Source organism: Xanthocytophaga flava, assembly GCF_030068545.1.
GTDB lineage: Bacteria > Bacteroidota > Bacteroidia > Cytophagales > 172606-1 > Xanthocytophaga > Xanthocytophaga flava.
This window is the reverse complement of sequence record NZ_JASJOR010000048.1, coordinates 1-44,307: the sequence shown is the minus strand read 5'-3', so window position 1 is coordinate 44,307 and position 44,307 is coordinate 1. Positions and strand designations below refer to the sequence as shown.

Genomic DNA, 44,307 nt, shown 5'->3' with positions numbered 1-44,307 from the left:
CCACAGTGGGTAGCTACGCAAGATGAACGACCTGCTAAACAGGACCTGTTCTCTTTGAGAGTGTAAAGATAAGAATAGCTTAAAATAATTATAACATTTTTGTTGACTTTACAGACAGTACCTTGTGACAAATAGAGCCTTGTTTCCGATTGGAAGAATATAAATTAGACTTCAAAATAAGAAATGAAGGTTACAAAGGATACACACACTGTATAGACAAGTTACTATGTCCTATTATGTGTATATCATAACAAATCCTGGTAAGACAACATTATATACAGGTGTCATAAACGATTTGGAAAGAAGACTAGCAGAGCATCGTGCCAACAGAGGAAATAATGCGTCCTTTGCTGGAAAGTATTACTGCTACAAATTACTTTATTATGAAATCGTTCAAAATATACATGATGCGATTAGTCGGGAAAGTGAAATTAAGTTAATGAATCACAGTACAAAGGTCGCTTTAATACAAAAGGAGAATCCTAAAATGGACTTTATTTGGTTTTAAGAGTTTCTGATAACTCCAATCGGAAACGCAGCTCTATTTGTCACAAGTTTCTTTCAGAAGGACAGGGAGAGTGTTTTTTCTTTATGTACAAATCACTCTTTAAGAAAAGATATGGGACAAGATAAGGGAAAGGGAAGATTCTTTCAGAAAGGCAGGAAAGAACACTCCTTGCAGAAAGGAAGTTCAGAGACATGATTTTTCCAGAAAGATAGACTAGAAAGAGAAGGACAGCCAAATATGAATTAGATCCTTATTCATGAAAAAATAAGGCACAAGATCAGTGATACACTTTCCAAATCTTACCCAATCTTTACCCGCTCGCCCAGAAAGTGAGGTTCTTTGTTCAGGTATAGGTCTATGAATACTTTCACACGTGCCAGCCATTCGCGGGTATGGGTTTTATAGCCATTTGCTCCCTTAATGTCTCGGGCATTGTAGGCAACAGCGTCCACACCTTTGTGTCTGGCCAGGAAAACGGCCCGTTGGTTATGAAAAGGTTGTGAGATAACTGTAAATGACTCCTGTCCGAATATTTCTTTAGCTCGTACAACCGAATCAAGCGTCCGGAAACCGGCATAATCCAGATAAATGCGGTTTTCAGGTACTCCCAACTTCACCAGCGCATCTTTCATATCCCGTGGCTCATTGTAGTTTTTTGAGCTATTATCCCCACTCACCAGCAGATAGTCGACCTTCTTGTTTTTAAACAAGCTATAGGCAGCCTGAATCCTGTAGCTAAAATAAGGATTAGCCTGTCCGCTTGCCAGCTTTTCGGAGGTTCCCAGTACCAACCCTACCCTATGGTGGGGTATAGCCTGTACATCTGTGTACAAATACGATTTCGTTTCACGCGTAATAGTCCAGTTGCACACAAGAGTCACTCCAGCTAAAAAGACCAGAATCAAAACAACAAAGGTCAGTTTTCTTTTCATGTCCGGGAAAGTTAAAAAACGCCTTCAAGATAAAAAAAGAGTTTACTGTATCCAACTGATTTGACCAGATCTGGTACACGGTAAAAATATATGCCATCCCCAAATTACTTTGGCACGGGTTTCGCATTGAGTGTGATCAGTACAACATACTGCTTCACAAGCTACTATAACTATGAAAAAAATTCTTTTCTCTTTTATTGCCTTTTTAGGCGTATTCGTATGTACCTATGCCCAGGTTGAAGTTCGGTATGGAATTCGTGGGGGTATGAACCTTTCAAGCTGGCAAGGTGAAACTATGCAAAGCATCAGTGATCTGTTAGGAGCAACCGATGGTGCGGTTACTACCCAATCCCGTGTGGGCTTCCATGCCGGTGGCTATGCAGCCATTAAACTCAGTGACTACTTCACACTTGAGCCTGGCCTTCAGTACTCTCTCAAAGGCACGGAACTAACAGGTAGACTCAATGGAAATTCTCAGGTAATCGACTTTCTGAATGTCAACACCACTTTCCGGGTACAATCGCACTATATTGAGATGCCGATCTTAGCCAAAGTATATCTGGCAGAAGGATTTCATTTGTTTGCAGGTCCGCAGGTAAGCTACCTCGTCGACAATAAAGTTCACGTGAGAGCCAGTGTGCTAGGTATATCGGCCTTTAACCGTACGCTGGATATTAACAACGGATTTCAGAAATGGGATTTCAGTGGTGTGGCAGGTATAGGGTATCGCTTCGTGAATGGGGTAAATATCATGGCTGCCTACGATTATGGATTCCAGCGCCTGGATGAAAACAAACGCTTTAATACCTATAACCGTACTATAAAATTTTCGGTTGGATATGAATTCTGATACACGATCTGAGTAGAAGTGTTAGATTAATTACATATTGACATCGGTCATACCGAATGTTGGATGTGAGTAAACCCAAGCCTATGCTTTTGAAAAGTATGGGCTTGGGTTAATTTTTTATAAATCTCTCTTTCTGCGTTGATTTATTGTCCCATCACAGTCTTCTTCATTTATTGTTTGTCCCTTCCTGTGTTTGTTTCTAATCCTTTTCTTTACTCTACTTGTGGCTCCTTCATTTTTTGCTTGCCCAAAAAATGAAGCAAAAAAGGTCACCTTTTCCCGATCCTCCTGCCCGCAAGGCCATGGGCCAACCTCGCGGGAAAAGGAAGGCCAACGCACCTATACCACCTTCCGCGATTGAAGTGGATATAACTCTCTTTGTGACGTTTGTTCTTACTTTTTCAATGACATTCTTTTATCAAAATTTGGGATAATTCTTGTGTTTTTTAATTCTATCAATCTACCCATAGGTAGCTCCTGCTGACTTTTTCTGTGAAAGCAGTAATAAGCCCAAAAACGTTAATACGCCGTTTAGGATCAGTAACTCAAAGCCGAACTTGTATCCGTTTAACCAGGTGTTGGCGTTGGTATTGATGATATAACACAGAATAGGCGACAGAATACATACTACAGGAACAAAGCGATCTTTTACAGAAAGTTTGGTCAGCAACCCAAAAGAAAACAAACCCAGCAAAGGCCCATATGTGTAGCCAGCCACTGTGAACACAGCCTTTACCACACTTTGGTCATTAATGGCTTTAAAAATCAGGATCACAATCAGCAGCGCAATAGACATACACAAATGCACAATCGTTTTCAGCCGTTTCCGCTTCTCTTCCGGACGGTTTTCAAAATCCAGAAAGTCGATACAGAATGATGTAGTTAACGAAGCCAGAGCAGAGTCGGCACTGGCATAGGATGAAGCGGTAATGCCTAGCAAAAAGAATACGCCTGCTACAATGCCAAACTTGTTTAATTTTAGCAATAAGGTAGGATACAGATCATCGGTATGGGCTGGGATAGGAATGTTTTGCTGATTGGAGTAGATATATAGTAAAGCCCCCAGTGTCAGAAACAGGATATTCACAAACAGGAAGACAGTACTGAACGTATACATATTCTTCTGTGCATCCTGCAAGTTCCGGCAGGTGAGGTTTTTCTGCATCAGATCCTGGTCCAGTCCAAACATAGCAACAGTGGTAAATAATCCGGCAAAAAACTGCTTATAGAAGAACTTGTTACTCTTGGGATCATCAAAAAAGAATGCTTTTGAATAATCACTAGCCCTTACCGTATCAATCAATCCACCCAGAGACAACCCCAATGCTTCACTGATCAGATACACACTCAGCAGCAAAGCGGCAATTAAGAACGTTGTTTGAAAGGCATCCGTCCACAGAATTGTTTTAATTCCACCTTTGGAAGTAATCAGCCAGATAAGAGCAATGGTAATGAGCACATTGACAGCAAAAGGCACATTCCATTCATCGAATAGCGCCAGTTGCAATACAGAGGCTGTAAGAAATAACCGAAAGGCGGCTCCGATGGTCCGGGAAACCAGAAACGCCGCAGCTCCCGATTTATACGACCAGAAACCCAGTCTCTTTTGCAGGTAGGTATAAATTGAAACCAGATTCATCCGGTAATAGACAGGCATAAGCACCAATGCCACAACCATATAGCCTGCTACGTTTCCCAGGATAAACTGAAGATAGGAAAACTGTGAGTTACCTACCTCCCCTGGAACGGATATAAACGTGACACCAGAGATAGCTGTTCCAATCATACTGTACGCCACCAGATACCAGGGCGAGCTTTTTCCCGCAGTAAAAAAAGTATGTGTGGTAGCCCCCCGGCTGGTGATGTAGGAGATTAAAATCAATACACCAAAGTAAATAAGAAGAATGGTTAAAACTAAGTAGGGATTCATGGGTTAAGCCAAAAATATAATCGACTGATTTTTAATACATTGACACTTTTCATTTACTACAAAGTGTATTCTTTTTTCTAGGAAAAACGCAGTTAAATTGGATATTTTTTCATAAATTTGCTAACTAATCTTTATAGACATTCTCCTTTGAAATTCAGTAAAGAAAGATAATAATTTTATTCTAAACAGATTTTTCTTTCATAAAGCAGTATGCAAACGTTATTTGATACAGAAGTAGAAGTACTGGAAGAGGACGTCGCAGTAGAACAGGAACAATGGGCACTTGTGGTATTCAATGATGATGTCAATACCTTTGAGCATGTGATTCAAGCCTTGATTGAGGTTTGTAAACACACTCCTGAGCAGGCAGAACAATGTACCTGGATCATTCATTTTAAAGGCAAATGCACTGTTAAGAATGGATCCTTCGACGAACTTGCTTCTATGCGAAACTCTATCTGTAATCGGGGTATCTCAGCAGAAGTACTCTAGTAAATTACAAACCACGATTTATACATTGTAGCTATGTGAATGTATGGATCTGAAAATCTGAAAAACAGTAGATGAACTACCCATCCAAATTGATAGAGAACGCTGTCAATGAAGTCTCTAAGTTACCAGGTATTGGAAAAAAAACTGCTTTACGTCTTGTTTTACATTTGTTGAAACGAGAAGAAGAAACCACGTTGGCTCTGGCAGAATCGCTAACCCAGCTACGTACCCAGATCAAATATTGCAGAAATTGCCACAATATCTCTGATGCAGAAGTATGTGCCATTTGCGCCAATGCCATGAGAGATCGGTCTATTATCTGTGTGGTGGAAGATACCCGTGATGTATTGGCGATTGAGAATACATCTCAGTACAAAGGACTGTATCACGTGCTGGGTGGCATTATCTCTCCGATTGAAGGGGTAGGTCCGAATGATCTTCATATTGACTCGCTGATCCGCAGAATCCCTGACTCAGATGTTAAAGAAGTGATTCTTGCCCTGAGTCCTACTATGGAAGGAGATACAACAGCCTTTTACCTAACGAAAAAGCTAAAACCTTTTGATCTGAAGATAAGTACTATCGCCAGAGGTATTCCAATCGGTGGTGAACTGGAGTATGCAGATGAGATTACGCTGGGTCGTAGTATTATGACTCGTGTAGCCTATGAAAGTTAAGAGGATCTTCCTGCTATAAAACAAAACGGGTTACTGATAAAGTAGTAGATCTAAAATCATAAACAAAACAGAGCCTACATCTTTCTTATAAGTGTAGGCTCTGTTTTGTTTTACTTGCTTATTAACTTCTTTTTCTTAAATTCCCTTGCATCACTCTACTTACCTCTATAGATCTTTCTTCCTTCATTTCTTTATAAACTCTTTCATGATTCTACTTGTGGCATCCTACTTTTTTGCTTGTCCAAAAAAGTAGGCCAAACAGGACACTTTTCTCCGATCCTTCTGCCCGCAAGGCCAAAGGCCAACCTCGCGGAGAAAAGATTCCCTACGCACCTACACTGCCTCTCACGATTGAAGTCGTCTTTGCTCTCTTTGTAGCGTAGTTGACATTACTTCTGATTTAAGCCGCATGTTGTATCTGCGATTTTTCTGTCTTCTTTAATAAGGGTTCTATCTTTTGTGTCAGACGATCTTTCACAAATCCTTTACTGATATAGTCAGGCAATTGATTCACAATCATCTCATAGGTTTCCAGACCTACTGCTTTAGCAATGTAACTTTCATGAATCAGATTCAGATAGCTGACAATCTCAAGCAAACATTGATGAAACAGACTAAAATCAATCTCAGCCTCTACGAAGCGTTCTATCTCCCGATGACGGGTTGATATTCTTAATCTTTCCAGCAAATCAAAATAGGTAGTATATCCCAATCGCCAGTTTATCTTCTGCCAGTGCTGAGCTGTAAACTTATCCAGAACCTCCCCTTTCTTATTACGCAAAGCCGTCTGCGGATTGCTCTGCATCTGCTGACGAATGGCTCTGGCATATAGCTTTCGTGTAGTACGCAAAAACTGTCCAATCTGTGCCTGAGCCTCCATAGATTCGGTAGCTAGCTGCAAACCAGGCTTACGGGCTGCCAACGGCAATCTGTGCACAATAAAGTTATCATAGGTTCCTGAGGCATAATAGGCTATCGGAAACGGATAATATCCTTTTACCACCAGCATTCCGGTTTCGCGTTTTATACGTTCATTGTTGTTCTGTACAATCCCAAAGGTTGCCAGGAAAGCACGTAGTCCAAACAATACACTATAATAAGCCTGAGGAAACGTCCAGTGTAACGCATTACGCAGGTACTGTTCATTCCCAAGCTCTGCCGTTGAACGCAAAGCATATTCTGTACTCCAGCAGTTTAGCAACAGCTTTTTAACTTCTTCTATAGTGGCTGTTGGTAAGGCTGGCTTGTAGTTTATAAATTGAGGCATTATATCCAAATCATAGGCATTTTCAGCATGTTGAATATGATAATGCATGCCAAAGAAGTGATTTAGAAACACTTGTGCAGGAATTGACTTTTTCCAAGTATCCTGCTCCTGTTCTTCCTGCTTGTCTATATCCTGAAAAAGAGATAAAGACTCAAGCATTTTCGTTTCGTTTTTCATAGTTCTCAATTAATAGCAGTGTTATATTATCTAGTTATAAATTTACAAAATATTTGGCATTTCACCAACAAATAAATCATAAAATATAACTCAAAATAATAGGTATTATATCGAATAGATATACATTTTATCTTCCCAAAACCACACAATACTACAATCAAACGAAAACCCGAAAATCAGCACGAATCACTATATCGCTATTACAAATATTATCAACCAAAACTATACAAACCCCTTATATTTCACCAACTACGATTGTTTGCTACCAAATTACCAAATCTCCCCAACACCTAGCTCTCACTTTCCTGTAGCTCCAGCCTGGATAGTAATTCTTCATAGGCAATTTCAAGGGTTTTGACATGGGTTATGTCTCTGGAAAACACGTATATACCTCTTACTCTTTGCTCGGCAGTGAAGATAGGCCCAACAATATACTGGCGATAACAATCTTCACCCTGAACCACGCTTTTGGCTACAAAATCAAACTTCTCTCCTGCTAAAGCACGATCATACCGTTGCTTCCATTCGTCTCTCACACTCCCCAGATAGTCTAACGCATTGGCTCCTTCTTTGAAATCGCTGAATTGAGAGTTCGCATATCTCTGGCGAATAACATCATTCATTAGGGTAATACGGTAATTGATATCCATAGCTGTCATTGAATCATCTGTGCAATTGATTACGGCCTGCAGATTAGATTCTTTGTGTGACAATTCGTTCTGCATTCTTTGCATTTCTTCCTGAGTGGCAGCCATCTCCTCCATATTCTGACGCATCTCTTCTTCCTGGGCCTTTAGAAACTCTGTTTGCAGACGGGTTTCTTCCAGTAAGCGTTTTGTTTGTTCACTTACTTTGGCAGAAACAATAGCAGAAGATATACTCTCAGCTAGCTTTTCGACAAACTCAATCTGATAGGGTTCAAAAGCCTGAAAGGATGCGATTTCGATTGCCCCTTCTACCTGATCATTGTTTTTTAAAGGAACCAGCAAAATGCATGTTGGATTAGCTTTACCCAAACCTGAAGTGATACTGATATAATCGGATGGAATATCTGTCAGAAAGATGGTATCTTTTTCCAGATACAATTGTCCTACCAGCCCCTCTCCGATATCTATTCGCTTTTTCAGGTATTTTTTTCGTTCATAGGCATAGCTGCTGATTAGTTCAAAATGAATATCCTTGGTATCCTGCTCATTGACGATAAATAAACCTCCCTGATTGGCATTAAGATATTTGATAAGTGATGAAAGAACAGTATCAGCCAACTCCTGTCTGTTTAATGTATGGTTACGGAGAATCTCTGAGAAATGAGCCAAGCCTTGTGTAGCCCAGTGTCTGCGACGGCTTTCTTCTTCTACCATTTTCATCTGGTTTTGCATACGAAGCAAAGCATCTACCAGACGATACTTGTTTTTATCTCCAGTGTAAGTATTTGTATCAAAGTTACCAGCCTCAATGTTAGTAATAATCTGCTCTGAGACATGTAGTTCTTCCCGTAAGAAGTCGATGGACTTTAACAACCCCATCAAATCCGTATGAATGCTTTTAAAGTGGAAAGTAGATATATGATTGCCTTTTACAATCTGATCAGTGACATAAGCAAGTCCTTTTATGGGTTTTAATAACTGGCTATAAATCAACCAATAAAGACCTACTCCAAGTAAAGCAGCTATGATAAGTACAATTCCTCTTACAAAATACGATTCCTGAAATAGTAGAAAGGCAACGAATGTTAGTGTCCCTGACAATACAATGAATGTAAGCTTCAAAGATAAGTCAAATTGCATAGTTTTCTTGGTCTGTTTCATATATACAGATAGTAAAATGGTTGAAACTTTTTCAAAATTACTAACTATATATGTTCACCAATCACCATTTTGCCACACAAAATTACACCGCTATAATTCTTTATTTTTTAGACTTTTATTTTGCGTCAATGAGAAAATATTTTTGAAACAGCAATTATATTAGCCAAAAAACTATTTTTCGGACATCTCTATAAAATATCAGGCATCCCAAGTGCTTTATCCCAATATCGATATCTTGTCTCTTATTAGGGGTAGAAAACAGGCAGAAATCTATATTGGTCCAAGAAATAATATAAATTTATATGTATCTATTTTACTAAATATAAAATATAGAACATAACATAAATAAAGTACAACTAAAAAGCAGAAAGCCAGCCCTATCGGCTGGCTAAAAAAATGAGAATAATTCAGGTCTCAGGCTATCCCTGAAAGATCATTGTAAACAGATATGTATTGTGTAAGTATTTCTTGCCTTTTGATAAAAAATACAGGTAAAAAATCAAAGTAAGTATATTTATTAGCTTGTGGACCTTTCCCCATATTCATATTAACCTACTTGCTTAAGCACTCTCACCAGTTCTAACTGATCTTGTAAGGCTTTCAGGTCGGCAATTTCGTCGTCTTCCAGATCCGACAGATCCGCATCTTCCAGGTCGTGGCTCAGACCAGACTTAGAGGTTTCACTGTAGTACACCAGATTCCACTCTCCTGACTCATCTTCCGTCAATGCACTCAACGATTCAACCCAGTCACCGGAGTTCATATAGACAATATCTCCATACTGCTTAATGGCAGGTTGATGAATATGACCACAGATGATACCATCGCACTGTTTTACCTTTGCTAGCTCAGCCAGTTGCGTTTCAAAATCTGAGATATAGCTTACTGCTGATTTTACTTTCTGCTTTACTACCTGCGATAAAGAATAGTAAGGCAAACCACGATTTGTACGATAGTTATTATATAGCTTATTCACCCACAGCAAAAATGTATATCCAATATCCCCCAGTTGCGCAATCCACTTAAGTTGTGTAGTTACTGAATCAAAGATATCACCGTGGGTGATATAGAATCGCCGTCCATGTGATTTCAGTATGTAATCACGCTGGATAGAAAATCCACCTACCTTTACAGGCAGTATCTGATCCAAAAAATCATCATGATTACCTCTCAGGTAAATAACTTGTGTATTGTAATCTTCCATCATTTTCAGAATGGTCTTGAAGAAACGTGTATGCTTACGCTTCCAGGCGCCATATTTCTTTAGCTGCCAGCCATCTATAATGTCGCCATTAAGAATAAGCTTATCACAGGTATGCTGCTTCAGGAAGTTAGTTACCTGTTTGGCTTTAGAGCCAGATGTACCCAGATGGATATCCGAGATGACAATAGTTCTGAAATGTGTTTTCAATGCCTGATTTTTGCTGCAAAGTAAAACTTTTAGTATAACTTAAAAGTTACCAGATACTTATGAAATATTTAACTTTTTACCTGTATGATAGGGATTCGTTAAATCAATGTTAAGCCTCGTTGTACAATCAAATAAGCTTGTCTTTTCTGGCACTTAGTAATTGGCTGAAACTGCTGACAGGGGAAGATTTCTCAAAATTTAGATCTTGAATAAAAAAAAGATAGTATTTTGGATCGCCGATTTAAAATTGTCGTTTAAATAGTCGTTTCTATTTAATTCCAAAATCTTTGGACCATCGTTCACTTTTATATCAAAAAGCTTCACTGATTACAAACTATGCAGATTCAAATTGAAAAAGGAAAGTATTATAAGTGGGTAGTAAGACTATGGATATTTTTCCTTGCCGGATTTCTACTATTTCTTCTCTATCTCTGGGCTGTCAGTAGTAACCTATTTGGATTGTTTGGCGAATTGCCCAGCTTTAAGTCTATTGAAAACCCCAAAAGCAGCCTTGCCTCTGTTGTATATGCTATAGATGGAACTACCTTGGGTTCCTATTACCGTGAGGAAAACAGGAACTCAGTTGACTACAACCAGCTTTCTCCTAATATTATCCATGCGTTGGTTGCCACTGAAGATGTTCGTTTTGAGCAACATTCAGGCATCGACTTTATTGGTGTTTCAGCCATTGTCCCCTATCTGGCCATTGGCAAACGCAGAGGTTCCAGTACCTTAACCCAACAGGTAGCCCGAAATCTTTTCCCATTGAGACGTGAAGAAATGCAGGGTGCTATTAACAACATTGTTATTGATAAAACCAAAGAATGGCTTACTGCCATACAACTGGAACGTAGCTATACCAAAGAGGAAATTCTAACCATGTACCTCAATACGGTTGACTTTGGTAGCCGGGCCTTTGGAATAGAATCCGCTTCCAGAACCTTCTTCCAGACAACCTCATCGAAACTTACCATTCCTCAGGCTGCCATGCTGGTAGGGATGGTTAATAACCCATCTTTCTTTAGTCCGGTTCGCCATCCGGAACGAGCATTACGTAAACGTAACTTTGTGCTCTCCAAAATAGCCGAACATGGCTTTATTACAGAAGCTCAGCTAGCCAAGTTCGCAGCAGAGCCATTGAATCTGAAATTCCGTCCGGAAAACTCAACCCGTGGACTTGCTACCTATTTCCGGGCTGAACTGGAAAAAGAACTGCGTCAGATTGCCCGCAAGCACGACAAAGATTTATATACAGATGGCTTACGCATCTATACTACGATTGATTCCCGTCTGCAACGGTATGCTGAAGAAGCAGTAACAGAGCAAATGAAAAAGCAACAGGCAAAGTTTTTTGCCTACTGGAAAAAACGTAATCCATGGACTACACCCGGAGGGGCAGAGATCAAAAACTATGTAGAGAATATAGCCTCCCGTATGCCACGCTTCCAGCAGTTACTGGACTATTACAATGGCAATGAAGATTCTGTATGGGCAGAATTACGTACGCCTGTTCGGATGAGTGTATTCTCATGGGAAGGAGACAAAGATACAGTCATGAGTTCCCTTGATTCCATTGCCTACCATAAGAAATTCCTGCAAACTGGCTTATTGGCTATCGAACCTAGCACAGGACAAGTCAGAGCGTGGGTAGGCGGAATAGACTTTCGCCACTTTCAGTATGACCATGTAAGACAGGGAAAACGCCAGCCTGGCTCTACCTTCAAGCCTATTCTGTATGCAGCAGCTATTGACAATGCAGGATACAAACCCTGTGATCGCGAATGGGACCGTACCATCACCATTGATGGTTGGACAGCCGAAAACTATAGCCGTACGTTCAGTGATTCACTGGTAACCCTACGAAATGCGTTAGCCCGTTCACTGAATACCATACCCGCACGCCTTACCCAGAAAGTCGGAGCTTCTATGATTGTTGAATATGCCAAACGTTTAGGTATAAAAAGTCCACTGAAACCCTATCCTGCACTTTGTCTGGGCACAGAATCAGTGAGTATGTATGAGCTGCTGAGTGCATATGCAACCTTCCCAGCTGCCGGAGTATGGCACAAACCGCAATATCTGGTACGTATAGAAGATCGCAATGGCAATGTATTGGAAGAGTTCCACCCTCAGGAACAGGAAGTGATTGGCGAAGAGACAGCGTATCTGATGACATATATGTTGCGGGGCGGTGTAGAAGAGCAGGGTGGTTCGGCTCAGGCCATTCGTCAATACAAATTTTCTCATGGCAATGAAGTAGGAGCCAAAACCGGTACTACCCAAAACTATGCAGATGGATGGACAGTAGGCATTACGCAAGATCTGGCAGCAGTTGTATGGTTTGGAGGAGATGATATGAATATTCACTTCAGAGATGGTAGCGGAGCGGGTTCCAAGACAGCCTTACCTATCTTTGCAACCTTTATGGAAAAAGCGTTTTCAGATCCATCTGTAGGACTTCAGAAAAAACCATTTACCAAGCCCAGAGTATTGAATACGGAACTGGATTGTCAGAAATATACGGAAGCCCTGCATCAAGTCGACTCAACCCAGTATCCTGTCAATACTGCCACACCGGATTCGTTGCTTGATCCATCTCTCCGGTAAAATTCACACTGTATACGTTTATCTCTGATTTATAATCTGTATCATCTAACTCAATTTACTATTTATGTCAGTACTTCGCCAGCATGCCGAGCAGCAATTTGCTGAAGAACTCGCCGAATTAAAAAAACAAGATAAAGGCACACTTCCTCCTAACTGGTATTTATCGCCTGCTTCTGTGGTAACATACCTGGTAGGTGGCAAATTAAAAAACGGCTTCGAGATTTCGCCTAAGTATATTGGTTCCCGCCGTCTGATGGAAATTGCGGTTGCTACACTTACTACAGATCGTGCTTTATTGCTATATGGCTTACCCGGAACAGCCAAATCATGGGTATCAGAGCACTTATCTGCTGCTATATCCGGAAACTCTACATTATTGATTCAGGGAACAGCAGGCACTGGTGAAGAAGCCATTCGTTATGGATGGAACTACGCTAAATTGCTCGCAGAAGGTCCATCTGAGAATGCATTGGTGGTAACACCTATGATGATGGCGATGAAAGAAGGAAAGATTGCCAGGATTGAAGAATTAACCCGTATCACAGCCGATGTACAGGACACATTAATTACTATTCTGTCAGAGAAAACAATGCCTGTTCCTGAGTTAAATACAGAGGTTCAGGCTATCAAAGGATTCAATGTCATTGCTACGGCAAACAATCGTGACAAAGGTGTCAATGAACTATCCGGAGCCTTAAAACGACGTTTCAATACAGTAATCCTGCCTGTGCCAGGTAATATGGATGAGGAAATCGACATTGTACAAAGACGTGTATCCAGCCTTTCCAAAACGCTTGAATTGCCGGCAGAGGCACCATCCCTGAAAGAAATCAAACGGGTAGTAACTGTTTTTCGTGAGCTTCGGGCTGGAGTTACACAAGATGGCAAAACAAAAATAAAAACCCCAACAGGCACTATGAGTACTGCTGAAGCGATTTCTGTTGTAAACAGCGGACTTGCCCTGGCAGCACATTTTGGAGATGGCACACTCAATGCAGAAGATCTGGCAGCGGGTCTGGTAGGTGCAGTAGTTAAAGATCCCGTACAGGATAAAGTAGTATGGAATGAGTATCTGGAAACTGTTTTGAAGACACGGGAAGACTATAAAGACCTCTATAGGGCATGTAAGGAAATCACTCTTTAATAAGACTTCTGATACTATTCTTAAAGCATTATATTTCTATTGGTTATCTTTAAATTTTACAATTATTTTTCACAAAGTGCCTCTATATGAGGCATTTTGCATTTAAATACAACATATAGTATACCTACTGAAGCAACTTGTAAACAAAAATGTTCGTATAGACGAAAAGGAACCCCGCTTTTTTTGGTTTAACTAATCAACTAAGTTTTGCGCGAGTTTTACACTTTTCTAGCAATTGGAATAGGTGTACTTTGTAGAGTGTATAAAGCTATTGTCGGCAGGTTTTCTTGTCGTGAATGATATGAAAAGATAGATAACTAGTAAAGAAGTTTAAGCTATCAGTCTCTGCTGGTAGTACTATAGGCAATCCAGAAACTAAAATTTTTTCCATGCATACCAGACGAAATACATGAAGCGGAGATGGGTCATCCATGTTATATTTTGGTGTTCGTCATGGCTGTTCCAGTGCTATGGTCAATCGGCTGCTATTGATAGTCTCAAACATTTGTTGCGAAATCCTGCATTAACAGATACACTGGCAATTATTTATAGAATTGAATTGGCTTATCAGATAAATTATGCCAAAACAGATACAGCCTATATGCTGGCTACGGATGCACTACGGTTAGCTCAGCAAAAGAAATATACAAAAGGAATTGCCCGTGCCTATCATGCACTGGGTTATATTCATTCCTGGCAAGGCAATGAGATCAAAGCGCTGGATTCGTATCTGAAAAGCATTCCTTTGTTTGAAACAGTCAATGACAAAAGAGGCTTATCAGTCAGTTATAGTGGCATTGCCAAAATTTACGAACAACAACAACAGATAAATCAGGCATTAAAATACTACCAAAAGGCATATGCACTGGCAGTTGAGTCCAACTTTAAATCAGAAATTGCTCAGCAACTGGGTAATATAGGCGTCATTTACAATCAATACTATCATCGCCCGGATACTGCGTTAACACTCCTGAAACGAGCTATTCAAGGGAGTGACGGTAGCAATAATCAGTGGACACATACTTTCCTGCTTGAGAATATGGGCTATACGTATTATGCCAAAAAGCAATATACACAGGCTATACAGATTTTCTCTCAGGCATTAGCCCATAGCCATCAATACAATCAACGGCTTAATCAGGCCTCTGTACACAAAGCACTGGCACTTACATTTCGTGATCAGGGAGATCTTCCACAAAGTATGCGGCATGCATTGACAGCAATGGACATTGCACGGGAAATAAAAGACAATAATCTGATCAGAGGCTGTGCCTTTCTGCTTTCTACTCTTTATGAAAGAACGAGAAATTTTGAGAAAGCACTGATGTATCAACGCATCGGGGAGAATGCAAAGGAACAGATCTATAACACAGAGAAAACCCGTATTCTGAATAATACCCAGACCAAGTATGACCTCGAAAATCAGCAAAGGGCCATTGCATTACTGAATAAGGAAAAGCTATTGCAGAATCAGGAACTGGAGCAGAAAACATTTGAACGAAATGCCTCTATTATTGGTAGCATTCTCATTACCATTATTGCAGGATTATTTTATTTAAATTTCAGACACCAGCAACGCAATAACACCCTATTAACAGAAAAGACAAACGAGATAGCCAATCAAAAAGAGCAGCTCCTGACATTAAATGCTACCAAGGATAAATTATTTTCGATTGTTTCACATGACATCCGTAGTCCACTTAACTCGATGGAAGCGACACTCCTTTTATTGGAAGAAGGCAGTCTTTCCAGCGAAGAACTAGCTATCATTCTTCCTGAGCTACGTAAAAAAGTGCACACAACCTCTGATCTCTTGGCCAATATTCTGCAATGGGCCAGAAGCCAGATGGAGGGAATTATAACGCAATCAGAACCTATTCTTGTATGGGAAGTTGCCTGTGAACAGATCAACTCATTTCAGAGTGCAGCCCAGGAAAAAAATATTACGATCACAAATCTTATTGCTCCTGGAGCCACTGTTTTTGCAGATCGTAATATGGTAGCGTTGATACTACGCAATCTGATTTCCAATGCGATAAAATTTACGCCTCAGGGCGGAAGAGTGACTCTTCAGGCAGAAATGCAACAATCGCATCTGGTTATTTCTGTTCAGGATACAGGTAAAGGCATGACCCATGAACAGAAAAGTCGTTTATTTGATATGAAAACGCATTTTTCTACTCATGGTACAGCCAATGAAGCTGGTACTGGATTAGGATTACTACTTTGCAAGGAGTTTGCAGAAAAAAACAACGGTAGTATATGGGTTGAAAGTGAACCCAACCGAGGTAGTCGTTTTTTTATTTCACTGCCTGCTGCATAATCACTTCAAAACCATTACATTAATCCTTGTAATTTCACATATTGCAATAAGATAATTGTTTTCCCATCTCTAATCTCTCCGGATTCCATCATAGCTAACGCTTTCTCAAAATCTATCTCCATCACTTCTATATTCTCCTGTTCTTCATGTAATCCTCCTCCCTCTCCTATTTTCTGATCTTTGTTGTATTCAGCCACAAAAAAATGCAGGATTTCAGTAACAGACCCAGGTGACATATAGGCTTCAAAAACTTTTTTTACCTCTTTTACCTTAAATCCAGTCTCTTCTTCTGTTTCCCGACGAATACAATCTTCTGCATTATCTTTGTCCAGCAGTCCTGCACAAGCTTCGATCAACATACCTGTAGGATTACCGTTGATATAGGTTGGCATACGAAACTGCTTTGTCAGAATCACTGTCCGTTGCTCTTTATTATACAGCAGTATGGTAGCTCCATTTCCTCTATCATATGCTTCGCGGGATTGTGTCTGCCAGCTTCCATCTTTCTGCTGAATTTCAAAATTTACCTTCTTTAAGGTATACCAGTTGTTGGATAAGATCTCGGTATTATTGATTCGAATGGCTGGTGTCATAGAAGTATATGATTGATTTTGATTTTTTATGATTATATTTGATCAAATATACTTACATTCCTATGAGTTTTCAAAATCGGAAACAAACTATTCTCAGGTTATTGGAAGAAAAAGAAGAAGTAGAAGTAAAAGAATTCGCTCAGCTTTTGAATATTTCTGAGATAACCATCCGAAGAGATTTAATTCAGATGGCATCTGAAGGACTTCTGCATCGGACACATGGTGGAGCTATGCGTTTAAGTCTGGTTCAAAACCCTGTTACATTCAGTAATAAAACAACCACAAATGCAGAGCAGAAAGATAAGATCTGCCGTGTGGCTGCTCAATTCATTCAGGAAGGCGATATAATTTTTATGGATTGTGGCAGTACAGTCTTCAGGCTTTGTCCGTATATTCGACACAAGAAGATCAAGGTGATAACCAACTCTTTACCTGTTGTGTATGAGCTACAAGGTTCATCTGTTTCTATCAATCTTATTGGAGGAGAACTGGATGTGGAACGGCAAGCGATACACGGAAGTATAGCTGAAGAACATATTAAACGTTACCAGGCAAATCGCGCTTTTATAGGAGTAGATGGTATTTCGCCAGAGAACGGATTAAGTGCACTGAGTGAAAAAGAAGCCTCTATTACGCTGACAATGGCAGCTCACTCTGCTCAGGTTTATCTTCTCTGCGATGCAACAAAGCTTGGTCAGGATAAATATCTTCAGTTTGCGGGATTAGACATAATCCATACATTGATCACAGATGCAGATCTGAAAAAGGTAAAGCCCTATCAGGATCAAGGGCTACAGGTTATTTGTGTTGAATAAGGTTGATACACCATTTTTCATATTCTATACAACTGAAATAGCCCTTTACCTGAAATTGGTGGGTTAACCTGTTAGGATATAGTTGCTTTGTACATAACTTATTCTCAAAAGGTCTATGAAAACAGCAACACATTCTCTTGATTCCAAATTTGCAGGGCTGACACTCCTATTGGCTCCTGTGTTATTACTGATTTCTACTTTTTTCTGGGAGGGTAAAGAATACGGTGTAACAGGTGGTACGATCCTGGTTATCGCATTGGTATTCTGGATTCCTGCTCTGTGTGTTCTTTACTATTTGCTTAGGGACAAAATGCCTTATGTATCACGTATTGGTATAGTTGTTAGTATATACAGTTGTGTGGGAGGCATCAACTTTGGTTTTGTGGGAGTATATTCTGCTATCTTTTCTATCTCCCACCAAACCTATCTGGAAGGCTTTTCACACTATCCGGTAGCCTCTAATCTATTGCTTTTCTGGCCTGGTCCTTTGTTTGTCATCAACCTCTTTTTCCTGGCTATCAGCTTAATCAGAGCCCGGACGATTCCAATCTGGACGGGTATATTACTTTGTGTAGGTACACTGACTTTCCCTGTTAGCCGTATTTTACGCATTGAATTACTAGCCCATTTTTCAGATATACTCATGGCTATTCCTTTACTCTACCTTGGTTGGGCCTTTAGCAAAACGTCAATATTCAATCCTCCTAAATCCAATCTTTCACCTTCTGTATGAAAACTATTTACACCGTTTTTCTCTTTGGGTTAACTACTTTTATCGGTCTGCGATCTCAGGCGCAAACACCTACATCCCAGACATTCGCTACAAAAACTATTTTGGCGATCTTTGCCCATCCGGATGATGAGGTAGCAATTTCGCCTGTTCTGGCTCGCTATGCATGTCAGGGCACAAAGGTTTATTTGGCTATTGCCACAGATGGCCAGCAAGGGGTAACACCTCATGCAAAGATTCCGGCAGGTGATACGCTGGGGAAAGTTCGTCGTGCAGAAGCCACTTGTGCCTGTCAACAATTAGGGATTAAACCACCTGTATTCTTTGGATTACAGGATGGAGGATTGTACTCTCTGGAGACATTACAAGTTTTACACCAACACATTGTCAAATTATTCACAGAACTAAAACCAGATGTTGTGATTACCTGGGGACCTGATGGAGGGTATGGGCATGCAGACCATCGGATTGTAAGTGATGTGGTTACGGAAGTTTTTCAGAATGGTGCAAATAATGGGTCACAACTACTTTATACAGCCTTTCCCAAAGAAGCCATGCAGAATATGCCACCAATGAAAACATTTACAGGCAAATGGCTAAGTCAATCTTTTCATACCACTCTGACCAAATATCTAACGTATCAGATTGCATACGAGGCTATAGATCTGAAAACAGCTCGCACATCATATGCCTGTCATAAGTCGCAGTTTACACCAGATGACATGGATGAAATCTTTCTGCTGATTGGGCAAACCAAAGGGAAAGCCTATTTACGCCCCTGGAATGGAAGCAGCAAAATACAGGTAGACCTCTTCAAATAAAGCATATACTCCAGATGAAAAATAGTTTCAGGCAGTTTCGCTTTTTTCTATTTCAGGTAATTATTACCCTGACTATGGATATGGCATTTGCTGCTTTGATCTATTTTCTCATTAAGGGCTTTACCACACTCTGGCAGGAAGTACCCAAAGCCGGACAGGATCAGAGTTATGTGTGGATTATTCTTGGAAATAGTCTGGAAGCGATAGCCACTGTTATTGTAATCAGGCTTTTTCAGCATGTAGACTTTCAGATCCGGAAACAATGGCTCCGATACATTGTGCTTGGGATATTCATATTCATTATTACCCAACTAATTAATAGTCTGGTGTATCACTTCGAAACATTACAGACAGCACCTTTTGCAGGTAATTCATTGCGCTGGCTATTTGGAGCTGGTATTGTTTCGTCAGGGCTGCTTACCTATACCTTTGTTAAATACGATGAAGGTCGGAATCAAAGGATTACAGAACAGCAGCTTCAACTACTTAGACTCGAACAGCTAAAGACTCAGGCAGAACTGGATGCTTTGCAAGCCAAAATCAATCCACATTTTCTCTATAATGCACTCAACTCACTGGTTACTCTTATAGAGCATGAGCCTAAAAAGGCTATTAAAATGGTGATCTTGTTGTCCCGATTCTTTCGGTATAGTACCACCACTCCCAATACATTATTTCATACCTTATCCGACGAAATCGAACTTGTACGGACATATCTGGAAATTGAACAGGTTCGTTTTGGCAACCGATTGACTTATCATATTGACATTCAAACTAATTTCTTGTTTAAACAACCCATCCCACGTTTTCTGCTTCAACCTTTGGTAGAAAATGCAGTCAAACATGGAGTCTCTAAAATCTCGAATCCGGGTATCATTCTGTTGAAAGTGAAATCAGAAAATAACCAGCTTATACTGTCTGTTCACGATAATGGCCCTCTCTTTAGTAACAATGTTGGCTTTGGCTATGGATTACAATCTATCTACGACAAACTAAAACTCCTCTACAAAGAAAAAACAGATCTGGTTATCACCAATGATCCGGATAAACAGGTAGCTATTCATATCGATTTGGGAAGGATCAATACACAGATACTATCTGAATCTATCGACAACAAGTATTCCTATGATTTACAGAACCATTTTGGTAGATGATGAACCTCTGGCAATTCAACGTCTAAGAGGACTTTTACAAAAGTATGATACATTCTTTCAGGTAGTTGGAGAGGCTTCAAGTGGAAATGCAGCTTTGCAACTTATTGAGCAATACAAACCGGATATTGTGTTTCTTGACATTGAAATGCCAGAAATGAATGGATTTGAGCTTCTTCAAAAGCTTACCCATATTCCTATGGTCATATTTGCAACAGCGTATGATGCGTATGCCATTAAAGCTTTTGAAGAAAATTCGGTAGACTATCTGTTGAAACCGATTGAAGAAGAACGTCTGGCCAAAACAGTTGAAAAAATAAAGAATCTGAAAAGTACACCCCAGTATTCCATCTCTCAGCTCAATCAGTTACTAACCCAGTTTATTCCTAAAAAAGAGATCTTTTCGCTGACAGTAAAATGTGGGGATCGGTTTATGGTGATTCCGCTGGAGGATGTAAGCTATTTTCAGGCAGATGACCGCTATGTGTTTTTATATACATTAGGCTCTCAACACTATATCACAGATCTGACAATTAGCACGCTGGAAGACAAGTTGCCAGAGTATTTTATACGTATCAGTCGTTCAGTCATTATTAATTACAAACAGGTCCGGGAAATCCAACGATATTTTGCAGGCAAACTGGTAGTACTCATGCGGGATAAAACAGAAAGCCGGCTTCAAACCGGCTCTCATTATCTGAACAATCTCAAGAAACGCATGGAAACGATCTAACTTTCTGCACCTTCTTTAATTGCTCTTACCATAGCAACAACAGAATCCAGATCATAGTATTGGGAAGTGATCTCACTAAGAAAAGCAAACTCAGCCTCAGCCTTTTCTGTAAACATATCAGTTGCGGTACTCTCTAGGGATACACTTATACCTTTTGCTTTCACTCGTTGCAAATCAGATAACAAAGACTCAATCACAAATTCATCACACACCAAAACAGGCATTTGCGCGAAATAATCTATTACAGTGTCTAATAATACATCCGATGTTTCACTTTGTTTTATTCCAAGTACTTCCTCTGATTGAAAATAACACCAACTGCTTTGCACAATTGATTGGCACCACATCTCCATATATGCTAGGTTGTTGAAGAGCTTTAAATCATCAATATCCCAGTACAAAGGTGTATCATATCCAACTCCCTCTCCAAACACAATTAAAGGCAGATCATACTTATTAACTGATTCAATCCAGGATTTTATATCACTATCCTTCCAATGTAAGTTAGCTAATTGTACATGTACATTGACATAATCAGGTCGCAATTCTGACCAAACTTTTTTAAATGCATTTGTATCAAACGAATCGTCAAAGTAGGAGTACCAATGTTCATGAATACATAGCTTTGCGTTTGAGAGGGATTTTCTTATTCTTATCGCCTCTTCATAACTTATCGCACGGCTATCATATTTTTCAACCGGATCATCTTTTTTTAATCTATTGACTGTTATTCCAATAATATCCACTCCTACATCTTCCAGATATTTCGCTTCTGCTACAGAACTAACACGGTTAACTTTACAAATCATTTACTTATTCCTCAGAGTTAAGCCAGACAACTTTCTGCTCTGACTGATGAGATTGACCAATTACATCTTTGTACAATTCAGGACGGCGAGCTTTCCGGTAACGATATCCACCTGCCTGTTCCAACTTCTCACGGATACAGGTAGCCACTACTACATCATCACCCAGATTACGGCATTCGGCTATAACATCGCCAAAAGGGTCCAGAATCATCGAACAACCATTTTTCAACTGGTCATCATCCATCCCAATCGGATTGGAAAAAATGGCATAAATACCATTATCATATGCACGGGCAGGAAGCCACTTCATCAGCCAGGCTCGGCCTTTCATGCCATCAAACTCTATCCGCAGTGAGGTTGGATCCGCTTCCCGGTTCTCCCACAACTTTGGATCTACAAAGCCAGCCCCCGGACGAGTAGAAGGTGTACACATAGTTACATGAGGCATAAAAATAATATCTGCTCCTAACAAAGCGGTTGCTCTTACATTTTCAATCACATTGTTGTCATAACAAATCAGAATGCCACATTTCCAGCCATATAAATCAAATACTACATACTGGTCGCCAGGCAACAGATGAGGATTGATAAATGGATGCAACTTACGGTATTTAGCAACCAGTCCATTACTATCTACACAAACATAGGCTTTGAAAAGCTGATCTTTTTCGTCCTTTTCAAAGAGTCCGGCCAGTATGGCTACATTGTATTCTCTGGCGATTGCCGTTAGCTTCGCAATGCTTTCCCCTTCAGGAATTCTTTCTGCCAGATCCAGCATCTGCTCTCTGGACAGATGGCGGGCAAAGGTGTACCCTGTAATGGAACATTCATGAAACGCCATAACCTGAGCCCCTTGCTCAGCAGCTCTGGCCGTCAGCTTTCGGATAATACCTAAATTGTATTCTTTGTCTCCACTCTTGTTTTCAAATTGTGCGGTCGCAATTCGGAGATTCTGCATAGTTGTAAAAATGGTTAGCTGGAAAGATCAATGAATGCATGAAAATAAAAGACGCCAGCTAAAAAACCTCACATCAGAGAAATTCTATTTTATAAAAATAGGAGTTACTCCAAATGTTGAGGAATAAATAACAAATGAAAAACAATGGAGCTACAAAGAGTGTGAAGTATCCTTTACTCATTAAAGGTAGTGTAGGTGTGTAAGGCTTCTTTCTGTGGCAAGGAAAGCTGCTTATCTTGTTCCATATCTTTTGTAAAAAAAGGTTTTTAGGGAAGGTGAAACTGGTTCAAATGGAAGGAGCTGGTTCGAACATCCGTTCGGACCTAGATTGAAAGCAACGTCCGTTGCGTTGGGACAAAGAGATCCTACATGTTCAGGCTTGTGATAGTATCCAACAAGGTTTTACCCACCAAAGCAGCAGATGCTCAATGCTGTCACCTTAAGAAAACCACTCAAACTACCTCACCTGTCCTCCTGTAAGGATCTCGTGACAAACAGAGTGGCGTTTACTTTCTGAGAAAAAAGAATTATCACCAATCGGAAAGGCCGCCGGTCTTGTCACGAGTTTCTTGCAGAAGGACAAAAGGGGATTGAAAAGGTAAAAAATAGATCTTTCCCTAAAACCTTCATTTCTGGAAAAGTTATGGGACACGATAAGGGAAAGCCCCGGCTTTGCGCGGGGCAGGATCGGCAAAAAGTGCCTTTTTTTGGTTATCACGCCGTGGCGTGACAAAAAAGTGATACGGTGATAAGAAGAGTGATGTTCTGGACTTTAAACCAACTTGGAAAATGAAGAGGCCGCAAGAAGAATGATGATTGGGACTGTAAGTCAACTCAGCTAGAGAGATTCCTTAAAAATTAACCCAAACCATACTCTTTTCAAAAGCATAAGTTTGGGTTATAAGACTCACATTCAATAGTAGAAATGAAAGCAGCTTATTTGCTATTCATAATCTCTTCAATCTCCTCAGCCTCCACAGGAATAGTAGCCATCAGGTCAGTATTTCCGTTCTCAGTGATAAGGATATTGTTTTCCAGACGGATACCCAAACCTTCTTCCGGAATGTAGATACCCGGCTCACAAGTAAATACCATACCAGGTTCAAAGCGACGGTACTTGTTGCCCACATCATGCACATCGAGTCCAAGGAAGTGAGACGTTCCATGCATGAAATATTTCTTATACAACGGATTATCCGGATTCTGTTTTGCAACCTCATTTTTGTCCAGCAAGCCCAGTCCAATTAACTCGCTTTCCATGATCTTGCCTACCTCTTTGTGGTATTCATCCCATAAGTTTCCGGTCACAAGCATCTTGGTTGATTCACGCATTACCCGTAGCACGGCATCATACACCTGACGCTGTCTCGGTGTAAAGCGCCCATTCACAGGAATACTTCTGGTCATATCCGCTGCATAGTTGGCATATCCGGCACCCACATCCAACAAGATTACATCTCCATCCTTGCAGGGTTGATTATTTTCTACATAGTGCAATACACAAGCATTAGCTCCTGACGCGATGATAGGAGGATACGCAAAGTTGCCTGCATTGCGGATAAACTCATGTGCAAATTCAGCTTCAATTTCATATTCCAATACACCCGGCTTCGTAAACTTCAATACTCTGCGAAATCCTTTTTCAGTGATATCACAGGCATGTTGCATCAGTTCTATCTCTTTTTCTGATTTGATAGCTCTCAGGTTATGCATCAAAGGAGCCACCCGAACATAGTTGTGTAATGGAAAACGATCTTTGCAATACTTCACAAATCGTGCATCACGCGTTTCCACTTCTACTACAGCCCGTGTGTGTTCATTGGCATTCAGATAGATGTTGTCACACTCAGACAACAAAATCTGCAACATAGGCAAAAACCGATCTGTCCACTGAATATTTGTAATACCAGACGCTTCTGTAGCCTGAGGTTTTGTTAGTTTAGCCCCTTCCCAGATAGCAATCAGTTCACTGGTCTCACGCACAAAGAGTATTTCACGAAACTTCGGATCAGGAAAATCAGGTGCAATGATTAAAACAGTTTCTTCCTGATCAATACCAGATAAATAGAACAGATCGTTATTTTGACGGAAGCCCATAGTGCCATCGGCATTGGTAGGCATTACATCATTGGAATGGAAAATAGCAATACTCTTAGGTTTCAGGAGTTTTGCAAAATTTTCTCTATTTTTAATAAATAATTCTTTGGGGATAGGCGCGTACTTCATTTGTGATTATAGTTTGGCATTATTCTGGAGATCTTCCAGTCCTGTGGAAGGAAATCGCAAAAAAGCATATAATCAGAGTGAATCACAAGTATTTCTTTACCCAATGTAATTATTCTCTAAAAATTACTTTTAAGAAGACCTGTAAAGACATGAACAACTATCGGATGCGATTATCGGGCCTGGCCTGTGGGTTATTTCTCCTGATGTCATCATGGGCATCAGCTCAGCAAAAGTACTGGATCACATTTAAAGACAAACCCGTTTATTCTGCTAATACATGGATTTCGCCTCAGGCTGAGCAAAACAGAATGCAGCAGGGACTCGCAGTTTATCAGGATACAGATGCTCCTGTTAACCCGGCCTATATCCGGCAGCTAAAAGATCTGGGTATTGAAACACAGGTTACATCCAAATGGCTCAATGCAACATCAGCGTATCTTGATGAAAAGCAACTACAGGCAGTAAAAAAACTTCCTTTTGTACAGGAGATCAATGGTATAGATAGCCGTCTCCGAATTTGCAGTGTCACAGATGGACAGCTTACGCCTGAGATTTATAGTGTAGTATTAAATCAGATCGGAGCTAAAGCCTTTATAGAAGAAGGTTTAACAGGGAAAGGAATAAAAGTAGGCATTATTGATGTGGGTTTTTATGGCGTTGCAACAAGCGCCTCTTTGCAACTGATTCGGGACGAGAACCGCATCAAAGACACTAGAGACTTTGTAAATCCTAGTCATACAGAAGATTTCTTCAGCATGGAAACTCATTCAGACTACCATGGTGCGGAAGTACTACAACTGGTAGGAGGATACAATACCAATCAAAGAATGGAATTTGGTATGGCTACAGGAGCTACTTTTTATCTTGCCCGCACAGATCATGGAGTAAGAGAAACACGTACGGAAGAGGATAACTGGATTGCAGCCATCGAACGAATGGATAGTCTGGGAGTACGTCTGATTAACACATCATTGGGATATGCAATGGGATTCTCTAATGCAAAAGAAAACTACAAACCCTCTGAAATGGATGGAAAAACAAGTAAGATCAGCAAGGCAGCTCAAATTGCAGCAGACCAGAAAGGCATGTTGATTGTGGTTTCAGCAGGCAACGAAGGCGATGACCCAAACTGGCGGATTATTTCTACTCCAGCAGATGCACAAGGTGTATTATCTATAGGCGCTACAAAAGCCAAATCCCGTGACCGGATTAGTTATAGTAGTATTGGTCCTGACTTCCTACCCTATCTGAAACCCAATGTATCCTGCTTCTCTCCTAATGGTACTTCTTTCTCCGCACCTGTTATTACGGGTCTGGCAGCCTGCCTGATGGAGAAAAATCCAAAGCTGACCAATAAACAACTTATGCGGATCATCGAAAAATCAGCTCACTTGTATCCATATGGCAATACGTATATCGGATATGGCGTACCTGATGCCCGAAAGGCACTTCAGCTTGTAAAAGATTCTACAGCCAAAGTAAATACCATCCGGGAGATACACACGTCAAATAAATCATACGAAGTGCAGACTTCAGACCCAGATGCCGAACGAGCTGTTATATTCCATAAAAAGACAGCCCAAGTGGTATCGAAACAAGAAGTACTTGCCTTAGTAAACAGTCGCTTAACACTACATCGTCAATCAGATGAAAAACGCACAACCGTTGATCTTGGTAGTGAGGTGATAGAAATTTTCTGGGAGGATAAATAATAACACTAGTATTTATAACATATGAGTCATCCCAAATTTTGGATGTGAATCTTATTAGGACCTATACTTTTGAAAAGAATATAGGTCCTGATTTATTTTTAAGAGCTCTCTCTTCCTGAGTTTATTGATAGTCCACTTGATCATTGTTACACTGGCCTCTTCATTTTTTGCTTTATTCTTCCAAAGTTAGTTTAAAGTCCAGAACATTACTCTCCTTATCACCGTGTCACTTTTTTGTCACGCCACGGCGTGATAACCAAAAAAAGGCAAAAAATTCCAAAGCTTCGCCCCACAGGGCCAACGCTAGGCCCGCGGAATTTTTATCCCTACACACCTACACCACCTTTCGTGATTAATGTCACCAGTATTCTCTTTGTGGCTTAACCTTTTTCTATTGTTCTTTAGAGTATTCTACTCTCAAGAATAACGCCCTGATTGGAATTAACATCCAAGAAATGCGTTCGTGGAATTTGCTATAATTGGTTGCTTTGCGGTGAATTCCGATCACTTTTTCTTCTTGCAGTGAACTATGCGCAAGAAGAAAAAGTGATCGGAGTTCCGGTCAAAAAAGTTTTTGCCGTGAGTTATGCACAAACTATAAAGTGATTGGAGTTATGTTCAAAAGCAAAACTGCTGTGAATAAAACCTAAATTGTTCATTGTTCGGACAGGCTGACTTGTCCTTACAAAAAACAGCTTGTAGTGAGTTATGCGCAAGCAAGAGCTACTAATTCAAAAAGAAAAGACGCCGGACTTTAGGAATCCGGCGTCTTTTTTATAAACTGTCAAGTGATTGGATTTCTTCTTCCCCTCCTTCGTCTCCTCCATCTATCCGTAAAGAATCCAGTGATACGGTTGGCCGCTTCGGCAAGATGGTAACACAATGATAGTCTTTTGTGATGGGCACCTTAGGTTTTGGAAAATATCCCATTGTAATACCTAATGACTTATCAGAATAAACTTTTTCCATATATCTTCCATAGACAGGGAGTGCAGTTTTAGAACCTTCTCCCATGCTGAGGCTACGCCAGTGAATAACCGGGTCATCCCCTCCCATCCATACACCTGTTACCAGATCCTTGCTAAGTCCCATAAACCATCCATCTGCCTGATCCTGTGAAGTTCCGGTCTTACCTGCCAGTTCATTGCCTCTGAATAAGTCAAATGACCAAAGGTTCTGTACTGTTCCTCCTGGCTCTTCAATCCCCCCTTTCAGCATATGTATCATTAACCAAGCTGTTTCCTGACTAAGAACTCGTTTACGTTCAGGAGTAAACTGATGAATAATATTTCCTTTTGAGTCTTCAATGCGCATAATCAGCAAAGGCTCCGTATAAATGCCTTCATTCACAAACGTGCTATAAGCAGCAGTCATTTCCATGATAGTTACTTCTCCTGATCCCAAACCAATAGAAGGCACTGGCTTGACATAACTTTTAATCCCTACACGATGTGCATATTCGGCTACTGCATCCGGAGTTACTTTTTCAGTCAATTGAGCTGTAACTGAATTGATCGATCGGCCAAGTGCATGACGCAGGGTCATATCCCGACCTGTAAAGGTGCCTGTAGCATTGCTTGGTGTCCAGGATTTAGGTTCGCCATCTTCAATATAATTAAATGTCTTACGAATGTCCTGAATCTTATCACACGGAGCCCATCCTTTATCAATAGCAGTCAAATACACAAAAGGTTTAAACGTAGATCCCGGCTGACGTTTACTTTGTTTCACATGGTCATATTGAAAGTGCTCAAAGTCGATTCCACCTACCCAAGCTTTGATATACCCCGTAAAAGGATCCATTGTCATCATACCTGCATGCAGAAAATGCTTATAATAACGGATGGAATCCATTGGACTCATAGTCATCTCTTTTTCACCCTGCCAGGAGAACACCTTCATCTTTTTGGGAGTATTCATCACAATCCACACAGAGTCTGGCGTATTCTTATATTTCTTTACCAAATATTTGTATAAAGCAGTGCGTTTTGCATTATTCTCAATAAAGTTAGGTGCTTCCACTCCTGCATTACTAGTCCAGGGCTTACGTCCGCTCCAGTGGCTGTCAAACAGGTTCTGCATAATTTTGACCTGCCCTTTGACTGCATCTTCTCCGTATTTCTGCATTCGGGAATCAATCGTACAATAGACCTTTAATCCATCTGTATACAAATCCAGATCATTGTCTGTACACCAGTTTTCAAGATAAGAGTTTATATAGGAGCGGAAATAATTATTTGGTCCATCTGTATGTTGTTCTACTTTGTAATCCAGCTCAATAGGTTTTTGTGAGAGATCCTTTACCTGTTGAGCCGTAAGATAACCATAGCGTTGCATCTGAGAAAAAACTGTATTTCTCCGACGCAGGGAATTTTTCGGATTTAGTACCGGACTATATGTAGTAGGAGCCTTCAATAATCCTACTAATAGAGCAGCCTGCTCAGTAGTAAGATGTTCAGTAGTTGTATTGAAGAAAGTCTGAGCGGCAGTTTTGATACCATAGGCATTACTACCAAAATCAACTGTATTCAGATAAAGTGTAATAATTTCTTCCTTAGTATAAGTCCGCTCAATATTAATGGCGGTCATCCACTCTTTGGTTTTGGTCACCAGCATTTTTACTCCTGGGACTTTGCTTAGCAAACCTTGGGATTTCTGCCGCCGGGTTTTGTACAAGTTCTTAGCCAACTGTTGGGTGATGGTACTGGCTCCGCGAGGATTATCTGTAATAGCATCCCATACTGCTGCAAAGAGAGATTTCAGATCTATTCCGGCATGATCATAAAATCGAATATCCTCTGTTGCAACCAGTGCGTCCACCATTACCTTGGGAATTTCCTTGTAGGTTACAGGATTTCGGTTTTCACGATAGTACCTTCCAATCAGAACTCCATCTGAAGTATATAGTTCGGAGGGCTTGTCAATCTTGGGGTTCTGAATCTTGTCAATCGTTGGAATGTCTCCATAAAGATTCAAGAAATTGTACTCCACACTCCAGAGATACAATCGGAAGAATAGAAGCAGCGCAATAAATATCATCCACGATTTCTCAACCCGGTTCTTGGGCTTTCGCAGCCACTGCAAAGCTTCTGCGTATAATTCTTTAATTATCAACCAAATACTTTCGAAAACAGTCACAGCTATTGATTTTTTTTAACTCAAAGATATAGTATTTTTACATACAGCTGTCTTTTTTACCCACACAGTTTTTATCACTATGTACATACAAAGTCAGGCAAATAGGAATTTATAAAGAAAATACATATCCTAAAACGATAAAATGAGGTAAAAAGATATGTGAAATAAAACTTCATTTTTTTATCAGAAAAAGTTTACGTAGTTTTGTTCGGCAAATAACCTTACGTAAAATCTGTTGTTTGCCATGTCTTTAGATCCCTCTAAATTTTTGTTCGAAGCACTTACTTATGATGATGTGCTTCTTCTGCCTGCTTATTCTGAAGTTCTTCCACGCGATACTGATACAAAAAGCCGTCTCACGCGAAACATTCTTCTGAATATACCCATTGTGTCTGCTGCAATGGATACAGTTACCGAATCCGCTATGGCAATCGCGATGGCACAGGAAGGTGGACTGGGATTCATTCATAAAAATATGAGCATTGAAGCACAAGCGGATGCTGTACGTCGTGTAAAACGTTCTGAAAGTGGAATGATCCTAGATCCTATCACACTCGACGAAAATGCTACCCTTGGCGATGCTCACCGTATCATGCGGGATTTCAAAATTGGTGGTATTCCTGTAATTAATTCTTCCGGAAAGCTGGTAGGTATCTTAACCAACCGTGACCTGCGTTTTCAAAAAGATATGCAGAAGCCTGTCATTGAAGTAATGACGAAAGAAAACATCATTACCGCTCCGGTAGGTGTTGATCTGGCTAAAGCAGAAGATATCCTTCAGGAATATAAGATTGAGAAATTACCGATTGTAGATAACAATGGTACACTCAAAGGTTTGATTACCTACAAAGATATCCTGAAACGCAAAAGCCATCCCAATGCTTGTAAAGATGAGTATGGCCGTCTGCGTGTAGGAGCCGCTGTTGGTGTGACACATGATCTGCTTGACCGTATTGAAGCACTGGCTAAAGCAGGTGTGGATGTAGTAAGTATTGATACGGCTCATGGTCACTCCAAAGGTGTAATCGATGCATTGAAAAGCGTGAAAAACCGATTCTCACTGGATGTGATTGTTGGAAACGTGGCGACGGGAGCTGGAGCAAAAGCGTTGGTTGATGCAGGAGCCGATGCAGTAAAGGTAGGTGTTGGACCAGGTAGTATCTGTACAACCCGTATCATTGCAGGTATTGGTATGCCTCAGCTATCTGCTGTATACGAATCTGCCAAAGCCATTCTGGGTTCAGGTGTTCCTGTTATTGCTGACGGAGGTATTCGTTTCTCCGGTGATCTGGTAAAAGCAATAGCAGGTGGAGCAAGCAGCATCATGGTAGGCTCTATGCTGGCTGGTACCGAAGAAGCTCCGGGAGAAGTAGTGTTGTATGAAGGACGTAAATTCAAAACCTATCGTGGTATGGGTTCTCTGGAAGCGATGGAAGATGGATCGAAAGATCGTTACTTCCAGGATGCAGAGGATGATATTAAAAAGCTGGTTCCGGAAGGAATCGTAGGCCGTGTACCTTATAAAGGAACTGCTTCTGAAGTTATCTATCAGATGGTAGGTGGCTTAAAGGCTGGTATGGGCTACTGTGGGGCTAAGGATATTGAAGCTTTGCAACAAGCCAAATTTGTAAAAATTACGGCTGCAGGTGTACGCGAAAGCCATCCTCACGATATTCAGATTGTGCGTGAAGCACCTAATTACAATAGTCGTTAATCTATAGTATTTGAAATCAGAAAAGAACAGAGGCTACACTTTTTCAAAAAAGTGTAGCCTCTGTATTTATAGAATAATCATTTCAAACTTACCGCATTATAGAGGTTTCTCTTCAATCCAGCGATGATTTCACCCACAAGGCCCAAAGTCAACTCTCATCTTGTTTCATCTTTCCTATAGAAGAGATCTACAAATAAAGGTATCCTTCTATCCTCCTGAAAAGATCCCTTGACAAGAGCGGCGGCCATTCCTTCTAGATATATTTTTTCTCTCAGAAACCAAACACATCTCTATTTGTCACACATGTCCCGCCATGGCGGGAAGTTTCTTTCAGAAGGACAGGAAGGGAGAGCAAGCAGAAAAAAGAGTTTTTTCCAAAATTTGCCAGGACTCAACTACAAATCAGGCGATTTTTTCCTCATTGATCCATTGCTTCATTTTCAGCAATAAATCACTTTGAATAATAGCAGAGTTGTCTGTAGCAGTAGTGCCCGTAACAGAAATTGTCATCACGGCTGGAGTAAGTTTTGAGATAGTCACCCAGGAATCTGTGATTCTTTCATCTGCTTTCATGAAGGATTGTAACTTATCTTTAACCTTTTCAAAATCACTGTTTGCATTTATATCCAATGTAACTGTAAAGGTATGTGCACCAGAAGTAGTAAGATTGATAATGGTACTGTTTGAAACAGCCCCATTAGGTAAGATAACTGTCTTTCCATCTTCGGTAAGTAGAATAGTATTGAATATCTGAATCTCCTTTACACGTCCAGTCTGCCCCTGTGCAGTAATCAGATCTCCTACACGATACGGATGCAGAATCAATATCAACACTCCCCCTGCAAAGTTAGATAAACTACCCTGTAAGGCTAAACCGATGGCCAAACCTGCCGCACCCAGAACTGCAAGAAAAGAGGTGGTGTGGATGCCAATCATATCGGCTACACTGAACAAAAGAAGAATTTTCAATCCGATATTCAGTAAGCTTTTCAAAAAAGAACGCAGGGAAACATCTATTCCCCGCAGCTCCATAGCCTTTCCTAATAAGGCAGTTAACCGGTTAGCAATCCACAAGCCAATCAAGAGTACAAGAATGGCTAATACAAGTTGGGGAATATACCGTATAGCCAGGCTGACGGCATCATCTACATATTTTTGAAGATTCATAAGGAATCCCAATACATTACTCTGAGATCTGTTCATAGAATTGTTAGGTATTAACTTTATTACTATACATTTGACAAATGATTTTGTAGACTATTTCCCATAATCGCATTTTAGTTTCTGTTATTGCCAGACCTATGAAAATTTATACCAAAACCGGAGACAAAGGATATACCTCTTTGCTTGGTGGTACCCGTGTATTAAAGTCTCATGATCGTATTGAGGCCTATGGCATGGTGGATGAACTCAATAGTCATATAGGACTTGTTCGGGACCAGAAGGTCAATGCGATCCATCTTGATATACTTAAGACAATTCAGGACCGATTGTTTACCATTGGCTCTTCCTTAGCCGCAGATCCTGAAAAAAATAAAATGAGTATACCCGACTTATTCGATACAGATGTAACCTTGCTTGAAACAGAGATAGACAAAATGAATGCCCAACTACCCGAACTTCGGTCGTTTATACTTCCGGGAGGGGATCAGGGTGTGTCTTTCTGCCACATTGCCCGAACTGTTTGCCGCCGTACCGAACGCCAGGTAATTCGTTTAAGTGAACGGGAATATGTTGAAGATCTGATTATTATCTATCTGAATCGCCTTTCGGATTACTTATTTGTCTTGTCCAGGTACATGTCGCATGCATTGGACAAAGAGGAAATAAAATGGACACCCCGCAAATAGACCTTCGCTGAGGGTCTATTCCCTAAGTCGGTCTGGCATAGAGGATATTGAAGACTCCAGCCAGCAGTAAGGCTCTATTTCCACTTAAGCGTATTCAGCATATGCATGGCATCTTTCTTAATATAGTCAATCACGGGTGCCAGAGAATCATTTTTGGTAGCCGTTTTGAAATACAATGCGCCTCTGAAAAAATGGGTAGTGGTATCTGTTATGTAGAACTGGAACTGACTGGGTACTTCTCCCTGTAAGGTAAACAGATTGGCGGTTTTGCCATCTTTGGTTTTCATTATAAATTCATCAATAGCCTCTGCCTTTACATTGTGTTTATTGGCAAGCCGATAGGCATCATTAATCAACTCCTGAAATTTTTTAGGATCCTCATCAACCGATTTATAGGTAAGCTGAAGATTGGCTTTCAATGCTGGATAGTATACAAAAATCCAATAGGGTTCAGCTGTCGCAAATGTATCAGGCCGAATGATAGCATGTGAGGAATATTCAAACTGATACGGATACTTTCCTTCTAATGATTGATAGGCATGGTCTGGTAAATCTATCCGGTTGTATCCTTTAGGTTTGGGAACATAATCCGGTTCGCCATCACATGCGGATGCTAGTAGAACCAATCCACTAATAAATAATACCAGAATGCTGTTCCTGTAACGAAGTGCCATGAAAAAATGCTATCTAAAATGAGAATATAGTCTATAAATACTTAGGATTTATTGCCTCCAGGCTTTTGTTGCTGCCACAAAATTAAAATCAAAGTAATACCCATCATCACTCCTATCAAAATATTTGCACTCCATCGCACTCTATCTTTTGAATCGAGTGGATACAGTTCATTATTTTCTGTATTCATACGATCATATATTCCTCCCAGATCACTGGAAGAAATACTCAGATTTCGCAGACTCTCCCCTTTGATATCCAGTGTTAATTGGGATCGTAAAGTATCATAGTCTTTCTTTTCTATATTAAAATAAATCCACTGGAAGTAATCCTGCCAATTATACACACCAGGCTCCTTAGGTAAGGCATAGATCTGAAAAACTTTATCTCCTACTACCTTGCGTCCTGTCAGGTTCAGGCTCAGCTTACTCTCAGGAGGAAAAAAGTCAAATACAGCATTGGAAGCAGGTGAGGGAACATTTACTGCTGAAAAATTGCCTTCTCCTTTTATTTTAAACTGATAATAAAATCCTTTCCCTGTTCTGGGATATCGTTGACTGATTGCCTCTTCCATTTCAAACTTACCTACAGCAATCCCTTTTTGCAAAGGATGTGGAGGCAACTCTTTGACAGTGACTTCTTTGGGATAGGAATAAAACGTCTGCTGATTTTCTTTCTTATTGCCTGTCTTTTTTGCCAGCATAGTTAATCCTACCTGCCCAAACCGTACCGTATCCGTATTAAAAGGATAAAATGTTGCCTGGTAGATTTTGTACTGGGTGTATTTCCGCTTTTTTATTGTCACTGGAAACGATTGGAATTCCCGTATCCGAAAATCTTCCTCCCAGCAATTTTTTGGCTTTATCTTTTTCAGTATATCAATCAGTTGCTCGCCTGTTTTATAGGCAACCAGTTCTATTGGATTATTATCTGCAATATAGATAGCCAGTGAAACAGTAAACCCTTCCCCCACATATACTTGCTCTTTGTCAATACTTAAAGCCAGAAAGGCATTGTCTTTTACATTGGCGTATTCTGTCGCCACAGAAGAAATCTCTTTTGCCAGTGTACTATCCTGCAGTAACTCGTAGTTGGGATTTATAGGTGCTGTTACTGATATAGTGATTCCTTTTACCTCAACCTCTTTTTCGTTGACAGTCATGACAAAATCATTCAACACAAAACTACCCTGCTTCTCTGCCATGTAATTCTGGGTAATACGCTGAACAGTCAGACTTTTTCCTGCAACAGTTTCCTTGCTTGTTACCAGTACTATGTCCCGTTTACGAAATCCTTTAATTTCCGGGAAAGAAGAGTATACATTAGGCTGCTGTGTATTTTTAATGATCAATGTTATAGCAAAAGGCTCATCCCAAGCAATGGTTTTAGATCCCAGCTCTACTGTACTCTCCTGTGCAATCACCATCAAAGGAAACAAACCCGCTATAAGGCACAGAATAAATTTTAACAAACGCATAAATTAAGTATCATACACACTCTCTACAGTAAATTTCAATTATCGTCCTCGGAGGTAAACATCCTCTAAACATCACAGCCATCTCTCTGCACAATATGCTCTACGCATCTTAGTTCTGTTAAAACTTTATAGCCTTATTTCCAAAAGCAGCGCAAATATACAGATCTGTGACTGTATGACAGCTTTCTGCTTGACATTTCTATCAGACACCTTGTTTTAGGGAAATCTTTTGTAAAGAAGACCATGCAACAACTAAATATAGATCTACCTCAAAAAAGATACTAAATTCTTTGCAAACATCCAATACACCGCAAATAATACTATTTTTTAATCGTATAATACATAACTCTTTAGTAGATTTGGTAATATCATATAAGCAACTATAGTATATGAGAACCAATCGTTGGATAGGCTCTATCTGGTATGGTATCGGCTTGATAGGTATGCTACTTGTGGCATCCTGTACAGAATCTGTTCCCAAAGAGATTGAAACAGCCTACAATGCCTTGCCTGATAAGGTTGATTATAACCTTCATGTCAAACCATTGTTGTCGGATCGCTGCTTTGCCTGTCATGGACCAGACAAGAACAAACAAAAGGCAGGTTTGCGATTAGACACACCAGATGGTGCATTCAGTGAGCTACCTGAAAATAAGGGTAAACATGCCATTGTACCAGGTAATCTGTCAGAGAGCGAGGTAGTAAACAGGATCTTATCCAATGATCCCAAGTTTATGATGCCTACTCCAGAATCTCACCTGTCTCTAAATGAGGAAGAGAAAGCACTGATTGTTAAATGGATCAAACAAGGTGCCGAATACAAAACACATTGGTCATTAATTCCACCAGCTAAAACAGATCTGCCAGATATCAAGGTAAAAAACTGGCCTGTTAACGCAATTGATTTTTTTGTAGCAAAGAAGCTTGAAGAAAAAAAGCTTACCCCTGCTCCTGAGGCAGACAAAGAAACACTTTTACGACGCGTATCACTGGACTTGACCGGCCTCCCCCCTACTCCTTCTGAAATTGATGCTTTTTTAGCAGATACTTCCATACACGCTTATGAGAAAGTAGTGAATCGCTTACTTGCGTCTCCTCATTATGGCGAACGGATGGCATCTGACTGGCTGGATCTGGCCCGATATGCCGACACACACGGATATCAGGATGATGGCATGCGAAACTCTTTTCCGTATAGAGACTGGGTCATACGGGCATTTAATCGCAATCTTTCGTTTGACCGATTCGTCACCTGGCAACTGGCAGGAGATTTACTTCCTAACCCGGATCAGGACAAGCTTATCGCTACTTCTTTTAACAGAAATCATCCTCAGAGTCAGGAAGGGGGTATTATTGATGAGGAATACAGAACCGAATATGTAGCAGATAGAGCGAATACGTTTGGAAAAGCCTTTCTGGGATTAACGATAGAGTGTGCCCGGTGCCATGATCATAAGTATGATCCGATTTCGCAAAAAGATTATTATTCGCTGTTTGCCTTCTTTAATCAGAATAAGGAAAGTGGCATCATTCCTTACAATGGTGAAGCATCACCTTCTATCTTACTTCCGGATAAAGAAGTGAGTGCAAAGCTGGAAGCTATTCGTAAACAAATGGTTCCTCTGCTTGAAAAAGCAAATCCCAACCAACCTACATATAAAACAGCTTTTCAAGTCTGGCAATCTCAGTTACCAACTGCCCCCAAATTACCAGATATACACACAAAAGATTTACTGGCACATGTTTCTTTTGATACAGGGACAGACTCAACGTATACAAACGAAGTCAAAACTGATCTAAAGGCGTATAGTTCGGGAGACAAAGATAAACGACCCAGGCAAGTAAACGGAAAATTTGGGACAGCCAGACAGTTAATAGGAGACTGTGGTATTGATCTGGCTGGCAAAATAGATCTTCAGCCAGACCCTAAAAAACGCTATTATACGGGTTTGAATTTTGAACGAAACCAGCCTTTCTCTGTCAGCTTATGGATTAACATACTCAAAAAAGGGATCAAAGGTCCAATCTTTAACCGGAACAACGGAGAATTTGAAGGATTTCGAGGATACGATGTATCACTTAATGCCGACGGAACATTAACTACTATATTCAGTTATGTATGGCCTGCCAACTGCATTGAAATCCGTACACAGGAAAGAGTTGGCGTAGATCAGTGGACAAACATTTTACTAACCTATGATGGCAGTGCAAAAGCCGAAGGGATAAGCTTGTATATCAATGGCAAACAGGCAACTACACAAGTTATTACTGATCATCTTACCAAAAGTATTCTGCATGGTCCGCATAACATCAACTGGTCCTATATGCCTTTTGAGATTGGCAAAAATATGCGTGGGACTATAGCTGACATTCAGGTTGATGAACTACTTATTTACAAACGAAAGCTTACTCAGCCAGAGATAACCAAGCTGGCAACAGGGACAAATGCACTTTATCAAATTGTCGCTACTCCTATAGAAAAACGTACACCCAAACAACAGGAGGCATTATTTGACTATTATTTATGGAACATAGATGAATCCTTTGCTTCATACCAACAAAAGCTAAGTGAATTGCGGCTTCAGGAGACAATATTACTTACAGACATTCCTGAGGTGATGACAATGAGTGAGTTACCTGCCAATCAAAAGCGAAAAACATTTATTCTGGCCAGAGGTGCTTATGATGCTCCAATGAAGGAACCACTTAGTTCTCATACACCCGCTACCGTTCTCGCATTTGACAGTACCCAATATCCGGCTAATCGATTGGGGTTGGCACGTTGGTTACTCGATAAAAAGAACCCGTTGTTTTCACGTGTCATGGTAAACAGGTTCTGGGCTATGTATTTTGGTAAAGGGTTAGTTTCTACAATTGAAGACTTTGGCAATCAGGGTGCTTTACCAACACATCCCGAACTGCTGGACTGGCTGGCAGTCTATTTCCGGGAATCCGGCTGGAATGCCAAAGCGCTTCATAAAAAGATGGTACTATCTGCCACATACAGACAGTCTTCTTTGGCATCTAAAATCAGTCAGGAAATTGATCCTGATAACACATTATTAAGCAGAGCGCCAAGTTATCGGTTATCCGCAGAGGTAATTCGGGATAAAATACTAGCAGCCAGTGGCCTGTTGACCCGGAAAATTGGCGGTCCTAGTGTATATCCTTATCAGCCAGCAGGAATATGGGAAGCACTAGCCACACGTAATGCGACCAGTTATACACAAAGCCATGGCGAAGATTTGTACCGTAGAAGTCTGTATACTGTCTGGAAACGGAGCTCTCCTCCACCCTCTATGCTCATTTTTGATGTACCAGACCGGTATTTCTGTGTGGTTCGGCGTCAGAAAACCAGTACACCCTTACAGGCTCTGATTCTGATGAATGATCCGCAATATATGGAAGCATCCCGCTTACTGGGTGAACGGATGATGAAAGAAGGCGGAAACACACCAGAGCAACGTATCTCTTTTGCGTTTAAAGCATTGGTAGGCCGACACCCACGAGACAAAGAACTTAACTTGCTGAATAAACTATATGCTGAAGAACTGGCTGATTTTCAAAAACAGCCACAGCGTGCACTCAGTTTGCTAAGCACAGGTGAATATCCTGTAAATAAGGCACTCAATGTACCTGAACTGGCAGCATGCAGCATGGTAGCTACTACGCTAATCAACTTCGAAGAGACTGTTATGAAACGCTAGCATATTCGGATTTGTGAACACAACTATCTTTACCCCGAACTTGTAATTCTATGAATGATACAGAAAAGATTGCCTCCCAGATAAATCGGCGAGAATTTCTAAAAGGAAGTGTATTAGGCCTGGGAACCGTAGCTTTGGGATCTTTGCTCAATCCGTTAAACGCATTTGCCTCGGATGATCCCAAACCTATCCGCACACCTCACTTTGCTCCTAAGGCCAAGCGTGTTATTTACTTGTTTCAGAGTGGTGCCCCCTCTCAACTGGAATTGTTTGACTACAAACCTAAACTAAGAGAAATGTTTGGACAGGAATTACCTTCTTCTATACGAGGCAATCAACGCCTGACAGGTATGTCTTCCGGGCAGCGTTCCTTTCCATTGGCGTTTGGGAAGTTTGAGTTCAAGCAATGGGGCAAAAGTCGGGCATGGATCAGCGATTTGTTGCCGTATCATACACAGATAGCCGATGATCTGTGTTTTATAAAATCTATGTATACAGAGGCCATTAACCATGATCCGGCAGTAACGTTTGTACAAACAGGCTCTCAGCAGGCAGGAAGGCCCAGCTTTGGCTCATGGGTTAGTTATGGATTAGGAAGTGACAACCAGAACTTGCCCACATTTGTAGTCTTGCTATCGCGTGGTCGAGAAGGCGATCAACCCTTGTATGCTAAACTTTGGGGTAATGGCTTTTTGCCTTCCGAGCATCAGGGGGTTCTTTTTCGTTCAGGCAAAGATCCGGTATTATATCTCAATGATCCATCCGGAATGGATAGGGCTAGCAGACGCCGAATGCTGGATTATTTATCAGAACTGCATCAGGAGCAATACAAACATACCGCAGATCCGGAAATAAACTCCCGAATCAATCAGTATGAGATGGCTTACCGAATGCAAATGTCAGTTCCGGAAACATTGGATATCAGCAAAGAGCCTGATTATATCTTCAACATGTACGGACCAGACTCCCGAAAACCAGGCACATTTGCCTACAATTGCCTGCTGGCACGAAAGCTGGCAGAAAAAGATGTGAAGTTTATCCAATTATACCACCAGGGATGGGATCAGCATGGCAATCTGCCCAATGATATAAAAGTTATGGCCAAAAGTGTAGATCAAGCCTCTGTAGCACTGATTAAAGATCTAAAGATGAGAGGACTACTGGACGAAACACTGGTTATCTGGGGCGGTGAATTTGGACGAACCAACTATTCACAAGGGAAACTCACCCCTGAAAATTACGGCAGGGACCACCATCCACGCTGTTTTACTATCTGGATGGCTGGAGCCGGTGTAAAAAAAGGCATTACCTATGGGCAGACAGATGATTTTGGATACAATATTGTCAAGGATGGGGTACATGTTCACGATTTTCAGGCCACAGTGATGAATCTGCTAGGTGTGGATCATGAAAAGATGGTTTTCAAATTTCAGGGAAGGCGCTATCGCTTAACAGATGTACATGGCAGCTTAGTGAAAGGAATCATAGCCTAAATAATTTTCAATTAGACATGAATCTTAAAAGGCAAAGCCTACACCCATCAAAAAGGTATAGGCTCTGGTTATTTATATACTTTATAATCTGTGTGTGAAATATTAGGCTTCTACACTATTCGCGATAGTGGTTTCTTCTTCTTGAAATACCAAGCCCAAATTTTCCAGTTCAGCTAATACAGGTTCATAAATTTCTTTTACAACCGGAATCTGAACACCACGAGCGGTGATTTTGCCTTCTAAGAGTAATTTAACAGCTACAGCAAGCGGATAGCCTACAGTTTTAGCCATAGCAGTGTGAATAAAGTCTTCACCTCTAACCAATAACGAAGATACCAGGCGTTTGTGTTCACCATTTAGTTCATACTCGATTTCGTGCTGTACAGCAATGATATCTTCTTCCTCTGAAGTGAGTTGCCATTTCTTTTCCAATAAATGCTGTAATATCTCAGCAGGAGTAGCATTGGCAATTCCGATTTTCTCATCACTGAACAATCCCAGCCAGATTACTTTTCGCATAGCCTCAGAGTTCACATCTACGTTAAGGTATTCAGCTACCTGTTCTGCCAGAGAAAGCTCAGATTTTTCTTCCAGAAACAGTTCCACCCATTCTCTATACGTGAGATTCTCTGATCCTTCAATTCTGTGTACAGACTCTGTCAGACCCAAACGAACCAAAATTTGCCACGCTTCACTGAATCCTTTAGGACGTAATGTACCACGTAGCAAAGTATTTACTTCAGGTACCCGATAGGCTTCTCTGTAGTTAAGCGAATCGCGGTTTCCATATCCTTCCATTTCACCAAAGCCTTTGATATTCAAATTCTCCACCCGGGCAAACACCTGGTGGGAAGGAATAAACTTGTACTGTCCATGATGCAAAAATTTCACCATACTCTGTCCGGAAACAACCAGATTACGGGGGTTCCAAGTGAATTTATACTTCCACGGGTTGTCGTTGTTTTGCTTGGAAATCTGTCCACCACACCAAGAACGTAATAGAGATATCTTTCCACCTTTTTCATGAATACGATCTATAATGCGCATAGCAGACATGTGATCTAATCCTGGGTCTAACCCACACTCCATCAGAATCAGCAGGTTTTTGCGGGTAGCTTCAATGTTCAACTCACGTACTTCCGATGAAATATATGAAGCCGTAAATAGATGCTTGCTGAAACGCATACAGGCCCTTGCTACATGTACATGATAGATAGCAGGCAACATAGATATCACTACGTCAGCCTGATTTATCTGCATCTCTCGTTGTTTCTGGTCAAATACATCAAACAGAATAGAATCTACATGTGGATACATTTCTGTTTTACGCTGTGCCGGAGCCAGCTCCATATCTCCTACTATCAGTTTCCAGTTTTTCTCAGGGGCAACTTTAGCCAGATAATCAATTAAATATGTAGAAGAGCGACCTGCGCCTAAAATCAGAATCCGTTTTTGCTCGCTTGAATTTTCACTTGCCAAAGTCATAACCTGTTAATATTGAATCGTTAATAAACCGTCTTTTTCAAATACTATCTGCTTCCTAAATAAATGATGCCTCACAGAAATTTATCTCCTCATCAGACATCTATATACTTACTAAACGAAATACCTCTTCTCTCTATTCCTCTTGCTGTGGGCAAAAATCACCTTTTATTTGATTTTCACAAAGAAATCTTTACTTTCACACCCCTTTTAACAGAGCAAAGATAGTATTCTGACTGAAATAGGTAAACGATGCGAAAGATCAATTTAGAAATTTCTGTTGAAATTTTTGACTGGGATGAATTATCCGATACAGATAAAATGATAATGCATTCAGCTCAGGAAGCATTACAGAGTGCCTATGCGCCTTATTCCAACTTCCATGTCGGAGCCGCTGTATTGCTTGAAGACGGCACTATCATCAAAGGCAGCAACCAGGAAAATGCCGCTTATCCTTCCGGATTATGTGCCGAACGAACTGCTATATTTGCCACAGGAGCCAACTATCCCGGCCAGATCATCACCGCCATAGCTGTAACAGCCAAACCTGCCAGCAGTCCAACATTTGTCTCTGTATCACCTTGTGGTGCTTGCAGACAAGCTCTGTTAGAGTATGAATACAAGCAGCAAAAATCAATCCGAATGTTGCTGCAAGGTGCAGATAATACAGTGTGTGTCCTTCAATCTATAGATTCTTTGCTGCCTATCAAGTTTACACAGGATAATCTGGGGTAAGGGAGTGGTTTGCTCGGGATGATTTTTTGTCTGAATAAAAACAACTTACAGGAATGTCTTATTGCCCCATGCTAATGCCTTATGCATACAGGTAGTGTATAAGAATCCAATTGGAAAAGAGGAATATGAGAACTGGAAGAGTTAGTCACCAGGAGATTTTTCTGAGCCAGATATGTATCCTCAGGAAATGCCTCTTTAGGATGCTGCTTATACTTCAAGGTGGGAGTTATTACACGTACGCACAATCTGCGAAACTCCGAAATATAAGTGAGTTGCAGGTATCCTATCAATCAAGTGCTATTGCCCACCAAATTCCATTAGAATATATACACTCCTTTGGAAAACATGGTATTATAGTAGGGTTACGTTATTTGATTATCAAGGGTGGATACAGTACTGTGGATGATCCGCCTTCAGTGACAGGTTTTAGCCTGGGATATCAATATCTATTTGATACAGATCCTTATAAGGTGCTGAGACCTTTTGTAAGTTACAGGTTTCTGTATAATCCAAGTCTGATCATTCGTACATTGTCACCTTCAACCAGCTATACGCCACAGCAGCAAACAATAACTGCAGGTATAAAACTACGTCACAACTCAGGTTTATATAGTTTTATGGGGGTGGGAGTATTGCATACATTGTACATAGTTACTACTGGTGCAGCACCTGGTGACAGAAGCAAGTTCACCTATTCCCTACAGGTGGGCATAGGGTATGCATATAGGTGTGGCAAACATAAATGATCGGACCGCCTTTAGTTTCACTTTCACATTTTATAAGATCAGAAAAACTTGTATTTAAGGTAACTACAAAGGTATTTTTAATCTTTGAGCATCTGGTTTTTAATCCGATATGCAAAAATCAAGAACTCTGACCTGTCTACAGATTACAGACGGCATTGACTGGAATTCAGGCTGCTTAGAGAATTAACCGGAGTTCGGGCTGTTTTTATTTTTAACCTGAACTCCAGTTACACACAAACTCAACCTATATGCCAGTTATTTGTTGTTTCGATCTGTTTGTATGTTAATCTCTAAGGAGTCTTCACCTTCACTGGATTGCAGTTTAGTGTTTATTAGCGACTTGTATATAGGTTATTTCTAGAAGCAATTATTACTTTCTTAAAATTCACCCTATAGTACAAAAGTGATAGATAGGAACTTCCATCATTAATGCTTATGAAAGCATTTTTCCATATTTTCCCGATTATCAGGTTACGTCAGTAATCCAGCTTAGAAGTTGTTTAGTATTTATTAAGAGGTTGGATTTTACGTAAAAAACGAATAGAGAAAGCCATATAGAGAAATGCAGTCCAGTTAGGCGCCTTCTTCTCAAACCGAATTAATAAGACTTTGAAACTGT

Annotated in this window: 33 protein-coding genes; 19 read left to right on the top strand and 14 right to left on the bottom strand. The window is 40.5% G+C overall.

Translation table 11 applies throughout. The annotated features are described in order from the left end of the window. The first annotated feature begins 226 nt into the window (after positions 1 to 226). A complete protein-coding gene (locus QNI15_RS36645; protein ID WP_314036956.1) occupies positions 227 to 508 on the top strand; it encodes a GIY-YIG nuclease family protein in 282 nt (93 codons plus the stop codon). A gap of 299 nt (positions 509 to 807) precedes the next feature. On the opposite strand, the gene QNI15_RS36640 is transcribed toward QNI15_RS36645, so the two are convergent. Further along, a complete protein-coding gene (locus QNI15_RS36640; RefSeq protein ID WP_313983616.1) occupies positions 808 to 1,440 on the bottom strand; it encodes a SanA/YdcF family protein in 633 nt (210 codons plus the stop codon). A 172-nt stretch (positions 1,441 to 1,612) separates the two neighbouring features. On the opposite strand from QNI15_RS36640, the gene QNI15_RS36635 reads away from it, so the two are divergent. Then, positions 1,613 to 2,290 carry a porin family protein gene (locus QNI15_RS36635; RefSeq protein WP_313983614.1) on the top strand — a complete coding sequence of 226 codons (678 nt, stop codon included), beginning with the start codon at positions 1,613 to 1,615 and terminating at the stop codon, positions 2,288 to 2,290. Between the two features lie 460 nt (positions 2,291 to 2,750). Here the strand turns inward: QNI15_RS36635 and QNI15_RS36630 are convergent, their stop codons facing one another. Beyond that, positions 2,751 to 4,220 carry a sodium:solute symporter gene (locus QNI15_RS36630; protein ID WP_314036954.1) on the bottom strand — a complete coding sequence of 490 codons (1,470 nt, stop codon included), beginning with the start codon at positions 4,218 to 4,220 and terminating at the stop codon, positions 2,751 to 2,753. Positions 4,221 to 4,430: 210 nt separating this feature from the next. Here QNI15_RS36630 and QNI15_RS36625 point away from each other — a divergent pair, with 210 nt between their 5' ends. Further along, on the top strand, positions 4,431 to 4,712 hold the full coding sequence (locus QNI15_RS36625; RefSeq protein ID WP_313983609.1) for an ATP-dependent Clp protease adaptor ClpS: 282 nt from the start codon (positions 4,431 to 4,433) through the stop codon (positions 4,710 to 4,712). A gap of 71 nt (positions 4,713 to 4,783) precedes the next feature. Continuing rightward, the gene (recR, locus tag QNI15_RS36620) at positions 4,784 to 5,389 is read left to right on the top strand and encodes a recombination mediator RecR (RefSeq protein ID WP_314036952.1); all 606 of its coding nucleotides are present in this window, start codon (positions 4,784 to 4,786) and stop codon (positions 5,387 to 5,389) included. 400 nt (positions 5,390 to 5,789) lie between these two features. Here recR and QNI15_RS36615 read toward each other — a convergent pair whose 3' ends face one another. The 3 genes from QNI15_RS36615 to QNI15_RS36605 form a co-directional block, all read right to left on the bottom strand. Next, on the bottom strand, positions 5,790 to 6,833 hold the full coding sequence (locus QNI15_RS36615) for a hypothetical protein (protein ID WP_314036950.1): 1,044 nt from the start codon (positions 6,831 to 6,833) through the stop codon (positions 5,790 to 5,792). Between the two features lie 290 nt (positions 6,834 to 7,123). Then, complete coding sequence (locus QNI15_RS36610) at positions 7,124 to 8,620, bottom strand: GAF domain-containing protein (protein ID WP_314036947.1); 1,497 nt, start codon at positions 8,618 to 8,620, stop codon at positions 7,124 to 7,126. Between the two features lie 568 nt (positions 8,621 to 9,188). Beyond that, positions 9,189 to 10,052 carry a UDP-2,3-diacylglucosamine diphosphatase gene (locus tag QNI15_RS36605; protein WP_313983598.1) on the bottom strand — a complete coding sequence of 288 codons (864 nt, stop codon included), beginning with the start codon at positions 10,050 to 10,052 and terminating at the stop codon, positions 9,189 to 9,191. 336 nt (positions 10,053 to 10,388) lie between these two features. Here QNI15_RS36605 and QNI15_RS36600 point away from each other — a divergent pair, with 336 nt between their 5' ends. The 3 genes from QNI15_RS36600 (at position 10,389) to QNI15_RS36590 (ending at position 16,126) form a co-directional block, all read left to right on the top strand. Beyond that, the gene (locus tag QNI15_RS36600) at positions 10,389 to 12,659 is read left to right on the top strand and encodes a transglycosylase domain-containing protein (protein ID WP_314036945.1); all 2,271 of its coding nucleotides are present in this window, start codon (positions 10,389 to 10,391) and stop codon (positions 12,657 to 12,659) included. A gap of 64 nt (positions 12,660 to 12,723) precedes the next feature. Next, complete coding sequence (locus tag QNI15_RS36595) at positions 12,724 to 13,803, top strand: ATP-binding protein (RefSeq protein ID WP_313983594.1); 1,080 nt, start codon at positions 12,724 to 12,726, stop codon at positions 13,801 to 13,803. A 409-nt stretch (positions 13,804 to 14,212) separates the two neighbouring features. Then, positions 14,213 to 16,126 carry a tetratricopeptide repeat-containing sensor histidine kinase gene (locus QNI15_RS36590; protein WP_314036943.1) on the top strand — a complete coding sequence of 638 codons (1,914 nt, stop codon included), beginning with the start codon at positions 14,213 to 14,215 and terminating at the stop codon, positions 16,124 to 16,126. 14 nt (positions 16,127 to 16,140) lie between these two features. Here the strand turns inward: QNI15_RS36590 and nudK are convergent, their stop codons facing one another. Next, positions 16,141 to 16,719 (bottom strand): GDP-mannose pyrophosphatase NudK, encoded by a 579-nt coding sequence (gene nudK / locus QNI15_RS36585; RefSeq protein ID WP_313983590.1) that lies wholly within the window; start codon positions 16,717 to 16,719, stop codon positions 16,141 to 16,143. Positions 16,720 to 16,781: 62 nt separating this feature from the next. Between nudK and QNI15_RS36580 the strand changes: the two genes are divergently transcribed. From QNI15_RS36580 to QNI15_RS36560, 5 genes are all read left to right on the top strand, one after another. Then, entirely contained in the window at positions 16,782 to 17,534 is a 753-nt protein-coding gene (locus tag QNI15_RS36580; protein ID WP_314036941.1) for a DeoR/GlpR family DNA-binding transcription regulator, read from the top strand. Positions 17,535 to 17,649: 115 nt separating this feature from the next. Continuing rightward, positions 17,650 to 18,267, top strand: coding sequence for a hypothetical protein (locus QNI15_RS36575; RefSeq protein WP_314036939.1), 618 nt, complete (start codon positions 17,650 to 17,652; stop codon positions 18,265 to 18,267). Then, positions 18,264 to 19,085: a PIG-L deacetylase family protein gene (locus tag QNI15_RS36570; RefSeq protein ID WP_314036937.1), complete on the top strand. Its 822-nt coding sequence runs from the start codon at positions 18,264 to 18,266 to the stop codon at positions 19,083 to 19,085. Before QNI15_RS36575 ends, QNI15_RS36570 begins: the two co-directional genes overlap by 4 nt. Before the next feature lie 14 nt (positions 19,086 to 19,099). After that, a complete protein-coding gene (locus QNI15_RS36565; RefSeq protein ID WP_314036935.1) occupies positions 19,100 to 20,239 on the top strand; it encodes a sensor histidine kinase in 1,140 nt (379 codons plus the stop codon). Continuing rightward, positions 20,211 to 20,969 carry a LytR/AlgR family response regulator transcription factor gene (locus tag QNI15_RS36560; RefSeq protein WP_314000234.1) on the top strand — a complete coding sequence of 253 codons (759 nt, stop codon included), beginning with the start codon at positions 20,211 to 20,213 and terminating at the stop codon, positions 20,967 to 20,969. Before QNI15_RS36565 ends, QNI15_RS36560 begins: the two co-directional genes overlap by 29 nt. Here the strand turns inward: QNI15_RS36560 and QNI15_RS36555 are convergent. The 3 genes from QNI15_RS36555 to QNI15_RS36545 all read right to left on the bottom strand — a co-directional run bounded on the left by QNI15_RS36555 (position 20,966) and on the right by QNI15_RS36545 (position 24,962). Further along, positions 20,966 to 21,778, bottom strand: coding sequence for a hypothetical protein (locus tag QNI15_RS36555; protein WP_314036932.1), 813 nt, complete (start codon positions 21,776 to 21,778; stop codon positions 20,966 to 20,968). The two genes, QNI15_RS36560 and QNI15_RS36555, sit on opposite strands and share 4 nt — an antisense overlap. A 4-nt stretch (positions 21,779 to 21,782) precedes the next feature. Beyond that, the gene (locus tag QNI15_RS36550) at positions 21,783 to 22,736 is read right to left on the bottom strand and encodes a nitrilase family protein (protein ID WP_314036930.1); all 954 of its coding nucleotides are present in this window, start codon (positions 22,734 to 22,736) and stop codon (positions 21,783 to 21,785) included. Between the two features lie 936 nt (positions 22,737 to 23,672). After that, a complete protein-coding gene (locus QNI15_RS36545; RefSeq protein ID WP_314000228.1) occupies positions 23,673 to 24,962 on the bottom strand; it encodes an aminopeptidase P family protein in 1,290 nt (429 codons plus the stop codon). Between the two features lie 149 nt (positions 24,963 to 25,111). Here QNI15_RS36545 and QNI15_RS36540 point away from each other — a divergent pair, with 149 nt between their 5' ends. Next, positions 25,112 to 26,674 carry a S8 family serine peptidase gene (locus QNI15_RS36540; protein WP_314036928.1) on the top strand — a complete coding sequence of 521 codons (1,563 nt, stop codon included), beginning with the start codon at positions 25,112 to 25,114 and terminating at the stop codon, positions 26,672 to 26,674. 774 nt (positions 26,675 to 27,448) lie between these two features. Here QNI15_RS36540 and QNI15_RS36535 read toward each other — a convergent pair. Then, the gene (locus QNI15_RS36535) at positions 27,449 to 29,812 is read right to left on the bottom strand and encodes a penicillin-binding protein 1A (protein WP_314036926.1); all 2,364 of its coding nucleotides are present in this window, start codon (positions 29,810 to 29,812) and stop codon (positions 27,449 to 27,451) included. A gap of 244 nt (positions 29,813 to 30,056) precedes the next feature. Here QNI15_RS36535 and guaB point away from each other — a divergent pair, with 244 nt between their 5' ends. Then, a complete protein-coding gene (gene guaB, locus QNI15_RS36530) occupies positions 30,057 to 31,526 on the top strand; it encodes an IMP dehydrogenase (protein ID WP_314000222.1) in 1,470 nt (489 codons plus the stop codon). A 402-nt stretch (positions 31,527 to 31,928) separates the two neighbouring features. Here the strand turns inward: guaB and QNI15_RS36525 are convergent, their stop codons facing one another. After that, positions 31,929 to 32,729 (bottom strand): mechanosensitive ion channel family protein, encoded by an 801-nt coding sequence (locus QNI15_RS36525; RefSeq protein WP_314000219.1) that lies wholly within the window; start codon positions 32,727 to 32,729, stop codon positions 31,929 to 31,931. A 98-nt stretch (positions 32,730 to 32,827) separates the two neighbouring features. Here QNI15_RS36525 and QNI15_RS36520 point away from each other — a divergent pair, with 98 nt between their 5' ends. Continuing rightward, positions 32,828 to 33,376, top strand: coding sequence for a cob(I)yrinic acid a,c-diamide adenosyltransferase (locus QNI15_RS36520; protein WP_313983558.1), 549 nt, complete (start codon positions 32,828 to 32,830; stop codon positions 33,374 to 33,376). 74 nt (positions 33,377 to 33,450) lie between these two features. Here QNI15_RS36520 and gldD read toward each other — a convergent pair whose 3' ends face one another. Both gldD and QNI15_RS36510 read right to left on the bottom strand, forming a co-directional pair. Beyond that, positions 33,451 to 34,050, bottom strand: a complete 600-nt coding sequence (gene gldD, locus QNI15_RS36515; protein ID WP_314036924.1) for a gliding motility lipoprotein GldD — start codon at positions 34,048 to 34,050, stop codon at positions 33,451 to 33,453. A 41-nt stretch (positions 34,051 to 34,091) separates the two neighbouring features. Further along, a complete protein-coding gene (locus QNI15_RS36510; RefSeq protein WP_314036922.1) occupies positions 34,092 to 35,525 on the bottom strand; it encodes a hypothetical protein in 1,434 nt (477 codons plus the stop codon). A gap of 389 nt (positions 35,526 to 35,914) precedes the next feature. Here QNI15_RS36510 and QNI15_RS36505 point away from each other — a divergent pair, with 389 nt between their 5' ends. Next, entirely contained in the window at positions 35,915 to 39,232 is a 3,318-nt protein-coding gene (locus QNI15_RS36505) for a DUF1553 domain-containing protein (protein ID WP_314036920.1), read from the top strand. A gap of 50 nt (positions 39,233 to 39,282) precedes the next feature. After that, complete coding sequence (locus QNI15_RS36500) at positions 39,283 to 40,725, top strand: DUF1501 domain-containing protein (RefSeq protein WP_314000212.1); 1,443 nt, start codon at positions 39,283 to 39,285, stop codon at positions 40,723 to 40,725. 102 nt (positions 40,726 to 40,827) lie between these two features. Here the strand turns inward: QNI15_RS36500 and QNI15_RS36495 are convergent, their stop codons facing one another. Continuing rightward, on the bottom strand, positions 40,828 to 42,210 hold the full coding sequence (locus QNI15_RS36495; protein WP_314036918.1) for a saccharopine dehydrogenase C-terminal domain-containing protein: 1,383 nt from the start codon (positions 42,208 to 42,210) through the stop codon (positions 40,828 to 40,830). Between the two features lie 249 nt (positions 42,211 to 42,459). On the opposite strand from QNI15_RS36495, the gene cdd reads away from it, so the two are divergent. Then, a complete protein-coding gene (gene cdd / locus QNI15_RS36490; protein ID WP_314036916.1) occupies positions 42,460 to 42,942 on the top strand; it encodes a cytidine deaminase in 483 nt (160 codons plus the stop codon). A 200-nt stretch (positions 42,943 to 43,142) separates the two neighbouring features. Continuing rightward, positions 43,143 to 43,688 carry a hypothetical protein gene (locus QNI15_RS36485; RefSeq protein ID WP_314036914.1) on the top strand — a complete coding sequence of 182 codons (546 nt, stop codon included), beginning with the start codon at positions 43,143 to 43,145 and terminating at the stop codon, positions 43,686 to 43,688. Positions 43,689 to 44,307 lie beyond the last annotated feature (619 nt).

What these genes read in the sequence shown, in the direction of transcription:
- QNI15_RS36645 (WP_314036956.1), top strand. Translation starts at nt 227, where the DNA reads ATGTCCTATTATGTGTATATCATAACAAATCCTGGTAAGACAACATTA.
- QNI15_RS36640 (WP_313983616.1), bottom strand. Translation starts at nt 1,440, where the DNA reads ATGAAAAGAAAACTGACCTTTGTTGTTTTGATTCTGGTCTTTTTAGCT.
- QNI15_RS36635 (WP_313983614.1), top strand. Translation starts at nt 1,613, where the DNA reads ATGAAAAAAATTCTTTTCTCTTTTATTGCCTTTTTAGGCGTATTCGTA.
- QNI15_RS36630 (WP_314036954.1), bottom strand. Translation starts at nt 4,220, where the DNA reads ATGAATCCCTACTTAGTTTTAACCATTCTTCTTATTTACTTTGGTGTA.
- QNI15_RS36625 (WP_313983609.1), top strand. Translation starts at nt 4,431, where the DNA reads ATGCAAACGTTATTTGATACAGAAGTAGAAGTACTGGAAGAGGACGTC.
- recR (WP_314036952.1), top strand. Translation starts at nt 4,784, where the DNA reads ATGAACTACCCATCCAAATTGATAGAGAACGCTGTCAATGAAGTCTCT.
- QNI15_RS36615 (WP_314036950.1), bottom strand. Translation starts at nt 6,833, where the DNA reads ATGAAAAACGAAACGAAAATGCTTGAGTCTTTATCTCTTTTTCAGGAT.
- QNI15_RS36610 (WP_314036947.1), bottom strand. Translation starts at nt 8,620, where the DNA reads ATGCAATTTGACTTATCTTTGAAGCTTACATTCATTGTATTGTCAGGG.
- QNI15_RS36600 (WP_314036945.1), top strand. Translation starts at nt 10,389, where the DNA reads ATGCAGATTCAAATTGAAAAAGGAAAGTATTATAAGTGGGTAGTAAGA.
- QNI15_RS36595 (WP_313983594.1), top strand. Translation starts at nt 12,724, where the DNA reads ATGTCAGTACTTCGCCAGCATGCCGAGCAGCAATTTGCTGAAGAACTC.
- QNI15_RS36590 (WP_314036943.1), top strand. Translation starts at nt 14,213, where the DNA reads ATGAAGCGGAGATGGGTCATCCATGTTATATTTTGGTGTTCGTCATGG.
- nudK (WP_313983590.1), bottom strand. Translation starts at nt 16,719, where the DNA reads ATGACACCAGCCATTCGAATCAATAATACCGAGATCTTATCCAACAAC.
- QNI15_RS36580 (WP_314036941.1), top strand. Translation starts at nt 16,782, where the DNA reads ATGAGTTTTCAAAATCGGAAACAAACTATTCTCAGGTTATTGGAAGAA.
- QNI15_RS36575 (WP_314036939.1), top strand. Translation starts at nt 17,650, where the DNA reads ATGAAAACAGCAACACATTCTCTTGATTCCAAATTTGCAGGGCTGACA.
- QNI15_RS36570 (WP_314036937.1), top strand. Translation starts at nt 18,264, where the DNA reads ATGAAAACTATTTACACCGTTTTTCTCTTTGGGTTAACTACTTTTATC.
- QNI15_RS36565 (WP_314036935.1), top strand. Translation starts at nt 19,100, where the DNA reads ATGAAAAATAGTTTCAGGCAGTTTCGCTTTTTTCTATTTCAGGTAATT.
- QNI15_RS36560 (WP_314000234.1), top strand. Translation starts at nt 20,211, where the DNA reads ATGATTTACAGAACCATTTTGGTAGATGATGAACCTCTGGCAATTCAA.
- QNI15_RS36555 (WP_314036932.1), bottom strand. Translation starts at nt 21,778, where the DNA reads ATGATTTGTAAAGTTAACCGTGTTAGTTCTGTAGCAGAAGCGAAATAT.
- QNI15_RS36550 (WP_314036930.1), bottom strand. Translation starts at nt 22,736, where the DNA reads ATGCAGAATCTCCGAATTGCGACCGCACAATTTGAAAACAAGAGTGGA.
- QNI15_RS36545 (WP_314000228.1), bottom strand. Translation starts at nt 24,962, where the DNA reads ATGAAGTACGCGCCTATCCCCAAAGAATTATTTATTAAAAATAGAGAA.
- QNI15_RS36540 (WP_314036928.1), top strand. Translation starts at nt 25,112, where the DNA reads ATGAACAACTATCGGATGCGATTATCGGGCCTGGCCTGTGGGTTATTT.
- guaB (WP_314000222.1), top strand. Translation starts at nt 30,057, where the DNA reads ATGTCTTTAGATCCCTCTAAATTTTTGTTCGAAGCACTTACTTATGAT.
- QNI15_RS36525 (WP_314000219.1), bottom strand. Translation starts at nt 32,729, where the DNA reads ATGAACAGATCTCAGAGTAATGTATTGGGATTCCTTATGAATCTTCAA.
- QNI15_RS36520 (WP_313983558.1), top strand. Translation starts at nt 32,828, where the DNA reads ATGAAAATTTATACCAAAACCGGAGACAAAGGATATACCTCTTTGCTT.
- gldD (WP_314036924.1), bottom strand. Translation starts at nt 34,050, where the DNA reads ATGGCACTTCGTTACAGGAACAGCATTCTGGTATTATTTATTAGTGGA.
- QNI15_RS36510 (WP_314036922.1), bottom strand. Translation starts at nt 35,525, where the DNA reads ATGCGTTTGTTAAAATTTATTCTGTGCCTTATAGCGGGTTTGTTTCCT.
- QNI15_RS36505 (WP_314036920.1), top strand. Translation starts at nt 35,915, where the DNA reads ATGAGAACCAATCGTTGGATAGGCTCTATCTGGTATGGTATCGGCTTG.
- QNI15_RS36500 (WP_314000212.1), top strand. Translation starts at nt 39,283, where the DNA reads ATGAATGATACAGAAAAGATTGCCTCCCAGATAAATCGGCGAGAATTT.
- QNI15_RS36495 (WP_314036918.1), bottom strand. Translation starts at nt 42,210, where the DNA reads ATGACTTTGGCAAGTGAAAATTCAAGCGAGCAAAAACGGATTCTGATT.
- cdd (WP_314036916.1), top strand. Translation starts at nt 42,460, where the DNA reads ATGCGAAAGATCAATTTAGAAATTTCTGTTGAAATTTTTGACTGGGAT.
- QNI15_RS36485 (WP_314036914.1), top strand. Translation starts at nt 43,143, where the DNA reads ATGCTGCTTATACTTCAAGGTGGGAGTTATTACACGTACGCACAATCT.